Annotated in this window: 52 protein-coding genes, 1 tRNA gene and 1 riboswitch (1 of these 54 cut by a window edge); of the genes, 20 read left to right on the top strand and 33 right to left on the bottom strand. The window is 67.6% G+C overall.

The window, feature by feature from the left end:
- Positions 1-169: 169 nt before the first annotated feature.
- From AAFF32_RS18865 to AAFF32_RS18825, 9 genes are all read right to left on the bottom strand, one after another.
- Positions 170-1276, bottom strand: coding sequence for a flagellar basal body P-ring protein FlgI (locus tag AAFF32_RS18865; RefSeq protein ID WP_342317314.1), 1107 nt, complete (start codon positions 1274-1276; stop codon positions 170-172).
- A gap of 243 nt (positions 1277-1519) precedes the next feature.
- A complete protein-coding gene (gene flgH / locus AAFF32_RS18860; protein ID WP_216963868.1) occupies positions 1520-2218 on the bottom strand; it encodes a flagellar basal body L-ring protein FlgH in 699 nt (232 codons plus the stop codon).
- 8 nt (positions 2219-2226) lie between these two features.
- Positions 2227-3012, bottom strand: coding sequence for a flagellar basal-body rod protein FlgG (gene flgG, locus AAFF32_RS18855; RefSeq protein WP_342316010.1), 786 nt, complete (start codon positions 3010-3012; stop codon positions 2227-2229).
- A 112-nt stretch (positions 3013-3124) separates the two neighbouring features.
- Positions 3125-3868 (bottom strand): flagellar basal body rod protein FlgF, encoded by a 744-nt coding sequence (locus AAFF32_RS18850; RefSeq protein WP_216963862.1) that lies wholly within the window; start codon positions 3866-3868, stop codon positions 3125-3127.
- A 32-nt stretch (positions 3869-3900) separates the two neighbouring features.
- A complete protein-coding gene (gene flgE, locus AAFF32_RS18845; protein ID WP_342316009.1) occupies positions 3901-5124 on the bottom strand; it encodes a flagellar hook protein FlgE in 1224 nt (407 codons plus the stop codon).
- Between the two features lie 67 nt (positions 5125-5191).
- Positions 5192-5854 (bottom strand): flagellar hook capping FlgD N-terminal domain-containing protein, encoded by a 663-nt coding sequence (locus AAFF32_RS18840; RefSeq protein ID WP_342316008.1) that lies wholly within the window; start codon positions 5852-5854, stop codon positions 5192-5194.
- A 169-nt stretch (positions 5855-6023) separates the two neighbouring features.
- On the bottom strand, positions 6024-6431 hold the full coding sequence (gene flgC / locus AAFF32_RS18835; protein ID WP_137834186.1) for a flagellar basal body rod protein FlgC: 408 nt from the start codon (positions 6429-6431) through the stop codon (positions 6024-6026).
- A gap of 26 nt (positions 6432-6457) precedes the next feature.
- Entirely contained in the window at positions 6458-6817 is a 360-nt protein-coding gene (flgB, locus tag AAFF32_RS18830; RefSeq protein WP_216963853.1) for a flagellar basal body rod protein FlgB, read from the bottom strand.
- 130 nt (positions 6818-6947) lie between these two features.
- Positions 6948-7874 (bottom strand): chemotaxis protein CheV, encoded by a 927-nt coding sequence (locus tag AAFF32_RS18825; RefSeq protein ID WP_216963850.1) that lies wholly within the window; start codon positions 7872-7874, stop codon positions 6948-6950.
- 277 nt (positions 7875-8151) lie between these two features.
- On the opposite strand from AAFF32_RS18825, the gene flgA reads away from it, so the two are divergent.
- The 9 genes from flgA (at position 8152) to AAFF32_RS18780 (ending at position 21064) form a co-directional block, all read left to right on the top strand.
- Entirely contained in the window at positions 8152-8805 is a 654-nt protein-coding gene (flgA, locus tag AAFF32_RS18820) for a flagellar basal body P-ring formation chaperone FlgA (protein ID WP_216963847.1), read from the top strand.
- 88 nt (positions 8806-8893) lie between these two features.
- Positions 8894-9211 (top strand): flagellar biosynthesis anti-sigma factor FlgM, encoded by a 318-nt coding sequence (flgM, locus tag AAFF32_RS18815; protein ID WP_216963844.1) that lies wholly within the window; start codon positions 8894-8896, stop codon positions 9209-9211.
- 13 nt (positions 9212-9224) lie between these two features.
- Positions 9225-9587: a flagellar protein FlgN gene (locus AAFF32_RS18810; protein WP_216963842.1), complete on the top strand. Its 363-nt coding sequence runs from the start codon at positions 9225-9227 to the stop codon at positions 9585-9587.
- 163 nt (positions 9588-9750) lie between these two features.
- Positions 9751-11007 (top strand): ATP-binding protein, encoded by a 1257-nt coding sequence (locus tag AAFF32_RS18805; RefSeq protein WP_342316007.1) that lies wholly within the window; start codon positions 9751-9753, stop codon positions 11005-11007.
- 735 nt (positions 11008-11742) lie between these two features.
- Complete coding sequence (locus tag AAFF32_RS18800) at positions 11743-14904, top strand: TonB-dependent receptor (RefSeq protein ID WP_216963839.1); 3162 nt, start codon at positions 11743-11745, stop codon at positions 14902-14904.
- A gap of 183 nt (positions 14905-15087) precedes the next feature.
- The gene (locus AAFF32_RS18795; protein WP_216963836.1) at positions 15088-15828 is read left to right on the top strand and encodes a SapC family protein; all 741 of its coding nucleotides are present in this window, start codon (positions 15088-15090) and stop codon (positions 15826-15828) included.
- Complete coding sequence (locus AAFF32_RS18790; protein ID WP_342316005.1) at positions 15828-16874, top strand: cupin-like domain-containing protein; 1047 nt, start codon at positions 15828-15830, stop codon at positions 16872-16874. The genes AAFF32_RS18795 and AAFF32_RS18790 overlap by 1 nt, the downstream gene beginning before the upstream one ends.
- 46 nt (positions 16875-16920) lie before the next feature.
- Positions 16921-18438: a tryptophan halogenase family protein gene (locus AAFF32_RS18785; protein WP_216963830.1), complete on the top strand. Its 1518-nt coding sequence runs from the start codon at positions 16921-16923 to the stop codon at positions 18436-18438.
- Between the two features lie 106 nt (positions 18439-18544).
- Positions 18545-21064: an exo 1,3/1,4-beta-D-glucan glucohydrolase gene (locus AAFF32_RS18780; RefSeq protein ID WP_342317313.1), complete on the top strand. Its 2520-nt coding sequence runs from the start codon at positions 18545-18547 to the stop codon at positions 21062-21064.
- A gap of 62 nt (positions 21065-21126) precedes the next feature.
- Here AAFF32_RS18780 and AAFF32_RS18775 read toward each other — a convergent pair whose 3' ends face one another.
- From AAFF32_RS18775 to AAFF32_RS18740, 8 genes are all read right to left on the bottom strand, one after another.
- The gene (locus tag AAFF32_RS18775) at positions 21127-21801 is read right to left on the bottom strand and encodes a hypothetical protein (RefSeq protein ID WP_342316003.1); all 675 of its coding nucleotides are present in this window, start codon (positions 21799-21801) and stop codon (positions 21127-21129) included.
- Positions 21802-21833: 32 nt separating this feature from the next.
- Entirely contained in the window at positions 21834-22052 is a 219-nt protein-coding gene (locus AAFF32_RS18770; RefSeq protein ID WP_216963824.1) for a helix-turn-helix transcriptional regulator, read from the bottom strand.
- A gap of 1 nt (position 22053) precedes the next feature.
- The gene (locus AAFF32_RS18765; RefSeq protein ID WP_216963822.1) at positions 22054-22575 is read right to left on the bottom strand and encodes a DUF2975 domain-containing protein; all 522 of its coding nucleotides are present in this window, start codon (positions 22573-22575) and stop codon (positions 22054-22056) included.
- 378 nt (positions 22576-22953) lie between these two features.
- The gene (locus AAFF32_RS18760; RefSeq protein ID WP_216963819.1) at positions 22954-24687 is read right to left on the bottom strand and encodes an EAL domain-containing protein; all 1734 of its coding nucleotides are present in this window, start codon (positions 24685-24687) and stop codon (positions 22954-22956) included.
- A gap of 5 nt (positions 24688-24692) precedes the next feature.
- Positions 24693-26105: a M28 family peptidase gene (locus AAFF32_RS18755; RefSeq protein WP_342317312.1), complete on the bottom strand. Its 1413-nt coding sequence runs from the start codon at positions 26103-26105 to the stop codon at positions 24693-24695.
- Positions 26106-26370: 265 nt separating this feature from the next.
- Entirely contained in the window at positions 26371-26772 is a 402-nt protein-coding gene (gene mscL / locus AAFF32_RS18750; protein ID WP_216963817.1) for a large-conductance mechanosensitive channel protein MscL, read from the bottom strand.
- 66 nt (positions 26773-26838) lie between these two features.
- Positions 26839-27549, bottom strand: a complete 711-nt coding sequence (locus AAFF32_RS18745; RefSeq protein WP_342316001.1) for a fumarylacetoacetate hydrolase family protein — start codon at positions 27547-27549, stop codon at positions 26839-26841.
- A 4-nt stretch (positions 27550-27553) separates the two neighbouring features.
- Positions 27554-27874, bottom strand: coding sequence for a hypothetical protein (locus tag AAFF32_RS18740; protein ID WP_216963811.1), 321 nt, complete (start codon positions 27872-27874; stop codon positions 27554-27556).
- 60 nt (positions 27875-27934) lie between these two features.
- Between AAFF32_RS18740 and AAFF32_RS18735 the strand changes: the two genes are divergently transcribed.
- The gene (locus AAFF32_RS18735) at positions 27935-28327 is read left to right on the top strand and encodes a Rieske (2Fe-2S) protein (RefSeq protein ID WP_342316000.1); all 393 of its coding nucleotides are present in this window, start codon (positions 27935-27937) and stop codon (positions 28325-28327) included.
- Positions 28328-28394: 67 nt separating this feature from the next.
- Positions 28395-28805, top strand: coding sequence for an MAPEG family protein (locus tag AAFF32_RS18730; protein WP_342315999.1), 411 nt, complete (start codon positions 28395-28397; stop codon positions 28803-28805).
- Positions 28806-29137: 332 nt separating this feature from the next.
- On the opposite strand, the gene AAFF32_RS18725 is transcribed toward AAFF32_RS18730, so the two are convergent.
- The 4 genes from AAFF32_RS18725 to thiS form a co-directional block, all read right to left on the bottom strand.
- Positions 29138-30982 (bottom strand): SLC13 family permease, encoded by a 1845-nt coding sequence (locus AAFF32_RS18725; RefSeq protein ID WP_216963802.1) that lies wholly within the window; start codon positions 30980-30982, stop codon positions 29138-29140.
- 118 nt (positions 30983-31100) lie between these two features.
- Positions 31101-31838, bottom strand: a complete 738-nt coding sequence (gene trmB, locus AAFF32_RS18720) for a tRNA (guanosine(46)-N7)-methyltransferase TrmB (protein WP_216963799.1) — start codon at positions 31836-31838, stop codon at positions 31101-31103.
- Entirely contained in the window at positions 31838-32644 is an 807-nt protein-coding gene (locus AAFF32_RS18715) for a thiazole synthase (protein WP_216963796.1), read from the bottom strand. Before AAFF32_RS18715 ends, trmB begins: the two co-directional genes overlap by 1 nt.
- 226 nt (positions 32645-32870) lie before the next feature.
- A complete protein-coding gene (gene thiS, locus AAFF32_RS18710; protein WP_216963781.1) occupies positions 32871-33071 on the bottom strand; it encodes a sulfur carrier protein ThiS in 201 nt (66 codons plus the stop codon).
- A 150-nt stretch (positions 33072-33221) separates the two neighbouring features.
- Here thiS and AAFF32_RS18705 point away from each other — a divergent pair, with 150 nt between their 5' ends.
- From AAFF32_RS18705 to AAFF32_RS18680, 6 genes are all read left to right on the top strand, one after another.
- A complete protein-coding gene (locus AAFF32_RS18705) occupies positions 33222-35048 on the top strand; it encodes an autotransporter domain-containing protein (protein ID WP_216963778.1) in 1827 nt (608 codons plus the stop codon).
- Between the two features lie 97 nt (positions 35049-35145).
- Positions 35146-35219 (top strand) — tRNA-Gly (locus tag AAFF32_RS18700).
- Positions 35192-35821 (top strand): RimK/LysX family protein, encoded by a 630-nt coding sequence (locus tag AAFF32_RS18695; protein ID WP_342315998.1) that lies wholly within the window; start codon positions 35192-35194, stop codon positions 35819-35821. The genes AAFF32_RS18700 and AAFF32_RS18695 overlap by 28 nt, the downstream gene beginning before the upstream one ends.
- A complete protein-coding gene (gene rimK / locus AAFF32_RS18690) occupies positions 35818-36723 on the top strand; it encodes a 30S ribosomal protein S6--L-glutamate ligase (protein ID WP_216963775.1) in 906 nt (301 codons plus the stop codon). Before AAFF32_RS18695 ends, rimK begins: the two co-directional genes overlap by 4 nt.
- A gap of 428 nt (positions 36724-37151) precedes the next feature.
- On the top strand, positions 37152-37832 hold the full coding sequence (locus tag AAFF32_RS18685) for a response regulator transcription factor (protein ID WP_137834210.1): 681 nt from the start codon (positions 37152-37154) through the stop codon (positions 37830-37832).
- A gap of 4 nt (positions 37833-37836) precedes the next feature.
- Positions 37837-39183 carry a HAMP domain-containing sensor histidine kinase gene (locus tag AAFF32_RS18680; protein ID WP_216963772.1) on the top strand — a complete coding sequence of 449 codons (1347 nt, stop codon included), beginning with the start codon at positions 37837-37839 and terminating at the stop codon, positions 39181-39183.
- A gap of 72 nt (positions 39184-39255) precedes the next feature.
- Here the strand turns inward: AAFF32_RS18680 and AAFF32_RS18675 are convergent, their stop codons facing one another.
- The 6 genes from AAFF32_RS18675 to metK all read right to left on the bottom strand — a co-directional run bounded on the left by AAFF32_RS18675 (position 39256) and on the right by metK (position 45508).
- The gene (locus AAFF32_RS18675; protein ID WP_216963769.1) at positions 39256-40167 is read right to left on the bottom strand and encodes a branched-chain amino acid transaminase; all 912 of its coding nucleotides are present in this window, start codon (positions 40165-40167) and stop codon (positions 39256-39258) included.
- 85 nt (positions 40168-40252) lie between these two features.
- Entirely contained in the window at positions 40253-40846 is a 594-nt protein-coding gene (locus AAFF32_RS18670; RefSeq protein WP_342315997.1) for a hypothetical protein, read from the bottom strand.
- A 77-nt stretch (positions 40847-40923) separates the two neighbouring features.
- Complete coding sequence (locus AAFF32_RS18665; protein WP_216963763.1) at positions 40924-41499, bottom strand: hypothetical protein; 576 nt, start codon at positions 41497-41499, stop codon at positions 40924-40926.
- Positions 41500-41574: 75 nt separating this feature from the next.
- Positions 41575-42405, bottom strand: coding sequence for a methylenetetrahydrofolate reductase [NAD(P)H] (gene metF, locus AAFF32_RS18660; RefSeq protein ID WP_342315996.1), 831 nt, complete (start codon positions 42403-42405; stop codon positions 41575-41577).
- 140 nt (positions 42406-42545) lie between these two features.
- Positions 42546-43991: an adenosylhomocysteinase gene (gene ahcY, locus AAFF32_RS18655; RefSeq protein ID WP_216963757.1), complete on the bottom strand. Its 1446-nt coding sequence runs from the start codon at positions 43989-43991 to the stop codon at positions 42546-42548.
- A 74-nt stretch (positions 43992-44065) separates the two neighbouring features.
- A riboswitch (S-adenosyl-L-homocysteine riboswitch) is annotated at positions 44066-44142 on the bottom strand.
- Positions 44143-44287: 145 nt separating this feature from the next.
- Positions 44288-45508 carry a methionine adenosyltransferase gene (gene metK / locus AAFF32_RS18650; RefSeq protein WP_216963754.1) on the bottom strand — a complete coding sequence of 407 codons (1221 nt, stop codon included), beginning with the start codon at positions 45506-45508 and terminating at the stop codon, positions 44288-44290.
- Between the two features lie 277 nt (positions 45509-45785).
- On the opposite strand from metK, the gene AAFF32_RS18645 reads away from it, so the two are divergent.
- Genes AAFF32_RS18645 through AAFF32_RS18635 form a run of 3 tightly spaced genes read left to right on the top strand, consistent with a single transcriptional unit; the run spans position 45786 to position 49473 of the window.
- A complete protein-coding gene (locus AAFF32_RS18645) occupies positions 45786-47537 on the top strand; it encodes a GNAT family N-acyltransferase (RefSeq protein WP_342315995.1) in 1752 nt (583 codons plus the stop codon).
- Positions 47534-48361 carry a UDP-2,3-diacylglucosamine diphosphatase gene (locus tag AAFF32_RS18640; RefSeq protein ID WP_216963749.1) on the top strand — a complete coding sequence of 276 codons (828 nt, stop codon included), beginning with the start codon at positions 47534-47536 and terminating at the stop codon, positions 48359-48361. Before AAFF32_RS18645 ends, AAFF32_RS18640 begins: the two co-directional genes overlap by 4 nt.
- A gap of 47 nt (positions 48362-48408) precedes the next feature.
- The gene (locus AAFF32_RS18635; protein WP_342315994.1) at positions 48409-49473 is read left to right on the top strand and encodes a metal-dependent hydrolase; all 1065 of its coding nucleotides are present in this window, start codon (positions 48409-48411) and stop codon (positions 49471-49473) included.
- Between the two features lie 184 nt (positions 49474-49657).
- Here the strand turns inward: AAFF32_RS18635 and AAFF32_RS18630 are convergent, their stop codons facing one another.
- From AAFF32_RS18630 to AAFF32_RS18605, 6 genes are all read right to left on the bottom strand, one after another.
- Positions 49658-49978 (bottom strand): hypothetical protein, encoded by a 321-nt coding sequence (locus tag AAFF32_RS18630; protein WP_216963742.1) that lies wholly within the window; start codon positions 49976-49978, stop codon positions 49658-49660.
- Between the two features lie 230 nt (positions 49979-50208).
- Positions 50209-51045: a class I SAM-dependent methyltransferase gene (locus tag AAFF32_RS18625; RefSeq protein ID WP_216963739.1), complete on the bottom strand. Its 837-nt coding sequence runs from the start codon at positions 51043-51045 to the stop codon at positions 50209-50211.
- Positions 51046-51256: 211 nt separating this feature from the next.
- Positions 51257-52267, bottom strand: a complete 1011-nt coding sequence (dusB, locus tag AAFF32_RS18620; RefSeq protein WP_342315993.1) for a tRNA dihydrouridine synthase DusB — start codon at positions 52265-52267, stop codon at positions 51257-51259.
- A 38-nt stretch (positions 52268-52305) separates the two neighbouring features.
- A complete protein-coding gene (locus tag AAFF32_RS18615) occupies positions 52306-53394 on the bottom strand; it encodes a PepSY-associated TM helix domain-containing protein (protein WP_342315992.1) in 1089 nt (362 codons plus the stop codon).
- A gap of 9 nt (positions 53395-53403) precedes the next feature.
- Positions 53404-55587 (bottom strand): TonB-dependent receptor, encoded by a 2184-nt coding sequence (locus AAFF32_RS18610; RefSeq protein WP_342315991.1) that lies wholly within the window; start codon positions 55585-55587, stop codon positions 53404-53406.
- A 118-nt stretch (positions 55588-55705) separates the two neighbouring features.
- Positions 55706-56502: the 3' portion of a ribokinase gene (locus AAFF32_RS18605; protein ID WP_342315990.1), read on the bottom strand. 211 nt of this gene lie beyond the right edge of the window; the window shows 797 of its 1008 coding nt (coding positions 212-1008); its start codon lies off the right edge, out of view; its stop codon occupies positions 55706-55708.

The raw sequence follows: 56502 nt of genomic DNA, 5'->3' as shown, positions 1-56502 counted from the left end.
AAGGCGAAGCCGCACCCGGGGTGACGCGCCCAAACCACAAACAAGTCGCACGTTACCGGTGCAACGCGCTGCGGCGCGTTCATCGCCGCCACGACTGAGTTGTCTGTGGGGCGCGGTGCGCTTCGCTTACCCGGGCTACAAAGGCCGTACTGTCGACGATTGGATGGCACTAGATCACCTCCAGCTCCGCGCGCAGCGCCCCGGCGCGCTTGAGCGCTTCCAGGATCGCCACGATGTCGCCCGGTGCGGCGCCGACGGCGTTCACCGCGCGCACGATCTGCTCCAGCGACGTGCCGCCCTGGAACAGGAACATGCGGCCGCCGTCCTGGCTGGCTTCGACCGAGGACTGCGGCGTGACCACGGTGTCGCCGCGGCCGAATTCGTTGGGCTGGCTGACCTGCGTGTTCTCGGTGATCGACACCGTCAGCGAGCCGTGCGATACCGCCGCCGGCAGCACGCTGACCTGGCCGCCCATCACCACGGTGCCGGTGCGCGAATTGACGATGACCTTGGCCGCCGCCGCGCCGGGGCTCACGTCCAGCGATTCCAGTCGCGCCAGGAAACCGACGCGGTCGCCGTCGTTGGGCGGCATCACTTCGATGGTGACCGCGTCCACCGCGCGCGCGCGGCCGTTGCCGAACGCGGCGTTGACGGCGGTGACGATGCGCGAGGCGGTGGTGAAGTCGGCCTCGTGCAGGTTCAGCGTGACGTTGCCCGCCGCCGGCGCGCCGGCCACCGCGCGTTCGACGATCGCGCCGTTGGGAATGCGTCCGCCGTTGGGCGCGTTGACCGAAATGCGCGAGCCGTCCTTGCCGGACGCGCCGAAGCCCGACACCACCAGGCTGCCCTGCGCGATCGCGTAGACCTGGCCGTCGGCGCCCTTCAACGGCGCCATCAGCAGGCTGCCGCCGCGCAGCGAACCGGCGTTGCCGATGGACGAGACGGTGACATCGATTGGCTGGCCCGGCTTGGCGAACGGCGGAAGCTCGGCGTGGATGGCGACGGCGGCGACGTTCTTGAGCTGCGGGTTCACGCCCGGCGGAATGCTGACGCCGAGCTGGTCGAGCATCGTCTTCAGGCTCTGCACGGTGAAGGGCGTCTGGCTGGTGCGGTCGCCGCTGCCATCCAGTCCGACGACGAGGCCGTAACCCACCAGCGGATTGCCGCGAACGCCAGCCACTTGCGCGAGGTCCTTGATGCGTTCGGCGTGGGCGGGCAGGGCGGTGGCGACGGCGAGCAGCGCGAACGTCGACGCGTACGCCATCGAAACCGTCATCCCGGCGAAGGCCGGGATCCAGGCCCGCACGCCGTCACCCTTGTCACCGGCATTCCAGCGAAAGCTGGAATCCATTTTGATTCTCGCGATGCGGGCAGACAGCGCGCAGCAACCGCGCAGCGTTGTACGGCAAAAGCGGTTCAACCCTTTCCCTTCGTTGCCCCTCACCCCAACCCCTCTCCCGGAGGGAGAGGGGCTCAAAGCCTGCGACGAGGAGGAAATACGAATGTTCATATGCCCTCCTCAGTACGGGTAGACAGCGGAATTGAAGAACCGACCCAGCCAGCCCATCGCGTTGGAACGCGCCAGCGTGCCGCGCCCGCCATAGACGATGCGCGCATCGCCGACGCGGTCGGACGAAATGCGGTTGTCGGGACCGATATCGGCGGTGCGCACGATTCCTTGAACCTGGATCAGCTCGTCGCCCTGGTTCAGGCGCACCTGCTTCTCGCCGCGCACCAGCAGGTTGCCGTTGCCCAGGTTCTGCACCACGGTCGCGGTGACCGAACCGTTGAGGCGGTTGCTCTGCGTGCTGTTGCCGGCGCCCTTGAAGTCGCGCGAGCCTTCCACCGACGCTTCCAGGATCGCGTTGCCCTTGTAGGTGATCGGCACGCCGGCGATGGTCGGCGCGGCCATCTCGATGCCCGATTCCTTGCTCACCGACGTGTTGGCCTGTGCACGCGCGCTGGTGTTTTCCACCAGCACGATGGTGACCAGGTCGCCCACGTCGCGCGCCTTGTTGTCCTGGAACAGGTTCAGGCCGCGACCGCCGTAGATGGAGCCTTCGCTGGAAGGCGCGACCGGCGCGACGACCGCGGCGGGCGGTGCGACCATCGGTTCGAACGGACGCACGTCGCCGACGACGGCGGCACAGCCGGACAGCGCAAGCGTCGCGCCGGCCACGGCGGCTCGAAGCAGGGTGATTCGCACGAGAGCGTTCACGACGCGCCTCACAGGTTGTTGTTGAGGAAGCCGAGCATCGAGTCGGTGGTCGAGATCGCCTTGGCGTTGGTCTCGTACGCGCGCTGGGTCTCGATCATCGACACCAGCTCTTCCACGACGTTGACGTTGGAGCCTTCCAACTGCCCCTGCGCGAGCTGGCCGGCGCCGTTGGTGCCGGGCGCGCCGGTCTGCGCCGGGCCGCTGGCGCCGGTTTCGACGAAGAGGTTGCCGCCGATGGCCTGCAGGCCCGAGGGGTTCACGAAATCCGCCAGCGTCAGCGCACCGATCTGCACGTCTTCGGCCTGGCCCTGCACCTTCACCGAAACGGTGCCGTCGGCGCCGATGGTCACGCTCTGCGTGCCTTCGGGAAACTGGATGCCCGGCTGCACCGGATAACCGGAGCTGGTCACCAGTTCGCCTTGCGGGCTGCGCTTGAAGCTGCCGTCGCGCGTGTAGGCGGTGCTGCCGTCGGGCATCAGCACTTCGAAGAAGCCGCGACCGTCGATGGCCACGTCCAGCGCGCCGCCGGTGACGGCCAGGTTGCCCTGCGAGAACTCCTTCGCCGTCGCCGCCACGCGCACACCGGTGCCGGTGGACAGGCCGGTGGGCGACTGCGTCTGTTCGGACGTCGCGCCGCCGGGCTGGCGGATGGTCTGGTACAGCAGGTCCTGGAACTCCGCGCGGTCGCGCTTGAAGCCCGTCGTGTTGACGTTGGACAGATTGTTCGAGATCACCGCCATACGCGTCTGCTGCGCGTCGAGGCCGGTCTTGGCGATCCATAGAGCCTGGGTCATGGCGGTTGTCTCCTGGGGAATGTGTGTAGCCCGGGTAAGGCCGAAGGCCGCACCCGGGGTGCCTCACCGGGCCCCGGGTGCGCTGCGCTTACCCGGGCTACGGCGGTTCGTCTCAGCGCGTCGACAACAACGAATTGGCGCTGCGCGCGTTCTCATCCACGCTCTGCAAGACGCGTACCTGCATCTCGAAGGCGCGTGCGGTCTGGATCATCTGCACCAGCATCGAGGTCGCCTCGACGTTGCTGTTCTCCACCGCGCCGGAGGTGAGCACGTCGCCGGCCGCGGGCGGCGGCGGCTGGCCGTTGGCGGCGCGCATCAGGCCGTCGTCGCCGCGCACCAGGTCGGCGGTGCGCGACTGCACCACGCCCAGGCGGCCGGCTTCGGCGATGGTGGAAGCGGGCTGGCCCTGCGGGACGATCGAGATCGTGCCGTCGCTGGCGATGTCCATCGACTGGAACGGCGGCACCGTGACCGGCGCGCCATCGCTTCCCAGCACCGGCCGGCCGTTGCTGGTCAGCAGGCCGTTGGCATTCATCTGCAGATTGCCGGCGCGCGTGTAGGCCACGCCGCCCTGCGCGTCCTGCACGGTGAGCCAGCGATCCTGGTTGAGCGCCACGTCGAGCGTGTTGCCGGTGTTGAGGATCGCCCCGTGCGTGCCGCTGACGCCGTAGGTCTGCGCGGCGGCGGCCACGCGCGAGGCGTGGCCGTTGCCGGTGACGGGCGCGGCGGTGGAACCGGCGAGCGTCGCCTGGAAGCCCACCGTGTTCGCGTTCGCCAGGTTGTGCGACACCGCCGACTGCGTCTTCAGCGACGTGCTGGCGCCGGTCATGGCGATGTAGAGCGCGCGATCGGTCATGGCACGGACCTCCTATCTCATCGCGTCCGCGCTTAGCGGATGTTGATGATCGTCTGGGTGACCTGGTCCTGCGTCGAGATCATCTGCGCGTTGGCCTGGAAGTTGCGCTGCGCGGTGATCATGTTGACCAGCTGTTCGGTGAGATCGACCGTGGAGGCTTCCAGCGCGCCGGACTGCAGCACGCCGAAGTCCGCCGTGTCCGGCGCGCCGGTGCGCGGGTCGCCGGAGGCGTAGGTTTCGGCCCACACGTTGTTGCCCTGTGGCGCCAGGCCCTGCGGATTGGTGAAGGTGGTCAGCGCGATCTGGCCCAGCGCCTGGTCGGCACCGTTGGAGTAACGCGCGTAAACCACGCCGGTTGGGTCGATGTCGATCTCGTTGAGTTTGCCGGCCGGGTAACCGTCCGGGTCGATCTCGCGCAGCGCGAACGCCGAGCCGTACTGCGCCGAACCGCCCAGGTTGAGCGTCAGGTTCATGACGCCCGCGCCGGTGGTCGGCGTGAACGGCGCCATCGGGATCTGGCCGTTGGCCGGCGCGATCAGCGCGCCGGAGCCGTTGAACTGCAGCGTCGTCGGCGCGCCCACGGCGGTGCCGTCGATGTAGTTGTAGACCTGCCATTCGTTGGCGTTGGCGGTCTTCACGAAATACGAGGTCTGCGTGTGGCCGACGCCCAGCGAGTCGTACACCGTCGCGCCGCCCGTGGAATGGCTGTAGGTGGTGGTGTCGGTCGGATCGAACGGCACGACCGTCGGCGCGGTGGCGTTGCCGGGCAGCGTCACCTGCATGTCCACGTTGGTGGAGGCCTGCGGCGGGCTGGTGGTGGTGAGCAGTTGCAGGTCGACGAGGCGGCCCACGTCGAAACCGTTTCCGTTGGCGTTGGGCGCGAACACCTGCAGGCGCTTGCCGTCGGGCGTGCCGATGAAGCCGTTGGGATCGGGCTGGAAGTTGCCGGCGCGGCTGTACACGCGCGCGCCGTTGTCGTTGAGGACGAAGAAGCCCTCACCGTCGATCGCCACGTCCATGCCGCGACCGGTCGGGTCGATGTTGCCCTGCGAGAACTGCTGCGCGACGTTGCTCAGCTTCACGCCCGAACCGATGGCGTTGCGCGACAGGCCGTAGGACGTGGAGGAGAACAGGTCGGCGAACTCGGCGCGCGATTCCTTGAAGCCGGTCGTGTTGACGTTGGCGATGTTGTTCGCCGTGACGTTGAGGTCGGCGTTGGCGGCGTTGATGCCGGACAGCGAAGTGTTGAAACCCATGAGGTGTTCTCCGGAGAGAGGAAGCATCCGTCCCGCGACCGGGAAGGATGTCGGTGTGGGATCGGAATCAGCGGATGCGCAGCACGTAGTCCATGGGCGCGGTGCCCAGTCCGGCCAGGTCGAGGAACACGCCGTCGCTGCCGACGGTGACGCTGTCCACGCGCGCCTCGACGTAGGTGCTCAGGTCCTTCTTCGTCTCGCCCGAGCCGTAGCTGGCGGTGACGCCGTAGGTGTCGGCGGGAAGACGCTTGCCGTCCGCGTCCTTGCCGTCCCATTCGAAGGAGACTTCGCCGGCCTTCTCGGCCTGCACGGTGAACTTGCGCACGCTCTGGCCGTTGGCGTCGGTGATCTCGAAGGTGACCGTGCCCGAGTCGGGCGCGGCGACCACGCCGTTGACGTTGCCTTCCGCGCCCAGCGACATCTTCGCCGAGGGCACCAGCACGTTGCGGCCGACGAGCGAAGCGCCGCGCAGCATCTGGTCGGTGGCGAGCGAGGAACTGAAACCGTCCATCGACGATTGCAGTCCCTGGATGCCCTGCACGGTGGAGAACTGCGCCAGCTGTCCGAGGAACTCGCTGTTCTGCATCGGGTTCAGCGGGTCCTGGTGCTGCAACTGTTCGGTCATCAGGCGCAGGAAATCGGCCTGGCCGAGCGAATCGGCTTTCTTCTTCGTGTCGCTGCCGGTGGCGCTGGTGCCGAGGCTGGCGGCGAAGTCGGAGATGGAGGTCATGTGCAGTCCTGACTGGCCCCCTCCCCTGCGTGCAGGGGAGGGTTGGGGAGGGGTTGCGAGGCCGCATCGCGGCGAGCTCGGCGCTGGCGCGCCTCACGACCCCCTCCCAACCTCCCCCTGCATGCAGGGGGAGGGGCAGGAAGACGGAGGTGACTACGCGCGCTCACCATCAACGCCCCATGTTCAACGTCGACAACGCCAGTTCCTTGGCGCTGTTGAACACCTCGACGTTGGCCTGGTAGCTGCGCGAGGCGGAAATGAGATCGACCATCTGCGCCACCGGATCCACCGCCGGCGCATACACGTAGCCCTGCGCGTCGGCGAGCGGATGGCCGGGTTCGTAGCGCTTGAGCGGTGCGTCGTTGCTTTCGCGCACTTCCACGACGTTGACGCCGGCCAGCGCCGGATCGCCCGGCACGCCTTCGGCGCGGAACACCGGCTGCTTGGCGCGATAGACCGCGTCGGGATTGCCGGCGACGGAATCGGCGTTGGCGAGGTTGGAGGCGATGGTCGACAGTCGCACCGACTGTGCGTTCATCGCCGAACCGGCGACGTCGAAGATGGGCAGGTTGCTCATGCGTCGTCTCCTTATTGGCCGGCGGCTTATTGGCCGGTAATCGCGGTGAGCATGCCGCGCACCTTGGATTCGACGAACGTCAGCGAGGCGCGGTACTCCAGCGCCGCCTGCGCGAACAGCGCGTGCTCGCGCTCGCCGTCGACGGTGTTGCCGTCGACGCTGGGCTGGCCGGACGGTCTTTCGTAGCGCGCGCCTTGCGCGGCCGCGCCGATGGCGTCGGCATTGGCGGCGTTGGGCTGCAACGCCGAGCGCAGGGCCGTGGTGAAGTCCAGGTCCTGTGCCTTGAAGTCGGGCGTGTCGGCGTTGGCCAGGTTGGCCGACAGCAACTGCAGCCGCTGCTCTCGCAGGGCCAGCGCGGTGCCGTGGATGCCAAGGAAGTCGGACATGACGCCTCCGGGGTCGGGTTCCCGGAGGGAGAGGCAAGGGCTGTGCCAGAGGGCGTCGGGATTGGGGATTCGAAAAGGCGCGACGCCTTTGCTTCTCCGAATCCCTAATCCCTGATCCCCAATCCCGGCTCTACGACAACGAATTCACCCGCGCCGTAACCCGCTGCGCCAGCTCGTGTTCCGAATACTTCGGCACGAAGTCGTCCGCGCCCACGCGCTCCACCATCGCCTGGTTGAACACGCCCGACAGCGAGGTGTGCAACAGCACGAACAGCCCGCGCAGGGCCGGATCGCGTCGGATTTCCGTCGTGAGGGTGTAGCCGTCCATGGCCGGCATCTCGATGTCGGAGATGACCATGGCGTAGCGCTCGTGCGGGACCACGCCGCCCTGGGCCAGCGTTTGCAGGTGCTCCAGCGCCTGGCGGCCGTCCGACAGCAGCGTCGCGCCCAGGCCCAGTTGTTCGAGCACGAGGCGGATCTGGTTGCGCGCCACGCGCGAGTCGTCCACCACCAGCACTTCGCGCGGCGCGGTGGGGCTGGTGGCGGCGAGCGGGGCGATCTGGTCGGCGTCGCTGGCGCGCGGCGCGGACTCGGCCAGCACGCTTTCCACGTCGATCAGCTGGATCAGCTCGCCGTGGTGGCGGGTGACGCCGGTGAGGTAATGCTGCTCGGCGCCGTGCTCCGGCGGCGGGTGGATGTCCTCCACCGCGATGTTGACGATGCGCTCCACCGCCGACACCAGGAAGCCCTGGACGGAACGGTTGAACTCGGTGACGACCAGGTACTTGGGTTCGACCGACGAGGCGTCGCCGTGGCCGATCGCACGCGCCAGGTCCAGCACCGGGATGCTGCGACCGCGCACGTCGGCCGCGCCGCTGAAGGCGCGCGGCAGCTGGGGCAGGGTGAACAGCGGCGGGCGCGTCAGGACCTCCTGCACCTTGAATACGTTCACGCCAAAAAGCTGACGCGTGCCCAGGCGGAACAGCAGCAGCGCCAGCCGGTTGTGGCCGGCCAGGCGGGTGCGTTGGTCGATGCGGTCGAGCAGGTCCTGACTCATGGTCGGGTTGTCGGCAGGGTGGGGCGGGACTTGAGCGCGATCCCTCTCCCTGGCCGCCTGCGGCGGCCTGTCCCTCTCCCGCAAGGGGAGAGGGACGACGTGCGGGCGACGACGCGTTTGCTGTCGCTGTTGCTGCTCCCTTCTCCCCTTGCGGGAGAAGGTGCCCGAAGGGCGGAAGAGGGGGCGCCTGCGCCCACACCGCATGCACTCGCCCTGCATCACCCGCGCCACGGCACAAATCCTGCAAGCCCACCACGAACCCGCTTCGGAGCCCCCCGTGCGCGCCACCTACATCGCCATGCTGACGCTCGCGCTGTGGCAGCCGCAGGCGCGGGCGACTGCGTTCCAGTCGCCCGACTCCATCCGCACCGCCGCCATCGCCGCGCTCGGAGCCAACACCCAGGCCGAGGCCGCCGTCGACTCGCAACTGCGCATGCCCGCCTGCACGCAGCCGCTTGCGACCACCGTCGCCGGGCCGGCTTCAGTCGCCGTGCGCTGCGCCGATACCCCGGGCTGGCAGGTCTACGTTCCGGTGAAGGTGCGACGCGAGGCCGACGTGGTCGTCCTTTCCCGGCCCGTGCGCGGGGACGAACCGATCGGGCCGCAACACCTTGCGGTGCAGCGGCGCGAACTCGGGGCCAACGCCGGAGCGGTCGTCACCGACCCGGGCGCCGTCATCGGCAAGCGCCTGCGCAAGGCGATGCCGGCCGGTGCGGTGCTCGGCCAGGACGACGTGGGCGGTGAGGACGCGCTCAAGCGCGGCGATCCGGTCACCCTGGTCTCGCGCGTCGGCGGCATGGAAGTGCGCATGGGCGGGCGGGCGCTCGGAGCAGGGCGGGTGGGGTCGACCGTCTCGGTCGAGAACACCGCCTCGCGCCGTATCATCCGGGGCCGACTGGTCGGTCCCGGGCTTGTAGAGGTCAATTTGTGACGGCTCCTGCAAACCTGTCAGGTTTTCCCCTCAAGTCCGTCCGCGGGCGGCCGTTATCCAGTTCGAACACGTTCTCCAGGAGTCAGCCATGACCCACAAGATCGACGGTGCCATGTCACCCGCGCTGCGCCAGGTGGAAGCCGCGGCCAGCACGTCCGTGCAGTCCCGCGCCGGGGCCGACCGCGGCCAGCCGGTGGGCGCGACCGCCGCGTCCGACCAGATTCGCCTGACCGGCGATGCCACGAACCTGCAGGCGCTGGAGCGCGAGCTCGGCTCGGCGCCGGCCGGCATCGACGTGGCCAAGGTCAACGCGATCCGCGCCTCGCTCGCCGACGGCAGCTACAAGGTCGACGCGCAGGCCGTCGCCGACCGCATGCTCTCGCTCGAGAACGCGCTGTCCAAGTGAAAGGCGCCGGGCGATGAGCGAAGCCTCGACGATCGGATCCAGCCTGGGCTCGGGCCCGCTGGAAGCGCTGGAACACGCGCTGCACGAGGAGCGCCGCGCGCTGCTCGAACACGACGTGGATGCGCTGCTGCGTTCGACCCAGGCCAAGCTGGTCGCGCTGCGGGCCGCCGAGGCCGCAGGCGCGAGCGGCGCTGATGCGCAGCGCGTGCTCGCGCTGAGCGAGCTCAACCAGGCCAACGGAGCGCTGCTGGCGCGCCGTCGCCGCGAAGTGAACTGGTCCCTGCGGCACCTCGGCCGACTCGACGCCGACACCGTATACGACGCCAGCGGGCAGTCCGGCGCCAAGGCGCAGAGCCGTCTGAACGTATCGGTCTGACCGGCGTTGCCAGGTCGGCCGCCGGATCAGGACTGAAGGTCGACCGAAATCTGTCATTGCCAGGTCGTGTCTTGCCATACACTCCCTTCCACTTCCTTGCCCGCGCCCCGGCGCGGACCATGTGGATTGATTGAGCCGGCCTGACGAGCGGCCTCGGAGTGGGATGAGCGAGCACACGATGGAAAGTACGGGCGACAGCATCTGGAGCGAGGACATGCTCTGGGCGGTCGCGATGTCCGACCTGGCGGTCTTCCTGCTCGACAGCGACGGATGCCTGCTGCACAGCAACGACGCCGGCCGCGTGCTGGCGATGCGCCTGCATCCCGACGATCCCCGTCCCGATCCGGCGAAGCTGCTGGACTACATCCCGGAACAGGGCTGGCAGATCGCCGTGCGCGACGGCCGCTGGATCGGCGAAGTCCCCACCGCGTTGCCGGGTCTGGTGCTGGAGATCAAGGCCTTCGCCGGGCGCGACCGCGGCCGCTGCCGCCGCTTCGCGGTGATGAGCGACATCTCCGTGCGTTCGGCGCGCGAAGGCGAACTGCGCCGCCGCCACGACGAACTGCAATCCACCTACGACCGCCTCGCCAGTGCGCAGGAACAACTGCTGCAATCGGAGAAGATGGCCTCCATCGGCCAACTCGCCGCGGGCGTCGCGCACGAGATCAACAACCCCATCGGCTACGTGCATTCCAACCTGGGCACGTTGCAGGAATACGTCGGCGCGCTGCTCGCGCTGCTGGACGGTTACGCCGACGCGTTGCAGTCCGACGATCCCACCGCGAGCCGCCCGCTGCTCAAGCGCCTGAGCGAACGCCTGGATGTGGACTTCATTACCGGGGACCTGCCCAAGCTGCTGGAGGAATCGCGCGAAGGCATCGAGCGCGTGACCAAGATCGTGCAGGACCTCAAGGAGTTCTCGCACGTCGAACGCGATGAGCCGATGCGTCCGTCGGACTTGCGCAAGGGCCTGGAATCCACGCTCAACATCGTCTGGAACGACCTCAAGTACAAGGCGAAGGTCGACAAGCATTACGACGAAGTGCCGCTGGTGGAGTGTTATCTGTCGGAGATCAACCAGGTCTTCATGAACCTGCTGATCAACGCCGGCCAGGCGATCAACGATCGCGGCCTGATCACGCTGGCGATGGGCACCGAAGGCGACGAAGTGTGGGTCAGCGTGGCCGACGACGGCGTCGGCATTCCCGAGGATGCGGTGCAGCGCATCTTCGATCCGTTCTACACGACCAAGCCGATCGGCCGCGGCACGGGACTGGGGCTGGCGATCGCGTACCGCATCGTCGCCAAGCACCACGGTCGCATCGAAGTGCACAGCCGCCCTGGGGCAGGCAGCAACTTCCGCGTGTTCTTGCCGATCTCGCAACCGGTGCTGTCGCGTCCGCGCGCGAACGCGAAGTAGCGCGGCGCACGGTTATCGCGGCGAAGAACGCCGGCAGTGAAGAACGCGGGCAGTCCAGCGAATGTCCGGCTGAAAAGAATCGTCATCCCGGCGAAGGCCGGGACCCAGGCCCGCAGCGAACGGGCACTCCCGCTCGCCAAACCACCCTCAACGGGCACAGGGTTCACTGCACACAGAATGCCCATGCGCCATCGGCCTGGGGCCAGCCTTTGCCCGCTTTCCGGGCGAGTCTCCCGCTTGCCGCTTCCGCCCTCCGATCACGTTCGAGCGTGCTAACGCTACCAATCGGCGCGTCCGTTCCTCATTTGCCGCGTCTGGTTTCTGATGAAACTTCTTGAGCAGAAGGAGGTTTGTTGCACTGCACGGTGACAAACTCGGCACAGTTTGCTTAATTTGCGTTAAGGCTTTGTGGTAGCGCTACCACTGTGACGCAATTGTCACTGCATGACGAAGTAGGAAATTCGTTACGCCTGCACGGGATCTTCAACCGTAAAAATAACGTTGGACCACGCGTTACGTTGCAACGGACGGTTCGTCGAACGTCCGGCTTTGGAGTTGGCAGGCGCGGCCTGCGGGGTGCCCTGGGGAGGGGCGATACATCCATCGATCGAAGTAGAGGGCAGACCACATGATTTGGTTTCGGTCCCACGCAGTAACGGCGTCCTGGAAGCAGTCGGCCACCATCGTGCCGCGCGAGGACATCAGCGGTTTTGCAACGTTCGGGAGGGTCGGCCAATGAGCCTGCGATCGAAGCGGTTCAAGCGTACGGCGATGTTCACCTTCGTCGGCGGCGTGCTCGTCATCAATCCAGTTTTCGCGCAGGACACGCAGGCGCAGCAGGCGCCCGTCGCGCAGCAGCGCCAGTCCGACGAAGCCACGACGCTCGACTCGGTCGTCGTCACCGGCCTGCGCAACAGCCTCAACCAGTCGATGGAACTCAAGCGCGAGTCGGCCGGCGTCGTCGATGCGATCAGCTCCGAGGACATCGGCAAGTTCCCCGACACCAACCTCGCCGAATCCCTGCAGCGCATCACGGGTATTTCGATCGAGCGTCGCGATGGTGAAGGCGCACAGGTCACCGCGCGTGGCTTCGGCCCGCAGTTCAACATGGTGACCCTCAACGGCCGCACCATTCCGGGCGCGGATGCGTTCGGTGCACCGGGCCAGGTGCCGATCGGCGGCATCGACGGCGGCACGCGTGCGTTCAACTTCGCGCAGCTCGCCTCGGAAGCCATCGACACGCTGGTCGTCTACAAGACCGGTCGTGCCAACATTTCTTCCGGCGGCATCGGCGCGACGATCGACATCCAGACCGATCGTCCGTTCGCGCACAGCGGCCTGGTCGCCAGTGCGGGCGCCAAGGCGGTGTACGACGAATCGCAGCCGTTCGACAGCGACATCACGCCGGAAGTCTCCGGCATCTTCAGCTACACCAACGACGACAAGACCTGGGGCGTCGGTCTGTCGGCCAGCTACCAGAAGCGCCACGGCGGTTCGGTGCAGTCCACCGAGAACGCATGGAACATGCAGCGCTGGACGGGTACCGACCCGGCCTTGCGTCCTGACGCGGTGCTGGTCAACGCGCCGGCGATCGGCCAGCTCTACGGCATGCCGAACGACCTGCGCTATGCCTTCGCCGACTTCGAACGCGAGCGCATCAACGGCCAGGCGGTGCTGCAGTTCGCACCGACCGACGCGTTGCAGTTCACCCTGGACTACACGTACTCCAGCAACGAGATCACCGAAGACCGCGGCGAGCAGACCATCTGGCTGCAGCGCGCCAACAGCTTCTCGCACCTGACCTTCGACACCAACGAAGCGGTCGCCACGCCGGTGTACCTGCGTGACATCGTCGGCACGAAGGACTTCGGCTACGAGCAGCAGCGCCAGGAACAGGAATACAAGCTCGATTCGCTCGGCTTCAACGCCAAGTGGGACGTGACCGAGCGGTTCCGCATGAGCTTCGACGGTCACAACACGACCTCGAAGAGCCTGCCGAACGATCCGACCACCGGCGGCAGCTCGACGTTCTTCTCCATCGCCGGCACCAACAACTGCACCGTGGGTCCGTACTGCGGCGGCAACTGGGCGCAGGAGCTGTGGTTCAACAACGGTCTGCCGATCGGCGCGCGCACCTGGTTCGCCAATCCGGCCGCGGCCGCTTCGAACACCGGCGGCGTCGTCAATCCGGACTTCCCGGTCGAGCAGATCGGTTCGCAGGTGCTGCGCATCAACTACCAGCGCCAGGAAACCGAAATCACGCAGGGCCGCATCGACGGCGAATACAACTTCGACGAAGGGCGCCTGCAGTTCGGTGTGGATTCCTCGCGCACTGAGATGACCCGCAAGCAGGCCACGGAAGCCTATTCGACCCTGGGCGACTGGGGCGTGGCGAACACCGGCAACGAGCCGGGGCTGGCCGAGCTCCTGCGGCCGGTGGACATCGTCGGCATGTTCGACGACTTCAGCGCGCCGGGTGCGGCACGCGGTGCGTGGCGCGGCAATGCCACGGCGGGTGCGTTGTGGGCCGGTGATTTCTACGGTGCCACCACGCGCTACAACCCGCAGCTGGCGGCCGACAACAAGATCAAGGAAGACACCGACGCGGCCTACGCCCAGATCGAACTGGACGGCACGCTCGGCGGCATGACGACCAACACGCGCATCGGTGTGCGTTACGAGAAGACCTACCTGACCTCGACCTCGCAGGTCGCAACGCCCAGCGCCATCCAGTGGCAGGCGAACAACGACTTCCGCATCCTGCGTTCGGACGACCAGCAGCCCTTCAGCGAGACGCACAGCTACGACTACGTCCTGCCGAACCTGGACTTCAGCATCGACATCACGGACGAGATCAAGGGCCGTGCGTCGTTCAGCAAGACCATCGCGCGTGCGCCGTACAACAACCTCTACGCGGGCCCGACGCCGAACCAGCCCACCGGTTCGATCCTGATCAACCCGTCCACCCGTGCCGGCGGCGACGCGCAGAACCCCGCGCTGGATCCGCTGGAATCGGACAACCTCGACCTTGCGATCGAGTGGTACTTCGCCGACGCCAGCTTCGTCTCGGTGACGTTCTGGAACAAGGACGTGAAGAACTTCATCGGCACCTCGGTGGTGCGTGAGCCGCTGTACGGACTCACCGACCCGACGTCCGGCCCCGACGCGCAGGCCGCGCTCGCGTTCCTGACCGGCGCGCAGTGCGCGGCGCAGGTCACGGCCGCAGGCGGCGACCTCGCGCAGGCGTGCTCGGCCAACGACACCGCGCTGTTCACCGCGGTGGCGATGCTGCGCAATGCCGGTGCCACGGGCGGCCTGGCCGCGTACGACGGTTCCTCGGCGCAGACGCTGGCGATGGAGAATGCCTACGACCTGGTGGGCGAGGCCGACGATCCGCTGTACGAGTTCGACGTCAACCGTCCGGTCAACCAGAACAGCGCCAACCTGCACGGTTGGGAAATGGGCGGCCAGTACTTCTTCGGCGAGTCGGGCTTCGGCATCTACGCCAACTACACGCTGGTGGACGGTGACGTCGCATTCGACAACACGGTGATCGAACGCGACCAGTTCGCGCTGCTCGGCCTGAGCGACACGGCCAACGTGATGTTCATGTACGAGAAGTTCGGCTGGTCCGTGCGCCTGGCATGGAACTGGCGCGACGAGTACCTGATCGCGGCGAACCAGAACGGTTCCAACCGCAATCCGTACTACGTCGAGGAGTACGAGCAGTGGGATCTGGGCGTGAACTACACGCTCAACGACAACTGGCAGTTCGGCCTGGAAGCGATCAACCTGACCGGCGAGGACGTGCGTTGGCACGGCCGCTCCGAGAAGCAGATCATCAAGCTGGTCGACCAGAGCCCGCGCTACATGCTGGGTGTCCGCTACAGGTTCTAAGGTTCGCGCCTTCCCTCCCGGGTGTCGCGACAGGGTTGGACCGCTGCCAGCGCAGCGGTCCGCCCTCCTGCCGGGAACGCGTCAATGGGCCATCCGTCGGCTGGTGTGATGGAGGCCTCGCAGGGGTTTCCCAAACGGGCCGGATGGGTGCATAAATCAGGCGAACCTCTCCGTCGCAATCTCATGGCCCGATACGAACTGCTCAACAACATCACGCACAAGGATCTGCGCGTCGTCACGCGCTTCGGCCGCGAGTTCGGCGACGACACCGGCATGGTCGTGGCATTCCCGACCGAATTCGCCGAACTGCAACGCGAATACCCGATCTTCTTCCGCAAGGATCCGGCCGGCGACGACTGGCAGGCCGTGGCGCTGCTCGGCCTGGAGGCGAAGGAAAACCTGTTCCTGCAGGGCGAACGCTGGAACGCCGCCTACCTGCCCGGCGCGGTGGCGAAGGGGCCGTTCCTGATCGGCTTCCAGGAGCGCCGCGTGGACGGCGAGCTGCGCCGCGAGCCGGTCATCCACGTCGACATGGACCACCCGCGCGTCGCCACGGGCGAAGGCGAGGCGGTGTTCCTGCCGCACGGCGGCAACAGCGCGTACCTGGACCACATCTCCTCCGTGCTGCGCGGCATCCGCGATGGCGTGGATGCGGGCAAGGCGATGTTCGCCGCGTTCGACGCGCTCGGCCTGATCCAGCCGGTCGCGCTGGAACTGCAACTGGACGAGCAGCATCGCGTCAGCCTGGCCGGACTGCACGGCATCGACCGCGAGCGGCTTGCCGCGCTCGACGCCGATGCATTGCACGGACTGCATCGCGCCGGCTATCTGGAAGGCGCGTACCTGGTGCTCGCCTCGATGCACAACCTGCGTCGCCTGATGGCGGAAAAGCAACGCCGCCTGCAACAGGCGGGGAATGCCTGATGGGCGACGTGGCCGTCGACGCGGGCGCCAAGGTCATCGGGCGGATCCGGGAGATCGACGGCCTGCGCGCGGACGCGCTGCCCATCGACGAACTGCTCGCCTCCGGCAAGCCCGCGGTGCTGCGCGGCATCGCGCGCGACTGGGGGCTGGTGAAGGAAGGCGCGCCTTCGATGACGGCGGCGATGGATTACCTGCGCCGCTTCGACAACGGCCAGCCGGTCACCTATTCCTGGGGCGCGCCCGAAGTGAAGGGGCGTCCGTTCTACAACGACGATTTCACCGATCTGAATTGCGAGGTCCGCCGCAGCGCACTGGCGCAGGTGCTCGACGAGATCGCCGCGCATGCCGGCGATGCCGCACCGCCCACGTACTACGTCGCCTCGCTGCTCGTGGACACGCGCCTGCCGGGCCTGCGCCAGACGAACGACCTCAACCTGGCCGCGCATAACATCGACGCGCCGCCGAGCATCTGGATCGGCAACCGCGTCACCGCCTCGTGCCATTACGACGCACTCAACAACATCGCGGTGTGTGCGGTGGGGCGCCGCCGTTTCACGCTGTTCCCGCCGGAGCAGGTGCACAACTTGTATCCGGGTCCGCTGGAGCCGACGCCGGGCGGGCAGGCGGTGAGCGTGGTGGACTTCGACGCACCGGACTTCCAGCGTTATCCACGTTTCCGCGACGCGCTCGCGGCGGGGCAGAGCGCCGTGCTGGAACCGGGCGACGCGATCTTCATTCCCAGCCTGTGGTGGCATCACGTGCAGGGGCTGGAAGCGTTCAACGTGCTGGTGAACTACTGGTGGAGCAGCGTTCCGGCGTACGTGCCCACGCCGATGCACGCGCTGTACCACGCGATGTGGACGATCCGCGACCGACCCGAGCGCGAGAAGCTGGCCTGGCGCGAGATCTTCGATTACTACGTGTTCGGCCCGGGCGAACGCGCCGGCGAGCATCTTCCGCCCGCCGCGCGCAACACGCTCGGTGCGGTGGACGAAACGCTTGCGCGGCAGTTGCGCGCGATGCTGATCGCCAAACTCAATCGTTAGTGCCGGCGCGTCCGGTGGCTTGCCGAAGTTGACGGGAGATAACGCAATGGAAAAGAGCAGAGTGCGGAAGGTAGTGATCGCCGGCGGCGGCACCGCGGGCTGGCTCGCGGCGATGGCGCTCACGCACCAGTTCCGCGATCTGCTGGAGGTGGTGCTGATCGAGTCCGAGCAGATCGGAACCGTCGGCGTCGGCGAATCGACCGTGCCGCCGATCCGCAACTTCCATCGCTTCGTGCAAATCGACGAGCAGGAGTTCCTGCGCGAGGTCGCGGGCACGTTCAAGCTGTCGATCTCCTTCGAGAACTGGATCCGCCCGGGCGTGCGCTACATCCACCCCTTCGGCATCACCGGGCAGAGCACGCTGGTGTGCGGCTTCCACCATTTCTGGCTGGAGAGCCTGAAGCGCGGCATGAAGTCCGAGCTGGGCGATTTCTGCCTGGAAACCGTCGCCTCGCGCGTGGACCGCTTCGCGCTGCCGCCGACGCCGCAGGTCAATTACGCCTATCACCTCGACGCAGGCCTGTATGCGCGCTTCCTGCGCCGCAAGGCGGAGGGCTACGGCCTCAAGCGACTGGAAGGCAAGATCCGCGAAGTGCGGCAGAACGGCGAATCCGGTTTCGTCGAAGCCCTCGTGCTGGAAGACGGGCAGGTTGTCGAAGGCGATTTCTTCATCGACTGCACGGGCTTCCGCGGGCTGCTGATCGAACAGACGCTCAAGACCGGCTACGAGGACTGGAACCAGTGGCTGCCGTGCGATCGCGCGGTGGCGGTGCAGACCGAGCCGCTCGGCGGGCCCGTGCCGTACACGCGTGCCATCGCGCACCAGGCCGGCTGGCGTTGGCACATCCCGTTGCAGCATCGCGTCGGCACCGGCTGGGTGTTCTCCAGCCGCCACATGTCCGACGACGAGGCGACGGCGAGCCTGCTGCGCGATGCGGTGGCCAAGCCCATCCGCGATCCGTGGCTGGTGCCGTTCCGTTCCGGCCGTCGCTTGAAGGCGTGGAACAAGAACGTGGTTTCGCTCGGCCTGGCCAGCGGTTTCATCGAGCCGCTGGAATCGACCAGCATCCACCTGGCGATGACGGCGATCGTGCGGCTGATCGAGGACTTCCCGTTCGAGGGCATCCCGCAGTCGATGGTGGAGGTCTACAACAACACCAGCCGCATCGAGATGGAGCACGTTCGCGACTTCATCATCCTGCACTACCACGCCAACCAGCGCGACGAGCCGATGTGGCAGCAGTGCCGGCAGATGGACGTGCCCGATTCGCTCTCCATCCGCCTGCGCGCCTGGCGCGAACGCGCGCATGCGTGGCAGGGCGCGAACGAACTGTTCCGCGTGGATTCGTGGACGCACGTCATGCTCGGCCAGGGCATCGTGCCGGAGCAGCATCATCCGCTGGCCCGGGCGTTGCCCGACGAGCAGTTCGAGCGCTTCTTCTCGCAGATCCGCCGGCCCATCGACGAGGCCGTCGCGAAGTTCCCAACGCAGCAGGAATTCATCGACCGCTACTGCAAGGCCGCGCCGGAAGTCTGGGGCGCGCGCCGGCCCGTGCAGGCATGAGCGGACCCGCGGGCCGTGCGCGGCCCGCTCCAACCAACTCGAACGCATAGAGGAGTCGAACGCGGTGAACGGACGCAACGTGAGACGGATCGGCGGTGGCCTGTTGATGACGGCGCTCGTGCTGGCATTGGCGGCATGCAAGGGCGATGAGAAGAAGGACGCGAGCGCGACGGCGCAGGCCGAGCAATCGCCCTGGCCCGAAGTGAAATGGCCGTTTCCGGAAGATCCTGCGCTGGAGAAGCGCATCAGCGATCTGATGGCGACGATGACGGTGGAGGAGAAGGTCGGCCAGCTCGTGCAGGGCGACATCAGCAGCATCAAGCCGGAGGACCTGCGCAAGTACCGGCTGGGCTCGGTCCTCGCCGGCGGCAATTCCGACCCGGACGGCCAGTACAACGCCACGCCCGCGCAGTGGCTCGCGCTCGCCGACGCGTTCTACGAAGCGTCCATGGACACTTCCGGCGGCGGCAAGGCGATTCCGGTGGTCTTCGGCATCGACGCCGTGCACGGTCAGAGCAACATCGTCGGCGCGACGTTGTTCCCGCACAACATCGGCCTGGGCGCCACGCGCAATCCGGAACTGCTGCGCCGCATCGGCGAGATCACCGCGCTGGAGACGCGCACCACCGGCATGGAGTGGGCGTTCGCGCCGACCGTCGCGGTGCCGCAGGACGATCGCTGGGGCCGTTCGTACGAAGGCTATTCCGAATCGCCCGATGTCGTGGCCAGCTTCGCCGGCGCGATGGTGGAGGGCCTGCAGGGCAAGGTCGGCACGAAGGAGTTCCTCGACGGGCGGCACGTCATTTCGTCCGTGAAGCATTTCCTCGGCGACGGCGGCACCGCCAACGGCGAAGACCAGGGCGACACGCAGCTCAGCGAAGCCGAACTGGTGCGCATCCACGCGGCGGGCTATCCGCCGGCGATCGCGGCCGGCGCGCAATCCGTCATGGCCTCGTTCAACAGCGTCAACGGCGTGAAGATGCACGGCAACAAGTCGCTGCTCACCGACGCGCTGAAGGGGCGGATGAATTTCGGCGGCTTCGTCGTGGGCGACTGGAACGGCCACGGCCAGGTCGAAGGCTGCACCATCACCGACTGCCCGGCGACGATCAACGCCGGCCTCGACATGGCGATGGCGCCCGACAGCTGGAAGGGCTTCTACGAAACCACGCTCGCCGCAGTGAAGGCCGGCGAGATTTCGCAGGAGCGGCTCGACGATGCAGTGCGCCGCATCCTGCGCGTGAAGTACCGGCTGGGCCTGTTCGAGGCCGGCAAGCCGTCGCAGCGTGCGGTGGGCGGCAAGTTCGAGCTGCTCGGTGCGCCCGAGCATCGCGCCGTCGCGCGCCAGGCCGTGCGCGAATCGCTGGTGCTGCTGAAGAACCAGGATCGCGTGCTGCCGCTGCAGCCCAACCAGCGCATCCTCGTCGCCGGCGACGGCGCCGACGACGTGGGCAAGCAGGCCGGCGGCTGGACGCTCAGCTGGCAGGGCACCGGCAACAAGCGCGCCGACTTCCCCAACGCCGACTCGATCTTCGAAGGCATCGCGCAGCAGGCCAAGGCGGCCGGCGGCGAAGCGGTGCTGTCGGTCGATGGCAGCTTCACGCAGAAGCCGGACGTGGCGATCGTGGTGTTCGGCGAGGATCCGTACGCGGAGTTCCAGGGCGACATCCCGAACCTGCTCTTCCGCCCGGGCAACGACGAACACCTCAAGCTGATGCAGCGCCTCAAGGCCGCCGGCATCCCGGTGGTGTCGGTGTTCCTCAGCGGCCGTCCGTTGTGGATGAACCGCGAGATCAACGCGTCCGATGCCTTCGTCGCAGCGTGGCTGCCGGGCTCGGAAGGCGGCGGCATCGCCGACGTCCTGCTGCGCAAGCCCGATGGCAGCGTGCAGCACGACTTCAAGGGCAAGCTCAGCTTCAGCTGGCCGCGCGACGCCGCGCAGGTCGCCAACAACGTCGGGCAGAAGGACTACAACCCGCAGTTCGCCTTCGGCTTCGGCCTGACCTATGCCGACGACGGCAACCTCGCCGCGCTGCCGGAGGAGTCGGGCGTGAAGGCCGGGCAGACGGAAGCGGGCACGTTTTACGGGCGCGGATCGCTCGCCGACGGCATCGTGCTGCGCTTGTCGAATGCGGCCGGACAGAAGCTCGACGTGACGACCGTGCCGGCAAAGCTGCCAGACGGCAGCCTGGAAGTCACCGCCGTCGACCACGAAGCGCAGGAAGACGCGCGGCGCTTCACGTGGTCGGGCAAGCCGGCAGCGACGGTATCGCTCGTTTCCTCGACGCCGCGCAGCCTCATGCGCGAGGCCAACGGCGACGTGATGCTGGTGCTGACGGTGCGTCCGGACAAGGCGCCGGCGGGCGACGTCTCCATTGGCGTGACCTGCGGCGAAGGCTGCAAGCCGGCGAGCCTGCCGATCCGCGCGGCGCTGTCGAAGTTGCCGGCGGGGCAGTGGACTCGCTTCGGTGTCCTGCTGAAGTGCTTCGGCACGGCCGGCGCGGATCTGCGCAAGCTGGACTCGGTCATGACGCTGGAAAGCGCCGGTGCGTTGCAGCTGTCGATCTCGCGCATCGAGCTGGGTGCGTTGAACGAAGCGCAGCAAACGCTGGACTGCGCGCACTGAGCATGACGGGCGCCGCGCTTCGCGGCGCCCGGTCGTCGCCCCCGCGCGTGCGGGGCGATGCACTAGCCGGAGGTTGCGCGCATCGCCGGAAGCCGACGCGATCGCCGCACGCGCACGAGCCAGAACAGCAGCACGCCGAACGGCGCCACCGCCAGCACGATCAGCACGGGCGAGCCGCGCACGGCCTGCGGCATCACGTCCTGCTGGCCGAGGAAGAACGAGCCGGTGGCGATGAACAGTGCGAAGCACATCCGGCCCAGGTGACGCGTGATGCGCTGCGTCGGCGACAGTGCGCCGCGCAGGACGAAGCGCAGGTCGAACAGCCCCGCGCACAGGCACAGCGAGCCCAATACGAAGAGACCGACCGGGCCCGGTGGCGCGGGATTCGGTACGTGAGCGCGCGCCGCGGCGACGGCACCGGCGAGTATCGCCAGCCCCAGCAGCAGCCCGCCCGCGCACGCGATGCGTTCCGGCCAGCCCGGCGCGCCGCGGCGGTGCGCCGCCATCCATGCGGTGACGACGAAGTAGCACACCATCAGCCCGCCGACGGGCGATTCCGGCGGCGTCTTGCGCGGCGACAGCACCGCCGCGGTGATGCCGAGCACGAGCATCGCCACGCAGAACCCGCGCCCGACCGCCATGTGCGTGGTGCCGCCCTTGCGCGCCGCCACCGCCACCGTGCCGGCGGCCAGTGCGGTCAGGCCGGCGGCAATGTGGAGCCAGGTGATCGCATTCATCGCGAATCTCCTCGTCGCGTGGATGGGCGCAGCTAGTCGCCGGGTGCGTCGGCGCGGAACTCCAGCAGGTCGCCGGGCTGGCAATCCAGTGCGATGCAGATCGCCTCCAGCGTCGCGAATCGCATGCCGCGCGCCTTGCCGGTCTTGAGGATCGACAGGTTGGCCAGAGTGATGCCGACCTTGCCGGACAGCTCGGTGAGCGTCATGCGGCGGTCGTGCAGCACTTCGTCGAGTTTCACGAAGATGGCCATGTCAGATCATCGTTCCCAGGTCGTCGCGCAGCTGCGTGCCTTCCTCGAACACCCGCGCCAGCACGAACAGCAGCACCACCGCGAGCCAGCCGGTGAGCGAGAACTTCCACTCGATGTTCGAGCCCGCGGCGTTGATCAACGCCGCCATCACGCCGAAGGCCAGGTCGAGCAGCTGGGTGACGAGCACGCACCAGGCGATGGTCTTCAGCCGCACGGCGTTCTCCGGCACGAACGGATCGCCGGCGCCGACGGTGCCGACCACGTCCAGCAGCCGCGAGAGCGAGACGTGGACGGCGGCGACCATCGGCAGCGCGAGCAGCATCCAGGTCCGGAGCACCGGAAGCAGCCACGACGGGTCGATGCTCGCGGGCCGCTTGCTGAAGAACTCGAAGAAGGTCGAGGCGAACGGGAAGGTGGCCACGAAGGCGACGACCAGCCCGATGCCCGTGGCGAGGTTCAGCACTCGCATGAGGATGAGCAGGAAGCGCGACGCGCCGAGCGCGGCGGACGGGGTCTGGACCACGGTGGCTCTCCCGGACGTTTATTGCCGGACGATATCTCACTTATCGTTTAACGGCAATGTATATATTTTGAAACGATATGCGGGCCGCATCCAAGACTTCGTGCCTGAGTCCCGGCCTTCACCGGGATGACGGCACCTGAGCCCCTCTCCCGGCGGGAGAGGGTTGGGGTGAGGGGCGGCGGAGTGGTGGCGGTGAAGTCTCGCGATCACCGTTTCGTACCGCTGCGCCTAACGCAGGGCGCAGAGCCAAATGGATCCCAGCTTTCGCGGGATGACGAGATGTGGGCGGAGACGGCGAGGGCCTGGGTCCCGGCCTTCGCCGGGATGACGGGATGGCCTGACGGATCGCGTCTGCCCGGATCGATCGCTTCCGCCGGCTCAGTAGACCGACTCGCCCGCCGCCCGCCGCTCATGCGCGCGGAACGCATCGAGGATGTGCTCGCGCAGTTCCTCGTCGTTCCACGGCTTGGTGAGGAAGCGGTAGATCGCGCCGCGGTTGATCGCCTCGGTGATCGTCGCCAGGTCCGTGTAGCCCGACAGCACCATGCGGATGGTGTCCGGGTACAGGTCGCGCACGCGGGTGAGGAACTCGGTGCCGCTCATGTCGGCCATGCGCTGGTCGGAGAGGATCACCTGCGCGGAGTTGCTAGCCAGCAGATCGAACGCTTCGCGCGTGCTGCTGGCGGTGAGTATCTGGTAACCGTCGCGACGGAACAGGCGCACCAGAGAGCGCAGCACGTTCTCTTCATCGTCGAGCAGCAGCAGCGTGCGTTCCGGCCGCGTCGCCGCGAACGCGCCGGGCAGCAGGAAGCGCTTGCGCACCATTTCGCCCAACTGGTCCGCCGGTTGCGACGGACTGAACAGATAGCCCTGGAAGAAATCGCAATGGTTGCGGCGCAGGAAGCCCAGTTCGGCCTCGCTCTCCACGCCCTTGGCGATTACCTTCATGCCCAACTGGTGACCCATCGCGATGATGCCGCGCACGATCGCCGCGCTGCGCGGGTCGCTGGCGACGTTGCGGATGAAGCTGCGATCGATCTTGATGCGGTCCAGCGGGTATTGGCCGAGCGCGGCGAAGCTGAGCCCGCCCAGGCCGAAGTCCTGCACCGTCAGCGTCGCGCCCATCGCGCGCAGGCCGGCGAGCGTGTCGTGCACGCGATGGCTGTCGGTGACCAGCACGCTTTCGGGAATCTCGAACTCGAGCGCATTGCCCGGCAAACCGTAGCGATGCAGCAGCCCGCCGATGCGGTCCAGGCAATCGCGCTGCACCAGCAGCGGGCCGGACAGGTGCACCGACATCGACAGGTAATCCAGCCCTTCCGCGCGCCACTGCGCGAGCTGTGAAATCGCCGACTCCACCACCCACGCGCCCAGGCGCGCGGACAAACCCACGCGGTTGATCGGCTCCAGGAACTGGCTCGGTCGCAACAGTCCGCGTTCGGTCTGCCAGCGCAGCAGCGCGGCGAAACCGGTGACGCCGCCGTCGTGCGCGGCGACCTGCGGCTGGTAGTAGAGGCGGAATTCGCCGCGATCGAGCGCTTCGACGAAACGCTGCGCGAAGCCGTCGTTCGGCGCGGCGCGATCCACCGCCGCCGAATACAGGCCGACGTTGTTCAGACCGTCCTGCTTGACGCGACGCAGCGCTTCTTCCGCCTTCGACAACAGCGTGGCGGCGTTCGGCGCGTGGTCGGGGAACACGGCGATGCCGATGGAGAGCGTCACCGGCAACGTGTACGGCGGGATCGACAGCGGCGTCTCGAAGGCGTCGCGCAGGCGCTCGGCCAGGCCGCCGCCGTCGAGCTCGCCGTCGCGGTAGCCGATGCCGATGACGAACTCGTCGCTGGTCAGGCGCCAGATCCAGCCTTCGCGCGGCACGGCGCGGCGAAGGCGCTGGGCGATGGCGGCCAGCGCCTGATCGCCCGTCGTCGTGCCCATGTTGGTGTTGATCGACCGGAACATGTCCACGTCGATGTGCAGCAGCGCGATGCGGCGCTTGGTCGCACCGGCGACCGCGATGGCGGTCGCCAGGCTGGGGCCGTTCGCGCCGAGGCGATGCAGTCCCGTGATCGGGTCTACCGCGGTATCAACCTGTTCGTCGTACCGCTGGGCCACTTCATTTACTTCTTGTCGGACGGGGGAGTCGCTGGCTCGCTGCCGAAATCGCCGTCCGCCGAGGCCGCCAGATAAGCGAACACCGCGTAGGCCGCGACGTTCTGCGCCAGCGCCTGCGGGTCGATTTTATCGAACGTGTCGTCCGGGGTGTGGTGAAAATCGAAGTAGTCCGTTCCATCCTGCGCAAGTCGCGCCCAGGCCACGCCGTTCGCGGCCGAGGGACCGATGTCCGGGCCCGCGCCGCCCTGACCGGGCGTGTACTCGATGCCCAGCGGCTCCAGCGCCTGCGCGATCTGCGCGTCGGCGGCCTTGGCGTATTCAGGCGCGGAGCTGGAATAGGCGTAGATGCGGCCGGCGCCGAAGTCGCTTTCGGCGGCGATCTGGTGCCGGGCGACATCGCTGGCATGCGCGACCGCATAGGCCTTGCCGCCGTGCAGGCCCTGTTCTTCGTTGGAGAAGGCGACCACGCGGATCGTGCGGGCGGGGTGCTGCTTGAGATCGCCGATGAGCTTGGCGGCGGCCATGGTCAGGCCGACGCCCGCGCCGTCGTCGATGGCGCCGGTGCCCAGGTCCCACGAATCCAGGTGGCCGCCGATCAGCACGACCTCGTCGGGCTTCTTGCTGCCGCGGATCTCGCCGATGACGTTCTGCGAGGTGTAGGTGCCGTCCCAGCCGCAGTCCAGCGCGACGCGCACGGTCACCGGCTTGCCGAGTGCCAGCAGGCGGGCGAGCTGGTCGGCGTCGGGCACCGCGAGCGCCGCGGACGGAATCGGCGTGAGGCCTTCGTCGAAGCGGGTGATGCCGGTGTGCGGGTTGCGGTGCGAGTCGGTGCCGGCCGAGCGCATCAGGTAGGCGCTGGCGCCGGCGCGGATCGCCGCCGACGGGCCCTTGCTGCGCACGCGCGAGCCCGGGCCGTAGCCGGCGCCGTCGCGGGCGCGTTCCATCTTGTAGTCGACGAAGGCGATCTTGCCGGCGAGCGAACCGGCCGGCGCGGCTTCCAGCGCGGCCAGGTCGGCGAAGCGCACGACCAGCGCTTCGACCGTGCCCGCCGGGCTTCCACCGAGCGCGGTCAGGTGCAGCGGCTGTCGGTTGGCGCCGACGACCTGCGCCGACTCGCTGCGGCGTTCCCACTTCGGGAAGGTGACCGGCTCGGTCCAGACCTTGTCGAAGCCCAGTTCCTTGAACTTGGCCACCGCCCACGCGACGGCGCGCGCGTCGGCTTCGCTGCCGGCCAGGCGCGGGCCGACTTCGGTGGTCAGCGATTCGGTGATGCGGTAGCCCAGATCGCTCTTCAGCGCCGTCTCGCGCAGTTGCGCGGCGGTGGCGATGGCGTTGTCGGGGATGCGCGTCTCGCGCTGCGCGGCGTGGCCACCGGCGGTGGCAGCGAACAGACAGGTGGCGATCGCCACCGACAGCATTGCGCGCATCAAACAGCTCCCCTGGGTGAGTCGAAAACGGACGAAACGCCGAGGGTAGCAAGTCGCCGCGCGGGGGCAGGGTGTCGGTAGTCACGCGACGGTGCGCGAAAATTTGCCGGGTGTGGCCGAAGCCGGTTGGGCGCGGGTGACGCGGCTCGTGCTGTCATTCCGTGAGGCCCGTCGCCGACCAGAACAACGTCATCCCGGCCTTCGCCGGGACGACGGCTCCGTGGCGTGCCTGGCAGAGCGTCGGCGCAGTTGCGCCTTACTTCTTCAGCGAATCGCGGATCTCGCGCAGCAGCAGCACGTCTTCCGGCGTCGCCGGTGCGGCAGCGGGCGTGCGCACGCGGTTGTAGGCCTTCAGGAACAGGAAGATCACCAGCGCGATCAGCGTGAAGTCGATGATCGTCTGGATGAACATGCCGTAGCGGATCGCCAGCTCGGCGGCGACTTCCTTGCCGGCCGAATCCAGCTGGGCCGACTTGATGACGTATTTCCAGTCGCTGACGCTCACGCCCTTGGTGAACGCGCCGATCGCGGGCATCACGATGCCGTCCACCAGCGCCGTCACGATCTTGCCGAAGGCCGCACCGATCACCACACCGACGGCGAGATCGACGACGTTGCCGCGCGAGATGAATTCCTTGAACTCGGTCATCAGGCCCATGGCGTTGCGGTCTCCTGGGTTGATTGGATGGAACCGGGGCCGGCCCGGTGCCGCCGACTATACCGCTCAGGCGGCGACGATCCGGCCCGAATGCTCGGCGATGCCCTCGAGCACCGCATGGAACCGGTCGCCCGGCTGCAGCGGCCCGACGCCCGCCGGCGTGCCCATGAAGATCAGGTCGCCGGCACGCAGGGCGTACAGCTTCGACAGCTCGTGCAGGATGTCGGGCACGGTCCAGATGAGGTCGGCAAGCGAGCCGTTCTGTTTCGTCTCGCCGTTGATGGTGAGGCTGAGCGAGCGCTCGCCCAGTTCGCCGACCTCGGAGGCGGGAACGATCGCGCTGATCGGCGCGGCATGGTCGAACGCCTTGCCGGTATCCCACGGCAGGCCCTTGGCCTTGGCGGCGCCCTGCAGGTCGCGGCGGGTCAGGTCGAGCCCAACGGCGTAACCGTAGACCAGACGCTGCGCATCGGCCGGATCGAGCACGCCGGGCGGCGCATCCTGGCCCAGCGCGACGACGAGTTCGACTTCGTGGTGCAGGTCGTTCGTGCCCGGCGGATACGGCACGTCGCTTTGCAGCGCGATGGCGTCGGCGGGCTTGAGGAAGAACACCGGCGTGCCGCGATCGGCGCGCGAGGCCGGAACGGCCGCGCCCATTTCGCGGGCGTGGTCGGCGAAGTTGCGGCCGACGCAATAAATGCGGTGTACGGGGAAGGTCTGGTCCGTGCCACGGACCGGGACGCGCGGTTGCGGCAAGGCCGCGATCACGTCGCCCATACGCTTAGAGCGACGTGTGCGAGCGGGGGCGCGATTCCAGCTCCGGCTGGCCCACCACGCGGAACTCGCCTTCGACGATGCGCACATCGGCCGCGTTGCGGGCCAGGCGCTTGCCGCGCTGCTTCCACAGCTTGTAGAGCATGCCGGCGGCGATCATCGCAGCGCCCAGCGCCACCGAGAACGCCACGAGCACCGCCAGCACGCCGAGGCCTACGACGCCGAGCGCGAAGCGCAGCACGCGGTGGCGCGGCTTGCGCGGCTCGAAGGCCGAACGCACGCGCGAATGGAAGTGGGAAGTACCGAAGCGGAAGGTCTGGGCGAACATCGGATTGCGTCGTGACACAATGCGGCAACAAGCGCCGGGGAGGCGAGTATCGGGCCAGCCATGAGCGATGGTGTGAGAACTTCGTTAAGCATTTCGAACGAAGGGGCCGCCCCGGCGGACCCGCTCGTAACGCTGGAACGCTTGCCCGACGGGGCTTTCGCCGAGGTCGAGGCGACCCTCGACGGCGATGCCGAATCCCTCATTCTGTATCGTGATGGCGATCACGTTAGGGCTTGGTTGAACATCTGCCCTCACGCCGGGCGTCGCCTCGACTGGGCGCCGGGCCAGTTCCTCAAGAGCAAGGACGGCTTCCTCGTCTGCGCCGCGCACGGGGCGAGCTTCGAACTGGCCGGCGGCGAGTGCGTGGCCGGGCCGTGCCGCGGTGAATCGCTGCGGGCGGTGGAGGTGGTCGTACGCGAAGGGGCGGTGTGGTTGGGAGGCAGCGCGCGCTGACGCGTGCGCACGGCTTGCGGCCACGACAATCGCGATCCCAACCTGATTGCAAAGCGAAGGGGAATTCGTGCCGCACTCACTGATCGTTCCCATGGCGGCGCACGTGGCGTGGGCCGCATTCCTTTACGTACTGCTGACCGTTGCGCGGGCCCCGGCCGTCTGGGGTATCGGCCGTCGCGCCGATGGCAGCAATCCGTGGTCGAAGATCGAGCCGCGGATCAGCGCGAATCTGTCGAACCAGTTCGAGTGGCCGCTGTTCTTCCACGTAGCCTGTTTGTTGCTGATCCTCTCCAACGACATCAGCCCCGTGACTCAGGTGCTGGCGTGGATCTTCGTCGCCGGCCGCGTGCTGCACAGCCTGGTGCAGATCCCGACCGCCAACGTGCGCCTGCGTGGCCTGGTGTTCACCGTCAATTTCCTTGCGGTGCTCGGGCTGTGGGCGGTGGTGGTGGCGAAGGCGTTCGGCCTCATCGGGTGAGCGGAACTGATCCGCTTCGCGATCTCGCCATAAGATGTCATGCGAAGAGCGGTGCGTCGCCGCATCGCAATGCAGCCTGCTCTAGCTGTTGATTCAAGGCTGCGTGGGCGGGGACCCAAGTTCCCGACTCATCACGCCTTGCCGCAGCAGAGAGTTGGATGGTGCCGCCATTCGGCGGCCCAAAAGACCCTGCCTTCGCGGGAATGACGGTGATGCCGGCGTGGGTGTGCCCGTGCGTTACGGGCCTGGGTCCCGGCCTTCGCCGGGATGACGGATCTGGGAAGCTCTTCCCGATTCCCGATTCCCGATTCCCGATTCCCGATTCCCGCCCGTCAATACATCAAATTGACCATCGCCACGATCACCACTGTATAGATCAGCGACAGCGGACCGCCGATCTTCCACAGCTCCTTGCCGGTGTAGCCGGCGGGGCCGGTGATCATCGAGATCACGGGGTTCGAGGCAGTCATGAAGTTGTTGGAGGCCGACAGCGCGACGATCAGCGCGAAGGCGGTCGGGTTGCCGCCGGCGGCGAGCGCGAGGTTGATCGCCAGTGGAACGGTCACGATCGTCGCGCCGACATGACTTATCACCAGCGAGAACAAGGTGGTGAACAGCGCCACCATGATTTCCAACAGCCAAACCGGCGTGCCCGTGGGCAATCGTTCGATGGTGTGGCCGGCCACCCACGCCGCCGCGCCGCTGGAATCCATCGCCCAGCCCAATGGAATCAGGCAGGCCATCAGGAAGACGGTCTTCCAGTTGATCGCCGCGTACGCCTCGTCGATGTGGATCACGCCGGCGATGAGCATGCCGGCCACGCCGGTCATCAGCGCGATCGACACCGGCAGGCGCGAGGACAACGCCAGCAGCATCGAGATGGCGAAGATCGCCATGGCGATCTTGAACTTGTGCGGACGCTGCTCGCCCTTGGGGTAGTCGGTGACGACGACCAGGTCCTTGCTCGCGGCCGCTTCGTGCAGGTCGGTCCAGATGCTGTGGAAGACCAGCATGTCGCCGGCGCGCAGGTTCACGTCGCGCACGTTCTCGCGCAGCACGGTCTTGTCGCGGTTGATCGCCAGCAGGCTCAGGCCCATCTGCTTGCGCAGTTGCAGGTCGCGGCCGTTCTTGCCGATGAATTTCGAGGTGGCCGGCACCACCGCTTCGGAAATGCCCGCGCGGCTGGGATTGAACAGGTCGCCGAAATTGCGCAGGCGCGAGGACAGCCGCAGGAAATGGTTCTGCGCGAAGTCGCTGACCTGCTGCTTCGGGCCCATCGCGCCGAGCACGCTGCCGACCCAGATGCGCGTGTCGGCCGGCGGCGCCAGGCGGGCCTCGCCGTCGCTCTTGAGCGCCAGCAGCAGCGGTGCGCCGTGCAGCGCTTCGGCCTCGCCCAGCGACATGCCGACCAGCGGGCTGTCGGCGGTGACGGTGAGTTCGTACACGTCGCCGTCGATGCCGTAGGCCTTGGCGAAATAGCTCTGCGTGCGCGCGGGCGTGGCGCCCTTGCTGACGTCCTCTTCCTTGCGCAGCGACTTGTCGCCGAAGAAGTGGAAGTAGGCCAGCGAGGCGGCGAGCAGCGCCAGGCCGATCGGCAGCGGCGCGAACATCTTCAGCGGTTCCAGCGTCGCCGCACCCGAGGGCAGGTTGCTGTTGGCCGCCATCAACAAGTCGTTGAGCAGGATCAGCGGCGAGTTGCCGACCATCGTCAGCGCACCGCCCATGATGATGGCGGCGGCGATCGGCAGCAGCAGGCGCGGCAGCGCCAGCCCCGTGCGCGAGGAAATCCGCGCGGCGACGGGCATGTAGAGCGCCATCACCGAGGGGTTCTGCATGATCGAGGAGTTGATGCCGGCCACGGCGGTGGTGAGCAGCAACAGCCGTTGTTCCATGCCCTTCGCGCGGCGCAGCAACCAGCCGGCCAGGCGGTTCAGCGCGCCGGTGCGGTCCAGGCCGGCGCCGAGGATCATCGTCGCCACGATGCTGATGACGGCGTTACCGGAGAAGCCGTTGAACAGCTCGTCCGGCTCGACCAGGCCCGACAGGCCCAGCAGCACCAGCACGACCAGCGCGACGACGTCGGCGCGGATGCGTTCGAACAGGAACATCACCATCGTGAAGCCCACCAGCCCGAGCACGAGCTTCATGTCGGTGGTGAGCTGCAGCGCGGTGTCCATCAGGCGCGGGAGTCGGGATTCGGGATTTGGGATTCGCGAAGGCAGGCGTGCGCGCCTGCAACGCTGCTGGTCGAAACAAGGCTACGGTGGCGGGCTGTATCCAATCTCGAATCCCGAATCACGAATCCCGGCGCTTGTCGTACAGCAGGTCCCACACGCCGTGGCCTAGCTTCTGGCCGCGGGTTTCGAAGTGGGTCTGCGGCCGCCACTGCGGCCGCTCGACGCTGCCGCGCGGGCCGGCGCGATTGACAAGGCCCGGCGTGGCATCGAGTACGTCCCACATCTGTTCCGCATAGTCCTGCCAATCGGTGGCGAGGTGCAAGCGGCCATCGGCGGCCAGCTTGGTCACGAGCAACGCCGCGAACTCCGGCTGCACCAGGCGCCGCTTGTTGTGGCGCTTCTTGTGCCACGGGTCGGGGAAGTAGATGCGGATTTCGTCGAGCGAGCCGTCGGCGATCTCGTTGCGCAGCACTTCCACCGCGTCGTGGTGGTACAGGCGGACGTGGTCGGCCTCGTCCTGCGCGAGTGCATTGAGCAGCCGGCCAACGCCGGGCGCATGCACTTCGATGCCGATGAGGTCGCGTTCGTGGTCGTTCTGGGCCGCGTAGCGCAGGGCCTCGCCGTTGCCGAAGCCGATCTCCAGCACGCGCTTGGCATGACGGCCGAAGGCGGCGTCGAGGTCGCGCAGGGTGCCGGTGTAATCCAGCCCGTAGCGCGGCCACAGCGTGTCGAACGCGCGTTGCTGCGCTTCGGTGAAACGGCCCTGGCGCAGCACGAAGCTGCGGACCTGTCGGCGGCCTTCTTCGAGCGTGAAGGGTTTGGGCGGGAGCTTGCCCTTGGGTGGGGTGTCGCTCATCAGCCGATGAGCCCGTCGATCGGGCTCGAGGCGGAGGCGAAACGCTTGCGCGGGATGCGTCCGGCCTTGAACGCGGCGCGGCCGGCCTCGACCGCCAGCCGCATCGCATGGGCCATCAGCACCGGATCCTTCGCGCCGGCGATGGCGGTGTTCATCAGCACGCCGTCGCAGCCCAGTTCCATCGCGATGGCCGCATCGGACGCGGTGCCCACGCCGGCGTCGACGATGATCGGCACCTTGGCGTTCTCGACGATCTCCAGCAGGTTGTACTTGTTCTGCACGCCCAGGCCCGAGCCGATCGGCGCGGCCAGCGGCATCACCGCGACGCAGCCGATCTCTTCCAGGCGCTTGGCCAGGATCGGATCGTCGGAGGTGTAGACCATCACGTCGAAGCCGTCCTTCACCAGCAGCTCGGCGGCGGCCAGCGTCTGCACGACGTCGGGGTAGAGCGTCTTCTGGTCGCCGAGCACTTCCAGCTTCACCAGCGAATGGCCGTCGAGCAGTTCGCGCGCCAGGCGGCACGTGCGCACGGCGTCGTCGGCGGTGTAGCAGCCGGCCGTGTTGGGCAGAATCGTGAACTGCTGCGGCGGCAGCACGTCGAGCAGGTTCGGCTCGCCGGGGTTCTGGCCGATGTTGGTGCGGCGGATGGCGACGGTGACGATCTGCGCGCCGGCAGCGTCGGTGGCCTGGCGGGTCTGTTCGAGGTCGACGAACTTGCCGGTCCCGGTGAGCAGGCGCGAGGCGTAGGCCTTGCCGGCGATCACCAGCGGATCGGCGGGAAACAGGGGGGAGAGCGGAGCGGTCATCGCGCTAGTTTAGCAGTGGGTTCGACTCCCTCCCCTTGCTGGGGAGGGTTGGGGCGGGGAGCGAAGGCGCGTCGCGGCGAGCTTGGCGCTGGTGTGCTCAAGGTTTCGATGAACGAGTCGTGTGCCTTCCATGGCGCCGCGCCGCGGGCTTCGGAACAGCCCGGCCCGGCCATCGATGGCCGGGCATTCGGTCACGCGCGAGCCAGTGGCTCGCAAGCGCGTGGCCTCACCCCCCACCCAACGCATGCACGATCTCGACCCGATCGCCGTCCGCAAGCGCATGCTCGGCGTGCCGACCGCGCGGGATGATTTCACCGTTGACCTCCACCGCGACGCGGCGCTCGCCCAGCCCTTCGGCCTTCACGAGCTCGAGCACGGTGGTCTGCGCCGCGATAGCGCGCGGCTCGCCGTTCAAAAGAATCTGCATTGGCGTATTGTCGCCGCCGTCGCCACGGGCGGCCAGTCGGCATGGTTTTTGACGCAGTGCGGCGTGAGTGCGCCGTCAACGCGTGGTTCGATTCGGCCATCCGCGGGCGTATGTACCCGGACCACCGCCAGAACATCCAAAGGAACCCCGATGATGACACCCGTCCGCTCCGTGCTCGCCGCCGCCCTCGCGTTGGCGACCGCGCCGGCCTTTGCGCAGGACTATTCGCAGACCGTGTTTTTCGGTGACAGCCTCACCGACGCGGGCTATTTCCGTCCGGCGCTGGTGGCGCAGGCCGGGGCTTCGGCGGCGATCCTGGGCCGCTTCACCACCAACCCGGGCCTGGTCTGGTCGGAACACGTGGCCACCGAGCTGGGCACCAACGGCGCCGCCTTCAACCAGGGCGGCACCAACTACGCCATCGGCGGCGCCATGGTCAGCACCGATCGCGCGGGCCTGACGCCGCAGCTGCCGACGCTGTCGCTGCGTTCGCAGATCAGCCGGTACCTCACCGCCAATGGCGGTGCTGCCGATCCCAATGCGCTGTACACGGTGTGGGGCGGCGCGAACGACCTGTTCGCCGCGGCCGCCGCGCCTGCCCAGGCGCAGGCGATCGTCGGCGCCGCCGTCACCGGACAGGTCGCCAACGTGATGACGCTGCAGAACGCCGGCGCGCAGTACATCCTCGTGCCGAACGTGCCGGACCTGGGCATCACCCCGCAGTTCCGCGCGCAGGGCGCGGCCGGCGCTGCGGCGGGTACGGCGCTGGCGACGGGCTACAACAACGGCCTGTATAGCGGCCTGGCCTCGGCGGGAGCGCGCTTCATCCCGGTCGACACGTTCAGCCTGCTGCGCGAGATCGTCGCCAACCCGGCGCCGTACGGCATCACCAACACCACCGGAACGGCCTGCAATCCGCAGGTGACGGCGCAGTCGATCACCTGCAACCCCGGCACGTACGCCACGCCGAACGCGCCGGACACCTACGTCTTCGCCGACGGTGTGCATCCCACCACGAAGGCCCATGAAATCCTGGCCGACTACGCGCTGTCGTTGCTCGACGCGCCGCGCCAGCTCGCCGTGCTGCCGCATTCCGAAGCGATGGTCGGTCGCGCCCGCGCCGATCGCGTCGGCGCGCAGGCCGCCTCGCGTCCGGATGTGGACGGCATGCGCTGGTGGGCCGACGTGCGCGGCGATTCGCAGCGCTACGGCCATGGCGACAACTACGACGGCTTCGGCCCGACGCTGAGCGTCGGCCTCGACTGGGCGAACGGCGGCCTCGTGTACGGTGGCTTCGCCGGCTACGGCCAGCAGAAGATGGACTGGGGCCTCAACCGCGGCGGGTGGGACCAGGACGATGCCAGCCTCGGCGGCTACCTGGGCTGGACCGGCGGCGCGGCGTGGGTGAACGGCCAGGTCAGTTACACCTGGGTGTCGTATGACATCGATCGTCGCGTGAACCTGGGCCCGACCTCGCGCGTGCACAGCGGCTCGCCCGACGGCACCAACCTGACCGCTGCAATCAACGCCGGCTGGAACTTCGGCGACGGCGCGTTCAAGCACGGCCCGGTCGTGCAGTTGCTCTCGCAGACGATCGAAGTCGATGCCTACGACGAGAACAGCACCGAGGCGACCGCGCTGTCGTTCGGCAAGCAGGAGTTCGACTCACTGATCGGCAGCGTCGGCTGGCAGGTCAACTACGCGCTCAACGACCACCTGCAGCCCTACGCCAAGCTCACCTATGACCACGAGTTCGAGGACAGCGCCGACGAGGCCACCGCCTCGCTGCGCTCGCTGCCGGGCGTGGGCTCCTACGCCGTGCCCGGTCTGTCGTACGACCAGGATTACGGCACGCTGCTGATGGGCGCTCGCACGCAGCTGTTCGGTCTGCAGACCGACATCGGCGCAAGCCTCACCGTCGCCCAGAAGGGCGGCAACGACGCCACGCTGTTCGTCAGCTTCGGCGGCGGTTTCTGAGGCCGGCACCCGCCTGAACCGGCACGCGGCGCCCGGGACTGTTTCACCGGGCGCCGCGTTGCCAAGCCTCCACGCGGCGGCATAGACTTCAGCGCGTGCGGGTGTAGTTCAATGGTAGAACTGCAGCTTCCCAAGCTGCTAGCGTGGGTTCGATTCCCATCACCCGCTCCAAACAATTGCGACGGCGGCCTGCTTTACAGTGGCCGCCGTTTTTGTCTTTCAGGCAACGTCCTGGAGGCGCGATGGCAAGCAAGATCGTGCTCGGTTGGCGTGAGTGGGCAGCCCTGCCGGACCTGGGCATCGGGCGGCTTCGCGCGAAGGTCGACAGCGGCGCGCGCAGTTCGGCGCTGCACGTGGATTCGCAGTGGAAGTTCTTCGAGGGCGGCGGGCCGTGGGTGGGCTTCTGCCTGAGTCCCGGCCACGGCGCCGGCATGATCGAGGCCGCCGCGCCCATCTTCGATGAGCGCGAGGTCACCGATTCGGGCGGCCACTGCACGCGCCGGGTGTTCGTTCGCACCACGCTGGCGCTGGCGGGCGTCCAGCGCGAGATTGAAATCAACCTGTCGGATCGCCGCGGGATGCTGTTCCCGATGCTGCTGGGGCGCACCGCGCTGGCCCGCAGGTTCACGGTCGATCCGGGCCGCTCCTTCCTGCACGGACGGCAGGGGCATCGCGGATCGGACGAACCGCTCGAACGTTCGCGTTCCGTCGCGTCGACGGCTGAGCCGCCGTTTTCCCTTCCCCCACAACCACCTCACCGCCGACCTTCATGAAACTGGCGATCCTCTCGCGCAACAGCAAGCTCTACTCGACACGCCGGCTGGTGGAGGCCTCCCGCGAGCAGGGACACAGCGTGCGCGTGCTCGACCCGCTGCGCTGCTACATGCGCATCGCCAGCGACGGATTCAGCATGCGCTACAAGGGCAAGCCGATTTCGGGTTACCAGGCCGTGATCCCGCGCATCGGTGCTTCCATCACACGCTACGGCTCGGCGGTGCTGCGTCAGTTCGAGCTGATGGGCACGCTGACGCCGAATTCCTCCGACGCGGTCCTGCGGGCGCGCGACAAGCTGCGCTGCCACCAGTTGCTGGCGGCCGAGCACATCGGCCTGCCGACCACGGTGTTCGGCGACAACCCCGACGACACGCACGATCTGCTGTCCATGCTCGGCGCGCCGCCGCACGTCATCAAGCTCAACGAGGGCACGCAGGGTGCGGGCGTGATGCTGACCGAGAAGCTGTCCGCCTCGCAGGGCGTGATCGAGGCGCTGCGGGGCCTGTACGCCAATTTCCTCGTCCAGGAGTTCATCGAGGAGGCGCGCGGCGCCGACCTGCGTTGCTTCGTCGTCGGCGGTCGCGTCGTCGCCGCGATGAAGCGCCAGGCGCCGAAGGGCGACTTCCGCTCCAACCTGCATCGTGGCGGCACCGCAAAAGGCGTGCGCGCGAGTGCGGCGGAAGAAGATGTAGCAATCCGCGCATCGCGCGTGCTTGGCCTGGGCATCGCCGGTGTCGATCTGATCCGTTCGAAACGCGGTCCGCTGGTGCTCGAAGTCAACGCATCGCCGGGGCTGGAAGGGATCGAGGACGCCAGCGGAGTGGACGTGGCAGGGGAGATCGTCACCTACCTCGCCGAACGGGTCCGGCGAAAAGCCCTGAAACGGGCCGCCGCACGGTGAATTTGGCGTTCGCTGGGGATGTCTGCACGATCGGCGAAGTTAGCTGATCCTGCGATCTTCACACGGCCTTTTCATGGATGAATAACGAATATTTAACGGTGGTTTTTAACGACCGTTTAATCGAAATCAGCGTAGCCTGTGTCTACCGCAGCACTGCCGCTCTTCCAAGTCAGCAATCTGGTCGATGCAGGTTACGGTAATCGGGGCAATACCTTTTTGGCCCAGGCACGGTGGCCCCGTGTCTGGGCCTTTGTTTGGCTGAAGTTTGGCGTCGGACGTGCGCGAGCGCGTCTGCACGCGGTGATCCGCGCACTTCGGTGGCTCTGGCAGAATCGTTAAGCTCTCCCTCGACGGGCGAAGCCGCATTCATGCCGTGCGGAACCACGGCGGCACCGGCCGGTCGAATGTCCATCATCTAGGAAGGTCACATGCGCATTCTCGTCATCGAAGACAACCAGGACATCGCCGCCAATCTCGGGGACTTCCTCGAAGACCGCGGCCATACCGTCGATTTCGCGGCCGATGGCGTCACCGGCCTGCACCTGGCGGTGGTCCATGACTTCGACGCCATCGTGCTCGACCTCAACCTTCCAGGGCTGGACGGTCTGGAGGTCTGCCGCAAGCTGCGCAACGAAGCGCGCAAGCAGACGCCGGTGCTGATGCTGACCGCGCGCGATTCGTTGGAGAACAAGCTGGCTGGCTTCGACTCCGGCGCCGACGACTACCTCATCAAGCCCTTCGCGCTGCAGGAAGTCGAGGTGCGCCTGAACGCGCTCTCGCGCCGCGGTCGCGGTGTGCAGACGCGCGTGCTCAACGTCGCCGATCTGGAATACAACCTCGACACGCTGGAAGTGCGTCGTCAGGCCAAGCTGCTGCAACTCAACCCGACTGCGCTGAAGATCCTGCAGGCGCTGATGGAGGCTTCGCCGGCGGTGGTCACGCGCCAGGAACTGGAAACGCGCGTGTGGGGCGAGGAACTGCCGGATTCGGACAGCCTGCGCGTGCACATCCACGGCCTGCGCGCGGTGGTCGACAAGCCCTTCGATGTCCCGCTGATCCAGACGCGCCATGGCATCGGTTACCGCATCGCCGCGCCAGACAACGGCTGACCGGATGGCCCAGGCCGGCGATCCCGCGCCCGCACGCAGGCGCACGCGTTTCCGGCGGCAGTTGCGCAGCCGCATCATCCTTGCCTTCGTGCTGCTGGGCTTCGGCCTCACGGCCATGTTCGCCTGGGCGACCAACTGGACGCGCAACCGCGTGGAGAACCAGCTGGTCGAGGATGTGATGAACCGGAACATCGAGCAGGCCGCGCGCCAGTTCGAGCTGGATCCGGACAACTCGCAGTTCGCGGTCGACCAGATCAGGGCGTACGTGTATCCGATCGAGAAGATCGACTCGGTGCGGGTGAACTGGCCGGAGTGGTACGAACTGCGCGACGGCATCTATGGCATGACCGGCGTCGCCAACGGCGAACCGTTCGCGTACAAGCTGGCGGTGCGCAAGACGCCGAAGGCGTGGTTCTTCCTCGCCTACGACATGTCGCAGGCCACGCGCGGCGAGGCGCAGTTCCAGCGGGCGATCTGGGCGGCGGTCTTCATCTTCACGCTGCTGTCGCTGCTGGTGGGGTGGTGGTCGGCCTCGCGCGTGATGAGCCCGGTGACGGAACTGGCCAACCGGCTGAAGCAGTCCGGACGCAGCGCGGAGCCGGAAGGCCTTGCCTCGCATTTCCCGGACGACGAAGTGGGCCAGCTCGCCGAGGCATTGGACGACTACGCCGAGCGCCTGACCGAAGTGGTGCAGCGCGACCGCGAATTCAACGCGGACGTGAGCCATGAGCTGCGCACGCCATTGGCGGTGATCAAGGGTGCGGTGGAGCTGCTGCTCTCGCGGCCGGACGTGGACGAGAAGACGCGCAACCGCCTGCTGCGCATCCAGCGCGCCGAACAGCAGTGCACCGACCTCATCAGCGCGCTGCTGCTGCTTTCGCGCAACGAACGTGGGCACGGCGCCACCGACGTGGCGCGCGTCGCCGAGCAACTGCTCGACGCGCATCGCGCGCAGCTGGGTGGCAAGCCGCTGGAGCTGCGCGTGGAAGGCGAGCCGAGCCTGCTCGTCGATGCGCCTGAAGCGGCGGTGTCGGTGGCGCTGGGCAACCTCGTCGGCAACGCGGTGAAGTACAGCACCGAGGGCGAGGTGATCGTGCGCATCGGCCGGCGTTCGGTGGACGTGGTCGACTCCGGTCCGGGCCTGAGCGAGGAGGATGCAGCCAAGCTGTTCCAGCGTGGATATCGCGGAACGCACGCGGGGCATTCGCAAGGCGGCGGCATCGGTCTGTCGATCGTGCGGCGTCTTTGTGCGCTGTACGCGTGGGATGTGCAGGTGCGACCCGGTGGCGACCGGGGCGTGGTGGCGACGTTGACGTTCGATGCGCCGTTGATTTCGATTCCGGCGGTGTAACGTCGCGACCGGCATCCGGTAAACGAAGAAGGCGCCTCACGGCGCCTTCTTCATTTCGATGGAGTGGAAGCGTTACAGCGGCTCCAGCCACCCGTACTTGTCGTGCGTGCGGCCGTCGAACAGGCCGAAGAACAACTCCTGGATCTGACGCGTCACCGGCCCCGGCTTTCCGGTGCCGACCTGGCGGCCGTCGACCGAGCGGATCGGCGTGATTTCCGCCGCCGTGCCGCACATGAAAAGCTCGTCGCACAGGTACAGGTATTCGCGCGGCAGGTCGCGTTCGACCACTTCCAGGCCGGCGTCGCGGGCCAGGGTGATGATCGTGTTGCGGGTGATGCCGTTGAGCAACGCGGCGCTGACCGGCGTGGTGTGCAGCGCGCCGTTGAAGACCAGGAACAGGTTCTCGCCCGCGCCTTCCGACAGCAGGCCGGTGGAGGCCAGCGCGATGCCTTCGCCGAAGCCCAGGCGGCGCGCTTCACGCGCGACCAGCTGGCCGGAGAGGTAGTTGCCGCCGGCCTTGGCGCCGGCCGGAATGGTGTTCGGCGCGAAGCGCTGCCAGCTCGACACGCAGGCGTCGATGCCCTGGTCGACCACGCTCGCGCCCAGGTACTGGCCCATCTTCCAGGTCGCCACCGCGACGTCGGTCGGCGTGTCGGCCGACAGGCCGAAGCCGCCCAGGCCGCGGTACGCGACCGGGCGCAGGTAATCGGTGGTGTTGTCGTTGGCCTTGATCACTTCGCGGCACGCGGCGTTGATCTGCTCCAGCGTGTACGGGATCGCCATGTCGTAGATCTTGGCGGAGGCGTACAGGCGCGTGTTGTGGTCGGTGAGGCGGAAGATCACCGGGCCGTTCGGCGTCTGGTAGCTGCGGATGCCCTCGAAGACGGACGAGCCGTAATGCAGCGCGTGCGACATCACGTGCGTGGTGGCCTCGGCCCAGCGCTTGATCGCGCCGTTGTGCCAGATCCAGTCGGGGTATTGCATCGGCGGCATCCGTCAGGGGGAAACCGCTATTGTGCCTCGCTCCCGGCCCGCGTCCCAAACGGCGGGCCTTGCCGGCCCGGGCGCTTCAGCCCTTGATCCACCAGCAGCCGAAGTGCTTCTGCAGGCCGAAAACGGTGCGTACGGCCGCGATTCCGCCGAGCTGCGTCTGCTCCACGCGCACGGCGATCGGCGTGCGCGGCGGTTTGGCAGCGGGCGCGGGTTCGGCCACAGGCGCGTCCTCGAAGGCCGGGTAGGGCGCGGGCTCCGCCGCGGGCGGCGCCTCTTCGGGCATCACCGGCACGATGTCCACCACCGGTCGCTGCACGATGGCATCCAGCCGCTCCATCACGTTGTACGCGCTGCTGCCCGACATTCCCGCCCAGTGATAGACGCCCGCGAGGCGGTTCGCGTCATGGGCGTCGAAGGCGCCGTTCATCTCGAACAGCAGGTCGTCGATGTTGCGGGCGCAACCACCGCCGCGCTTCTTCTCGACCGTGGCGCCATCCGCCGCTCGCGGCTGCGCCTGCTCCACGCCGCCGAACGCCTCGCAGCCGCGATCGGTAAAGACGCTCTGACCGTCGGGCGTGACGCAGTGCCGGACCTGCGCCTGCGTCGTCCCGCACCAGGCGAGCACGCCGAACTGGCACAGCGCGAACAACGAACGGATCAGGACGGGCATCGGCGCAGACTAGCGGGGCCGGCGAGGGCAGGACAGTGCGTGGATCGCAGTCCCGCGCGGGCACGCCTGGCGAGGCTTCAGAAGCGCACGAAATAGCAACCGGCGTAACGCTCCACGCCGACTTCCATCACTCGCTCGGGCTGGGTGAAGGTCAGCTGCATCGCCCCGGCGCCGGTGCCGGCCAGGCCGGGCCAGAAGCTGGCATCGATCAGCGACTGGCGCATCAGCTGCTGCAACCGGTTCATCACCGCGTGCGCCTGGCGGTGACGCAGGCCCGGCCAGTGCACGCTCTCCGCCAGACGGTTCACATCGCCCATCGCGAAAGACGCCAGCAGGTCCATCGACAGCTGCCCGGGACTGCGCGCGCAACCGGCCTGTGGCGCGCGCCGCGTGCGGATCGCCGAGCCCAGGGCGCGGGCGCGCGACGTATCGGAATTGAACACCGCATCGTCCATCGCGATGCGGTTGAGCAGGTCGGCCGACATCGGCGACGGCTTCGCGTCGAAGGCCGTGCAGGCGCTGTCGGTGTAGACGGCTTCACCGTCCGAAGTCTGGCAGCGGTGGATGGCGCCGGCAGCGTGCGCGGGGGCAAACGCACACGACCACGCGAGCAGCAGGCTCGATGCCACCACCGCGAATCGCGGCGCATTCATGTTTCGGCCCGGGGGGAGCGGGAGCGCTCATCGTCTCCCCCGTGCCGTCAATGCCGCGTGTGAGATCGCGTGCTTTCAGCGCATGCGCGCGAGCACGGCCAGCGTCGGTTTGGTGAGGTTCAGCGTGTAGAAGTGGAGGCCGGGCGCGCCGCCTTCGATCAGTCGATGGCACATGTCGGCGACGAAATCCGCGGCGAACTCGCGAATGGAGTCGACGTCGTCACCGAAGGCCTGCATGCGCTTGCCGATCCACCGCGGGATTTCCGCGCCGCACGCATCGGAGAAGCGCTTGAGCTGCGAGAAGTTCGAGATCGGCATGATGCCCGGCACGATCGGCACGTTCACGCCGAGCTTGCGTGCATCGTCGACGAAGCGGAAATACGCGTCGGCGTTGTAGAAGTACTGCGTGATCGCGCCGTCGGCGCCGGCGTCGATCTTCGCCTTGAAGTGGCGCAGGTCGGCGAGCGCGTCGTCGGACTGCGGATGGCATTCCGGATAGCAGCCCACTTCGATGTGGAAATAGCCGTCGTGCTCCTTGCGGATGAATTCCACCAGCTCCGTCGCGTAGCGGAAGTCGCCGGTGTGGCCCATGCCGGAAGGCAGGTCGCCGCGCAGCGCGACGATGCGGCGGCAGCCCATGGCCTTGTAGCGTTCGAGCAACTCACCCAGTTCCGCGCGCGTGCCACCGACGCAGGACAGGTGCGGGGCGGCATCGAGCCCGTGTTCCTTGTGCAGGCGTTCCACCGTCTCGGGCGTATAGCTCAGCGTCGAGCCGCCGGCACCGAAGGTGCACGAGACGTACTGCGGCTTCTCCAACTTCAACTTCGCCGCGGTCTTGTCCAGCTGCGCGCGCTGCTCGTCGGTCTTGGGCGGGTAGAACTCGAAGCTGATCGGAGGCGTGGGCATGCGGGCCGCTCGCGTGAGGTTGAGGGAATTCTATCTCTTCATCGCGATGAATTGAACGTGCTTTCGGGCCGCGGCCGCCCCAAAGGAAAACGGGCGCCGAAGCGCCCGCTTTTCGTGCGGCGTGATGCGACTTGCGTCGATCAGTAGCGGTAATGGTCCGGCTTGTACGGGCCTTCCACCGCGACGCCGAGGTACGCGGCCTGGTCGGCCGTCAGCGTCGTCAGCTTCACGCCGATCTTTTCCAGGTGCAGGCGCGCGACTTCCTCGTCCAGCTTCTTCGGCAGGATGTAGACCTTGGCCTCGTAGCTGTCCTTGTTCGCCCACAGGTCGATCTGCGCCAGCGTCTGGTTGGAGAACGAGTTCGACATCACGAAGCTCGGGTGGCCCGTGGCGCAGCCCAGGTTCACCAGGCGGCCTTCGGCCAGCAGGAAGATCGCGTTACCGTTCTTGAAGGTGTACTTGTCGACCTGCGGCTTGATGTTCAGGCGAACCGCGCCCGACGCATTGAGCTTGTCGACCTGGATCTCATTGTCGAAGTGGCCGATGTTGCAGACGATGGCCTGGTCCTTCATCTGCGACATGTGCTCGAGCGTCAGCACGTCCTTGTTGCCGGTGGTGGTGACGTAGATGTCGCCACGGCCAAGGGTGCTCTCGACGGTGTTGACCTCGAAGCCTTCCATTGCCGCCTGCAGGGCGTTGATCGGGTCGATCTCGGTGACCACCACGCGCGCGCCGTAGGCACGCAGCGAGTGCGCCGAACCCTTGCCGACGTCGCCGTAACCGCACACGACGGCGACCTTGCCGGCCAGCATCACGTCCATCGCGCGCTTGAGGCCGTCGGCCAGCGACTCGCGGCAGCCGTACAGGTTGTCGAACTTGCTCTTGGTGACCGAGTCGTTGACGTTGATCGCCGGCACCAGCAGCGAGCCGGCTTCGGCCAACTGGTACAGGCGGTGCACGCCGGTGGTGGTCTCTTCCGAGACGCCCTTCCAGTCGCGCACGACGGTGTGCCAGAAGCCCGGACGCTCGGCGTGCACCTTCTTCAGCAGGTCCTTGATGACCTGTTCTTCGTGGTTGCCCGACGCGGTGTTGACCCAGTCGCTGCCGTTTTCGAGCTCGTAGCCCTTGTGGATCAGCAGCGTCACGTCGCCGCCGTCATCGACCACCAGCTGCGGACCGAGGTACTTGTCGGTGCCGTTGCCCGGGAAGGTCAGCGCGGCCAGCGTGCAGTCCCAATACTCTTCCAGCGACTCGCCCTTCCACGCGAACACCGGCGTGCCCGACTGGGCGATCGCCGCGGCGGCGTGGTCCTGCGTCGAGAAGATGTTGCACGACGCCCAGCGCACGTCGGCGCCCAGGTCGCGCAGCGTCTCGATCAGCACGGCCGTCTGGATGGTCATGTGCAGCGAGCCCGTCACGCGCACGCCCTTGAGCGACTGCGCGGCGGCGTACTTCTTGCGGATGGACATCAGGCCCGGCATCTCGTGCTCGGCGATGTCGATCTCCTTGCGGCCCCAATCGGCCAGGGAGATGTCGGCGACCTTGTAGTCGCCTTCGGTGGAGAAGGTCTTGATTTGCGCGTTCATCGATTGCTCCGGTTTCGTCCCGCTCGTCCGCCGTGCGGAGGAGGGTTGGGGTGAGGGCGGCCGTGTGCGGCTCGCCAAACCGGGCGCCGTTGTTCTGGAACTCCCGCCGAGCCTGATTCCGAATGCCGGACTTGCAGCGCCCCTCGGTGGGAGCCGGCATTCTAGCCGTTGGGGGCTGGTCGTGGATGAACTCGACCGGCCCCGACAGCCGTCCTGCCGGACAACGAAACGGGCCGACGAGCGGCCCGTTTCGTGTGGTGTCGCGACCCACGCTCGCGCGCGGCGCCGCGTACCGCTTACTTCAGCTTGGCGTCGGCGCGCAGGGCGTCGGCGCGGTCGGTCTTCTCCCACGAGAAGGCCGTGGCGGTCTGCTTCTTGCCGGCGCCGTCGACGTACGACACTTCCTTCGGCTTGCGGCCGAAGTGGCCGTAGGCGGCCGTGTCCTGGTACACCGGGTGGATCAGGTCGAGCATCTTCACGATGCCGTACGGACGCAGGTCGAAGTGCTTGCGGATCAGCTTCTCGATCTTCTCGTCGCTGATCTTGCCGGTGCCGAAGGTGGTGACCGAGATCGAGGTCGGCTCGGCGACGCCGATGGCGTAGGAGACCTGCACTTCGCAACGGTCGGCCAGGCCGGCGGCGACGATGTTCTTGGCGACGTAGCGCGCGGCGTAGGCGGCCGAGCGGTCGACCTTCGACGGATCCTTGCCCGAGAACGCACCACCGCCGTGGCGGGCCATGCCGCCGTAGCTGTCGACGATGATCTTGCGGCCGGTCAGGCCGCAGTCGCCCACCGGGCCGCCGATCACGAAGATGCCCGTCGGGTTGATGTGGATCTTGTTCTTCGGCAGCGACTCGAGCCACTTCTTCGGCAGCACGGGCTTGAGGACGTGCTCGTACACGCCTTCCACCAGGTCCTTCTGCTTGATGCCCGGGTCATGCTGCGTGGACAGCACGACGGCGTCGAGGCCCGCGACGTTGTGGTTGGCGTCGTAGCGCAGCGTGACCTGCGACTTCGCGTCCGGACGCAGCCACGGCAGCGGCGAGTTCTTCTTCTTGCGGATCTTGGCCTGCTGCTCGACCAGACGGTGCGAGTAGTAGATCGGGGCCGGCATGAATTCCGGCGCCTCGTTGCAGGCGTAGCCGAACATCAGGCCCTGGTCGCCCGCGCCCTGTTCTTCCGGCTTCTTGCGATCAACGCCGGCGGCGATGTCCGGCGACTGCTTGCCCAGCATGTTGATGATGGCGCAGGTGTGGCCGTCGAAGCCGACGTCGGAATTGTCGTAGCCGATCTCGTTGATCACGCGGCGCGCCAGCGACTCGATGTCGACCCACGCGGTCGTGGTGACCTCGCCGGCGACGATCGCCGCGCCGGTCTTCACCATCGTCTCGCAGGCGACGCGCGCGCGCTTGTCCTGCGCCAGGATGGCGTCGAGGACGGCGTCGGAAATCTGGTCCGCGATCTTGTCCGGATGGCCTTCGGAGACGGATTCAGAGGTGAACAGGTAGCTGGACATCGAGGTCAATATCCCTTGATTCGGATGAAAGGATGGCCGGGCATGATACAGGGTCGTGCCGGTCGGCGCATTGTGCGCCAAGGAGATGTTGCGAACAGGTTAAGCGGGACGCCCATTTCTGCGCTCCCGGCCGGCTCCGGAGGCTGACCCGTCGACGTGCGCACCGCGCCGGAACGGGGGGCTTGTCACCGTTCTGACCCGGAACCGCCATGCCGCTGTCGCCAGTCGCGCCCAACCTTCCCCGGCGAAAGCCCCGCCGGGGCGACCGCCGCGACGCATGCCACTCGAACGCCGCCTGCAAGAACGCTTTCCGCACTGGTTCCGGGGACGGCGTGCCAGCGTCGCGCGGCCGTTGCTGCGCACGATCGGCCGCTGGTCCCGTTTCGACCAGGTCGAGGACTTCCTGCACGCCAACGGGCACCTGCGCGAGTTCGCCTTCGTCGGCGCCGCGCTGGACCACCTGCAGGCGCGCTACACCTGTGAACCGGGCGAGCTCGAGCGCATCCCCGCCAAGGGGCGGCTGCTGATCGTCGCCAACCACCCCTCCGGCGCGCTCGATGCGCTGGCCCTGCTGGACGCAGTGGGGCGCGTGCGGCGCGACGTGCGCATCGTCGCCAACGATTTGCTGTCCGCGCTGGATCCTCTGTCCGGCCTGTTGCTGCCGGTGCGCATCCTCGGGGGGCGGCCCAGTGCGCAGAGCCTGGAGGCCATCGACGACGCCCTGCGTGCCGACCAGTGCGTGATCGTGTTTCCCGCCGGCGAAGTGGCGCGGCTCGGCCTGCGCGGCGTCACCGATGGCCGCTGGCGCCGTGGCTTCCTGCGCTTCGCCCGCGCCAGTGGTGCACCGGTGCTGCCGGTGCGCATCGAGGCGCGCAATTCGGCGCTGTTCTACGGTGCCTCGGCGCTGTTCAAGCCGGCCGGCACGGCGCTGCTGGCGAGGGAGATGTTCGCCCGCCGCGCGCACCGCATCGCACTGCGCATCGGTACGCCGCTGCAGTTGTCCCCCGTCGGCGATCCGCAGCGTTTGCTGCGCGATGTGCGCCGGGAGCTGTTCTCGCTCGGTCGTCGCCGGCCCGACGGGCACGCGACGCTGCGCGCCGACACGCCGCCTGCACCGTTGCTCGCGCCGCTGATCGAACCGCTCGATCCCGTGCGGGTGCGCGACGGCGTGGAGGCGATGACGCTGCTCGGCCGCACCTTCGACGGAAAGCAGATCCGCGTGGGTCGGCTCGCCGCCGGCTCGGCGCTGTTGCAGGAAATCGGCCGTCTGCGTGAGCTCACGTTCCGCGCCGTGGGCGAGGGCACCGGCCAGCGGCTGGACGTGGACGTCTACGACAGCGGTTACGAGCACATCGTGCTGTGGGATGCGGAGCCGATGAAGATCGCCGGCGCCTACCGCATCGCGCGCGGCGCCAGCGTGCTGGCCGAGCGTGGGCTGGCCGGGTTCTACACGGCCTCGCTGTTCCGGTACGCCGACGACGCAGTGCCGCGCATCGCGCAGGGCATGGAGCTGGGGCGAAGCTTCGTCGCGCCGGATTACTGGGGCAGCCGCAGCATCGATTACCTGTGGCAGGGCATCGGCGCCTATCTGGCGAAGCATCCGAACGTGCGTTACCTGTTCGGGCCGGTGTCGATCAGCGCGGCGCTGCCGGCCGCGGCACGCGAGCAGATCGTCGCGTACTACGCCCGCTATTACGGCAGCGAAGCCGGCAGCGCGGTGTCGCGCCAGCCATTCGTGTACCGGGCCGCGCCGCCGCAGTTCGGCGAGGTCGACGCCGCCACGGCGTTCCGCGTGCTCAAGGCCAACCTGGACGCACTCGGCGCCACGCTGCCGATGCTCTACAAGCAATACACCGATCTTTGCGAACCCGGCGGCGCGCGTTTCCTGGCCTTCGGCGTGGACCCCGCTTTCAGCGACGCCGTCGATGGCCTGATCGAAGTGGACCTGGATCGCCTGCGACCGAAGAAGCGCGAGCGCTACCTCGGCGTCGCGCCCGCAACCTCCACGTGCCCGGAGACCGCCGGATGACGTCGATGCCGACCGCGCTGCCGCCGCGCCGACGCGCGGTCTTCGTGTCCGACGTCCACCTGGGTTCCAAACATTGCCACGCGGCCGAGCTGGCGGATTTCCTTTCCGGGTTGCGCTGCGATCGCCTGTACCTGGTCGGCGACATCGTCGACCTGTGGTGGATGGCGCAGCGGCGCGCGCGCTGGGATGCCGCGCACAATCGCGTGGTGGAGGCCCTGCACGCGTTGCGTCGTGCCGGTACGGAGATCGTCTACGTGCCGGGCAACCACGACCGTCCGATCCGCCGCTTCTGCGGCCTTGCCTTGCCGCGCATGAGCGTGCGTCGTCGCGCGATCCACGTCACCGCTGACGGACGCCGCCTGCTCGTCACGCACGGCGACGATTACGACGGCATCACCCACTTCGGCGGATTGCAGGAGCAGTTCGGCGACTGGCTGTACTACCGCATCCTCACCGGCAACCAGTGGCTAAACCGGGTTCGTCGACTCGCGGGTCGTCGTTACTGGTCCTTGTCGGAATTCCTCAAGCGCCGCAGCGGCGCGGCCGAGCGCTACATCGAACGCTTCGTCACCGCCGGATTGGACGATGCGCGGCGGCGTGGGCTGGACGGCATCATCTGCGGCCACATCCATCGCGCATCACTGGTGCAACGCGACGGCCTGATCTACGCCAACGACGGCGACTGGGTCGAAAGCCTCAGCGCGCTGGTCGAAGAACCCGACGGCACGCTACGGCTGCTGTCGCACGCCGGCGAAACCCTTGCATACGTCGAACCGCGCCGGCCCGAGCCGGTGCCGCGGACCGAACGGCCGCAGGCGGCCTGAGCGTCCGGCCGTCATCGCGCGCACGCAATGACGGTTAGCATCGGCGCATGGACTCCTTCACCCAGATCGTTCTCGGCGCGGCCGTCGCCGCCGCCATCGCGCCGCCGCAGCATCGCCGCGCCGCACTGCTCGCAGGCGCCGCACTCGGTACGCTGCCCGACCTCGACGTCCTGCCGATCAACCTGATCACCGACGATCCGGTCGCGCGCATGACCTGGCATCGCAGCTTCAGCCATTCGCTGATCGTGCTGGCGTTCGTGGCGTGGGCACTGTGGGCCTGGTTCCGTTCGCGAGGCGGGCGCGTCGCGCAGTCGCCGAGGCGCTGGTTCTGGGCGATGCAGGGCGCGTTGCTGACGCACCCGTTGCTGGACGCCTTCACCGTGTACGGCACGCAGTTGCTATGGCCGCTGCCGTTCCAGCCGGTGATGTGGTCGAGCGTGTTCATCATCGACCCGCTCTACACGGTGTGGTTGCTGGCGGGCTGCCTGATCGCGTGGTTCGCTCGCGAGAAGCGCATCGCCCAACCTGCGCTGATCGTCGGACTGGCCTTGAGCTCGCTGTACCTGGGCGCATCGTTGTTGGCCAAGCAGCAAGTGGAGCGGGCCGCCGGAGAAGCCCTGGCCGCGCGCGGCCTGGAGCATGCGCCGCGTTTTTCCGTGCCAATGCCGTTCAACATACTGCTGTGGCGCGTGGTCGCGATGACACCGGAGGGATTCGTCGAAGGCGAGCGCTCCCTGGTGGCCGACCACGGGCCCATTCGCTTTCGCGATTACCCCTCGGACGTGGCCGCGCTGTCGCAGGTGCAGTCGTTTCCCGCCGTGCAGCGATTGCTGTGGTTCAACCGTGGCTTCATGAAGGCGCAGGCGCACGACGACCGGCTGGTGCTGTCGGACCTGCGGATGGGCGCGGAGCCCGATTACAGCTTCCGTTTCGCGGTGGCGAAGCGTGAAGGGGACAAGTGGCGCGAGATTGCGCCGCAGCAGCTGCAATGGCCGTGGGAGGCGGGGCGTCGCCTCGGCGCGATGTGGCAGCGCATCTGGCATGCCCCCGAGGACGCGACTACGGCAGACACGCAGACGCCGCGACCGGGGACGGACGCGACGACGCATTGAGGGTGGGATCGGCAAGGCGAGCGTGAGAGTGGCAACGGCCGCTGGCAGGGCCGCGTGGCGTGCATCACGCGGCCCCTCAGACGGTGGTTGACCTGTTCACCCTGACACCTTGGCTGGTCGGAAGAGAGGAACGGTACGGGACGTTCCGCTCGCGTATCACGAGCCGGATGCGCCCCGGCCGGCGTTACAGCGCGTTGCGATTCGACAGCTGCTTGCGATCAAGCTGCACGATGTACTCGTTGCCCTGCGTATCACGCAGTGCCACGGCTTCACCTTCCATCAGACGCTGGTAGTTCTCCTTGCCGATCGCGGTGACGAACTTCTGCAGCGAGCGGTCGTACGTGTACGGATACTCGGCGAATGCGGTGCGGTTGCCGAGGATCATCTGCACCTTGCGTTCGGTCAGCCCGGTAACCTTCGACAGGTCGCCTACCGGATCTTCGGCGGCCCATGCCGGGGCCGATACCGCCATTGCCAACGCGATGAATGCAATCTTGGCTTTCATGAGTGGCCTCCTGGTCCGCCGGAGCGCTGCGGTGGAACCGCAGAGGGGACGCCCCGACGGTGTCAGCGTCCATCATGCGAAGGCGAATTACATCGGCCGAAGGGGAGTGTTACTTTCGGCCTGCACCGTTCGTCGTCAGCGCGATGCGTGCACATGAAGATGAAGGTTTCATGCGAAAGCGAAAGTGTATTGCGCCTTCACCTTCCTCACGGGAATCGCGCACGCATGGCTCAATACACTACGGCGCGAGCCTGCACGAAGGCATAGAAGAACACCGCGTTCGGATCGTTCTGCACCTGATGCAGTTCGCGACGCATGCCCTCCACCACGTCCGGCGTGACCTTCCCGGCGGCGATCAGCTGCTCGGCCGCCGACAGCAGCAGTTCCTCCCAGAAAGCGATCATGGTCTTGCGGCGCGCAGGTTCGCGGTTGTCGAAGTAGAAGGTCTTCACCTGCGTGGTCACGTCACGGAAACCGCCGGCCAGCAGCAGGTTGCCCAGCTTGGCGCCAACGAACGGATCGCCGCCGCTGTCGTACTGGAAATCGTTGAAGGCCATCCAGTAGCGCCACACGTTGGGCGAGTACGGATCGAGCAGGAAGGAGGAGTTCATCACCTCGGTGATGTACACCGGCGATCCCGGCGCCAGTACGCGGCGCACCTCGTTGAGCACGCGCGAGGGCGAAGGCACGTGTTCCAGCACCCAGCACAGGAACGCGCCGTCGAAACTGCGCGGCTCGAAGGGCAGGTTGGTGGCGTCGGCGCGGTGGAGTTCGTAGCGGCCCTCGATCCACGGCATCGCGCCGAGATTCGCGCGAGCGGCGGCGAGTTGCGCTTCGTTGAGGTCGACGCAGGTCACCTGCAGGTCCGGGAACCGGCGCAGCAGGATTTCCGTCTGCGCACCGACGCCGCTGCCGACCTCCAGCAGGCGTCGTGCGCCGCTGTAGTCGATGTCGTGGAAGATCGTCGATTCGGCGAGTCTGGCCTGCTTCACCAGGCGTGCCTGTTCGGTCGCCGAGAAGCCGTGCAGGTAGGGGAAGTCGGAGCAGGACGACGAATTGGAGGACATGGCGGCACCTGAACGGCATCGGATGCCGGAATGCTCGCATGGGGGAGGTTAAACGGGACGCAAAATGCATGAACTTCGCCGCCGTGCCTGTCCGATGGCAGTCATCCGCTCGAAGGCGGGGATCCAAGTGTCCGAACCGATTCCGTCGTCCGCAAAAGTTCATACGCGGAAACATGGGCTCCCGCCTTCGCGGGAATGACGGCTTGAAACCTTACGCGGCGACGCCCAGCGGCTGCACACCCGCGATCAGCGCATCGAAGTAATCGCGGGTCAACTGCGACTGTGCTTCCGCCGTCTCCGCACGATTCACCACGGCGCGGAACGCGGCATTCTCCGGGCGGTCCTTGGCGTACCAGCCCAGGTGCTTGCGCGCGATGCGCACGCCGGACACCTCGCCGTAGAACGCGTGCAGGTGCGCCAGGTGGCCGAGCAGCACGTCGCGCACTTCCGCAAGCGTGGGTTCGGCCAGTGTTTCACCGTGTTCGAGGTAGTGCGCGATCTCGCGGAAGATCCACGGCCGTCCCTGCGCCGCGCGTCCGATCAGCACCGCGTCGCAGCCGGTGTAGGCGAGCACTTGCGCGGCCTTGTGCGGGGAGTCGATGTCGCCGTTGGCGAAGACGGGAATCGTCAGCGCGGCCTTCACCTCGGCGATGGTGTCGTACTCGGCCATGCCGGTGTACTGCTGGTCGCGCGTGCGGCCATGCACGGCCAATGCGGCGATGCCGGCGTTCTGCGCGATGCGCGCGATCTGCAACGCGTTGCGCTGGTCGGCGGCCCAGCCGGTGCGGATCTTCAACGTCACCGGCACGTCCACGGCGTTCACGACGGCCTCGAGGATGCGCGCCACCAGCTCCGGTTCGCGCATCAGCGCCGAGCCCGCCCAGGCATTGCAGACCTTCTTCGCCGGGCAGCCCATGTTGATGTCGACGATCTGCGCGCCGTGATCGACGTTGTAGCGAGCGGCCTCGGCCATCACCTCCGGCACCGTGCCGGCGATCTGCACGCTGATCGGCGCCGGTTCGCCGTCGTGGTCCATGCGGTGGCGCGACTTGGCGGTCTTCCAGAAGCGCGGGTCGGACGTGGTCATCTCGGACACGCACAGCCCCGCGCCCATCTGCTTGCACAGGATGCGGAACGGTTTGTCGGTCACGCCCGCCATCGGCGCGAGCACGACGCGCGGGGCGACCTCGTGGGGACCGATGCGGAAGGAGAGGGCGGACATGCCGCCATTGTAGCGGCCGGCCGTGCGGGCCCGGCGGGTCAGCGTTTCCCGCGGCGGCGGCGCCAGAACAGGAAGCCCGTGACCAGCAGGAACATCGGCAACAGGCCGATGAACGCGGTCGCCCACTTCATCGCCGACCCGCCGACGGCGCCGACGTGCAGCGGATAGAACGCCTGGCTCATGCGCATGCCGAGCTTGTGCGTGGTCGCATCGAAGGACTGTACGACGCGGCCGTCGCGCGACAGCGACACCGTGCTGCGCCCGACGGGATGCCACTCACCGTTCGCCTGTGCGCGGAACGAGACCACGCCTTCGTCGGGATCCGGCACCGAGACGCGCGCCAGTCGGGCATCGGGAAGCACGGCGCGTGCCTGTGCGATCGCCTTGGTCCAGTCGATCGGCGCGGTGTTCGCAGGCAGCTCGGGCTCCTTCACGTTCTTGCCGCCGAACGTGGCGGTGAGCGCTTTCTGGAACGCCTTCGAATACACCATGCCCACGCCGGTCACCGTCGCCAGCAGCAGCAGCGGAAGCAGGATCACGCCGCTGCTTCGGTGCCACGTCAGCCAGCGTCGAACGGGCGGGCCGGCGTGCACCTTCAACTGCGCGAGATAGCGCCCACCTTTCGGCCACCACAGGTAGAGGCCGATCAGGATCATCGCCAGCGAGATCACGCCGATCACACCCCACACTTCGCGACCGGTCTTGCCGCCCAGCAGATCGACGTGCCACTCGTGCAGCCACAGCAGCACGTCGTCGTGATGGCTGCGGTAGAGCAGCAGCGCGCCGTCTTCCGGCGCGAAGTACTGGCGGTGGCCATCCTGGAAATACGCCTGCCAGACCGGCAACTCCTCGCGCGGAAGGTCGAGCGAGCGCATGCCTTCCGGCGCCCAGCGTTCGATGAGTTGCGCCAGCACGCGGCCGTCGGCGACGGGTGCGTGCTGGGCGAGCTGGGGATGTTGCAGCTTCAGCAGGTCGACATGGAACACCAGTACCGTGCCCGCAAGCGAGGCGAGCGCGAAGACCAGGCCCGCGGTGAGCCCGGCCCACAGGTGCAGCCACGACAGCACACCACGCACGCGCCGCCTGGGCGGCGCGGACGTGGCGGGACGGGTCACGGCGGTGTCCATGGCGTCCGATTAGAACCGATGCGCCCAGCCCACCGTGAGCACACGGCCGCGCCCGGCGGTGTAGGTGTCCAGTCGCTGCGTGGCGAGGTTGCGCTGGTAGGTCGTCTGCGAGTTGTAGGTGATGTACTGCTCGCCGAACAGGTTCTCGATGCCGACGTTCAACCCGCCGACCGGCAACTGGAAGCGCGCCTGCAGATCGACCGTGGTGTAGCCCTCGAAGTCGTCCGGCAGCGTCTGGCCGCGAAGGTCGAAGTCGCGGTCGAACGCATGGCTGGCCTGAAGGCGGGTGGACATCGCCGGCGTCCAGGTCTGTTCCCAGAACATCGTCGCCCGGTCGGGGCTCACGTTGATGCCGGGCAGGTCGCTGTCGACGCGGTCGTCGCCGTTGCTGTCGTAGCGGCCGTCGGTCTGCGCGTAGGCCAGGCCCACGCGCGTGGCGTCGGTGAAGCGGTAGGCGACGCTGCCTTCGAAGCCTTCGATCTCCGTGCGCTCGCGCACGACGTTATAGGTCTGCGTGGCATTGTCGAACGCCAGGCGCGAACCCAGGTCGGAGTCCGACCGGTACACGGCCAGGTGCGCCAGCCAGCGACCGTCGTCGTAATCCAGGCCGATTTCCTGGTTGTCGGCGATGACCGGCTGCAGGTCGACCAGGTTGTCCACGCGCTGGTTCGGCTGTGTGATGGCACGCAGCACGCGGCCGATGTCGGCGACGGTGTAACCCTCCGAGTACGAGGCGTAAAGCTTCAGCGTATCGGTCGCTTCCCAGACGGCGCCCACGTTCGGCAGGGTCTCGCTGGTTTCCGGCGAGCCGCCGGTGACGAAATAGCGGCGGCCGTGGATGCCGGGCGTCAGGCGCTGGTCGGGAATGGTGTAGTAATCGTCCACTTCGAGCTTGCCGCGCTCGTGGCGCAGACCGCCGGCGAGCATCACCGAATCGGTGAGCCACCACTCCAGCTGCACGAACGGCGACCACGACTCGTACTTGGTTCCCGGAACCCAGTCGATGCCGGCGACGACCAGCTCCTGCGAGGTGGTGTCACGGCCCACGTCCAGGCCGACGGTGGCGCGCAGGCGCAACCCGAACAGGTCGCCGCGCGACCAGCTGAACTTGCCGCCGAGCTTCTCGGAGAGGTTCTGCGACTGATCGAACCAGTCCGGATCGCGGCCGTCACCCCAGAAGTCGCCCCAGTAACTGCCACCGTACAGGGCTTCGAAATCCACCCAGTACAGCTGCGCCTGCAGGTAGCCGCCGGCGAGGGACTTGTCGGTGTAGTCCAGCGAGACGGACGTGGAACGGTTGCGCGGACCTTCGCCCTCGCTGCCGCCGCGCGCCGACGTCGAAGGCACGCACGGAACCCGCGGGCCGGTGGGGCAGATCACGGCGTTGACGGAGTGGTAGTTGTTGTCGCCCTGCAGGTCGTAGCGGTTGGCACTGAGCTGCAGGCGATGCTCGTCGTCGAAGTTCCATCCGGCCTTGGCGAAGAGGTTGTAGCTCTCCGAGTCCATCAGGTCGCCCTGCACGTCGTTCACGGCGATGGAGCGCCCGTCGCCGTCGTAGTACAGGCCTTCGCTGGCGTAGGACGCGCCACCGACGAAGTCGAACGCGCCGCGGCGCGTGCCCAGCAGGTACGAGGCGCGGTAGCCCGTGCTGTCGCTTTCATGCGGCAGCGCGGTGCTGGCGGCGACGGAGACGTCCTGGAACGTCTCGCCGTCCTGGCGTGGCGCGCGCTTGGTGATGATGTTGATGATGCCGCCCGAAGCGCCCAGGCCCTGCAGCGCGTTGGCGCCGTGGATGACCTCGATGCGCTCGATCATCGACGGATCGATGGTGTGGCCATCGCGACCGCCCTCGCGCAGCGGCGTGGATTGCGGCACGCCGTCGACCAGGTACAGCGGCTTGCGGCCGCGCAGCGTCTCGCCGCTGTTGGTCAGCTTCTGGCGCGACGGTGCGAACGACGGGATCAGGTTGGCCAGCACCTGCGAGATGTCCTGCGTCAGTGCGAGCTGTTGTTGCAGCTGCGCCTGGTCGATCACGGTGATCGTATTGGGCAGCGCGGCCTCGGAATCGGGGATGCGGCTGGTGCTGGCGGAGACGGTGACGCGATCGATGTCGGTGGCCTCATCGGCGGCGTGGGCAACGGGCGCGACAAGGGCAGCCAGCAGCGCGCTGGCGAGAAGGTGGCGACGGGGCATGGGGCGTGGGAGCGATGGATTCAGCGCTCCATGTTAATGCGAATCATTCTTGTTTGATAGCCTGCCCCTCCGGGGGCGGCTTTCCAGCTTTATTCCGACGCGGGCAATCGCGCGGAATTCAGCCGAAGCGCGCCCGCACGTCCGCATCGCGGGGCATGGATGCGGCGGCGCCTGCGCGTTCGGTCGAGAGCGCGGCGTAGCGGTTGGCGTAGTGCAGGTGGTCCGCGAATGCAGCGTCCGGATGGCGCGCCCACGATGCCGACAGGGCGCCGTTGAATGCGTCACCGGCGCCAGTGGTGTCGAGCGGTTGCACCTTGGCGGCGGCGACGCGGTAGTGCGATTGCGCATCGCGGTGCATTGCGGTGTCGGCGTGGGAAACGAAACAGCCTGCCGCGCCCAGCGTCACCACGACGGTGCCGTGCGGCAGCAGGCGGCGGCACCAGCCGTGCAGGGTTTCGTCGTCCTGCGAAGCAAGCGTGGTCGCATCCACGCGCTCGCCGGCATGGCGCAGCAACTGCGCGCAGAATTCGGTTTCGTTCGGCGTTACCACATCCGCCAGTGCGAGCAGCGACGCCGGGACATCCGCGTCGGCCGGCGCCGGATTGAGCACCGTGCGCGCGCCGGCCGCGCGCGCAGCGCGGAACGCGGCTTCGATCGCGTGCAGCGGGGACTCCAGCTGTGCCAGCAGGACCTGCGCGCCGGCGATTCGATTTCGTTGTTCTTCAACGAACGCCACCGAAAGCTCCGCGTTTGCGCCCGGGCCGATCACGATGGAGTTTCGCCCGGCGCCATCGACATAGATTCCGGCGGTGCCGGTGGGCGCCTCGCTGTTGTGCGCACGCAGGTCCAGGCCGTCGGCCTGTGCGAGCGCGCGGGCGAGCTGGCCGCCGAGGTCGTCGCCGAGCGCGCACACGA

This window comes from Lysobacter sp. FW306-1B-D06B (genome assembly GCF_038446665.1).
GTDB lineage: Bacteria > Pseudomonadota > Gammaproteobacteria > Xanthomonadales > Xanthomonadaceae > Lysobacter_J.
This window is presented reverse-complemented; position numbering and strand designations above follow the sequence as displayed.

Bases quoted from the DNA above. Each gene is read 5' to 3' on its own strand.
- AAFF32_RS18810 (WP_216963842.1), top strand. From the start codon at position 9,225: ATGAGCGAAGCCTCGACGATCGGATCCAGCCTGGGCTCGGGCCCGCTG.
- rimK (WP_216963775.1), top strand. From the start codon at position 35,818: ATGAAACTGGCGATCCTCTCGCGCAACAGCAAGCTCTACTCGACACGC.
- AAFF32_RS18865 (WP_342317314.1), bottom strand. From the start codon at position 1,276: ATGACGGTTTCGATGGCGTACGCGTCGACGTTCGCGCTGCTCGCCGTC.
- AAFF32_RS18805 (WP_342316007.1), top strand. From the start codon at position 9,751: ATGAGCGAGCACACGATGGAAAGTACGGGCGACAGCATCTGGAGCGAG.
- AAFF32_RS18635 (WP_342315994.1), top strand. From the start codon at position 48,409: ATGGACTCCTTCACCCAGATCGTTCTCGGCGCGGCCGTCGCCGCCGCC.
- AAFF32_RS18735 (WP_342316000.1), top strand. From the start codon at position 27,935: ATGAGCGATGGTGTGAGAACTTCGTTAAGCATTTCGAACGAAGGGGCC.
- mscL (WP_216963817.1), bottom strand. From the start codon at position 26,772: ATGGGCCTGATGACCGAGTTCAAGGAATTCATCTCGCGCGGCAACGTC.
- AAFF32_RS18640 (WP_216963749.1), top strand. From the start codon at position 47,534: ATGACGTCGATGCCGACCGCGCTGCCGCCGCGCCGACGCGCGGTCTTC.
- thiS (WP_216963781.1), bottom strand. From the start codon at position 33,071: ATGCAGATTCTTTTGAACGGCGAGCCGCGCGCTATCGCGGCGCAGACC.
- AAFF32_RS18615 (WP_342315992.1), bottom strand. From the start codon at position 53,394: ATGGACACCGCCGTGACCCGTCCCGCCACGTCCGCGCCGCCCAGGCGG.
- AAFF32_RS18840 (WP_342316008.1), bottom strand. From the start codon at position 5,854: ATGACCTCCATCTCCGACTTCGCCGCCAGCCTCGGCACCAGCGCCACC.
- flgE (WP_342316009.1), bottom strand. From the start codon at position 5,124: ATGGGTTTCAACACTTCGCTGTCCGGCATCAACGCCGCCAACGCCGAC.
- trmB (WP_216963799.1), bottom strand. From the start codon at position 31,838: ATGAGCGACACCCCACCCAAGGGCAAGCTCCCGCCCAAACCCTTCACG.
- flgG (WP_342316010.1), bottom strand. From the start codon at position 3,012: ATGACCCAGGCTCTATGGATCGCCAAGACCGGCCTCGACGCGCAGCAG.
- AAFF32_RS18705 (WP_216963778.1), top strand. From the start codon at position 33,222: ATGATGACACCCGTCCGCTCCGTGCTCGCCGCCGCCCTCGCGTTGGCG.
- flgB (WP_216963853.1), bottom strand. From the start codon at position 6,817: ATGTCCGACTTCCTTGGCATCCACGGCACCGCGCTGGCCCTGCGAGAG.
- AAFF32_RS18670 (WP_342315997.1), bottom strand. From the start codon at position 40,846: ATGCCCGTCCTGATCCGTTCGTTGTTCGCGCTGTGCCAGTTCGGCGTG.
- AAFF32_RS18775 (WP_342316003.1), bottom strand. From the start codon at position 21,801: ATGAATGCGATCACCTGGCTCCACATTGCCGCCGGCCTGACCGCACTG.
- AAFF32_RS18770 (WP_216963824.1), bottom strand. From the start codon at position 22,052: ATGGCCATCTTCGTGAAACTCGACGAAGTGCTGCACGACCGCCGCATG.
- AAFF32_RS18610 (WP_342315991.1), bottom strand. From the start codon at position 55,587: ATGCCCCGTCGCCACCTTCTCGCCAGCGCGCTGCTGGCTGCCCTTGTC.
- dusB (WP_342315993.1), bottom strand. From the start codon at position 52,267: ATGTCCGCCCTCTCCTTCCGCATCGGTCCCCACGAGGTCGCCCCGCGC.
- AAFF32_RS18740 (WP_216963811.1), bottom strand. From the start codon at position 27,874: ATGTTCGCCCAGACCTTCCGCTTCGGTACTTCCCACTTCCATTCGCGC.
- AAFF32_RS18825 (WP_216963850.1), bottom strand. From the start codon at position 7,874: ATGAGTCAGGACCTGCTCGACCGCATCGACCAACGCACCCGCCTGGCC.
- AAFF32_RS18665 (WP_216963763.1), bottom strand. From the start codon at position 41,499: ATGAATGCGCCGCGATTCGCGGTGGTGGCATCGAGCCTGCTGCTCGCG.
- AAFF32_RS18685 (WP_137834210.1), top strand. From the start codon at position 37,152: ATGCGCATTCTCGTCATCGAAGACAACCAGGACATCGCCGCCAATCTC.
- AAFF32_RS18630 (WP_216963742.1), bottom strand. From the start codon at position 49,978: ATGAAAGCCAAGATTGCATTCATCGCGTTGGCAATGGCGGTATCGGCC.
- AAFF32_RS18780 (WP_342317313.1), top strand. From the start codon at position 18,545: ATGACGGCGCTCGTGCTGGCATTGGCGGCATGCAAGGGCGATGAGAAG.
- AAFF32_RS18745 (WP_342316001.1), bottom strand. From the start codon at position 27,549: ATGGGCGACGTGATCGCGGCCTTGCCGCAACCGCGCGTCCCGGTCCGT.
- AAFF32_RS18725 (WP_216963802.1), bottom strand. From the start codon at position 30,982: ATGGACACCGCGCTGCAGCTCACCACCGACATGAAGCTCGTGCTCGGG.
- flgC (WP_137834186.1), bottom strand. From the start codon at position 6,431: ATGAGCAACCTGCCCATCTTCGACGTCGCCGGTTCGGCGATGAACGCA.
- metF (WP_342315996.1), bottom strand. From the start codon at position 42,405: ATGCCCACGCCTCCGATCAGCTTCGAGTTCTACCCGCCCAAGACCGAC.
- metK (WP_216963754.1), bottom strand. From the start codon at position 45,508: ATGTCCAGCTACCTGTTCACCTCTGAATCCGTCTCCGAAGGCCATCCG.
- AAFF32_RS18755 (WP_342317312.1), bottom strand. From the start codon at position 26,105: ATGCTGTCGGTGGCGATCGCCACCTGTCTGTTCGCTGCCACCGCCGGT.
- AAFF32_RS18715 (WP_216963796.1), bottom strand. From the start codon at position 32,644: ATGACCGCTCCGCTCTCCCCCCTGTTTCCCGCCGATCCGCTGGTGATC.
- AAFF32_RS18785 (WP_216963830.1), top strand. From the start codon at position 16,921: ATGGAAAAGAGCAGAGTGCGGAAGGTAGTGATCGCCGGCGGCGGCACC.
- AAFF32_RS18790 (WP_342316005.1), top strand. From the start codon at position 15,828: ATGGGCGACGTGGCCGTCGACGCGGGCGCCAAGGTCATCGGGCGGATC.
- AAFF32_RS18675 (WP_216963769.1), bottom strand. From the start codon at position 40,167: ATGCAATACCCCGACTGGATCTGGCACAACGGCGCGATCAAGCGCTGG.
- ahcY (WP_216963757.1), bottom strand. From the start codon at position 43,991: ATGAACGCGCAAATCAAGACCTTCTCCACCGAAGGCGACTACAAGGTC.
- AAFF32_RS18795 (WP_216963836.1), top strand. From the start codon at position 15,088: ATGGCCCGATACGAACTGCTCAACAACATCACGCACAAGGATCTGCGC.
- AAFF32_RS18850 (WP_216963862.1), bottom strand. From the start codon at position 3,868: ATGACCGATCGCGCGCTCTACATCGCCATGACCGGCGCCAGCACGTCG.
- AAFF32_RS18645 (WP_342315995.1), top strand. From the start codon at position 45,786: ATGCCACTCGAACGCCGCCTGCAAGAACGCTTTCCGCACTGGTTCCGG.
- AAFF32_RS18800 (WP_216963839.1), top strand. From the start codon at position 11,743: ATGAGCCTGCGATCGAAGCGGTTCAAGCGTACGGCGATGTTCACCTTC.
- AAFF32_RS18625 (WP_216963739.1), bottom strand. From the start codon at position 51,045: ATGTCCTCCAATTCGTCGTCCTGCTCCGACTTCCCCTACCTGCACGGC.
- AAFF32_RS18680 (WP_216963772.1), top strand. From the start codon at position 37,837: ATGGCCCAGGCCGGCGATCCCGCGCCCGCACGCAGGCGCACGCGTTTC.
- flgM (WP_216963844.1), top strand. From the start codon at position 8,894: ATGACCCACAAGATCGACGGTGCCATGTCACCCGCGCTGCGCCAGGTG.